The sequence below is a fragment of the Arhodomonas sp. KWT2 genome, from assembly GCF_041949875.1.
GTDB classification, from domain to species: domain Bacteria; phylum Pseudomonadota; class Gammaproteobacteria; order Nitrococcales; family Nitrococcaceae; genus Arhodomonas; species Arhodomonas aquaeolei.
In genome coordinates this window covers 57,312-114,982 of the sequence record NZ_JBHFPQ010000035.1, presented here as the reverse complement: position 1 = coordinate 114,982, position 57,671 = coordinate 57,312, and the positions used below count along the sequence as shown (strand labels likewise).

Genomic DNA, 57,671 nt, shown 5'->3' with positions numbered 1-57,671 from the left:
GATGCCGAGCGCGCGCAGCTTGCGGTAGAGGTGGGTACGCTCCATGCCGCTCAGCCGCGCGAGCTGGGCGACGCTGCCCTCCGCGCGCCGGAGCTGGCGCTGCAGGTAGGCCCGCTCGAATGCCTCGCGGGCCTCGCGCAGGGGCAGGTCCAGCCACAGCTCCGTGCCCGTCGACTCGCCGCTCTGGGCGCGCTCGGCGAGCACGCGGTCGACCTCGTCGACGTCGATGTCCAGGCCGTCGCCGAGCAGCAGCAGCCGCTGGACGAGGTTGCGCAGCTCGCGCACGTTGCCCGGCCAGAGGTGATTGCGCAGGCGGTTCTGGGCGGCCACGGTGAAACGGCGGTAGACCAGACCCTCGCGCTCGACCAGGTCGTCGACGAAGAAGGCCACCAGCTCCGGGATGTCCTCGACGTGGTCGCGCAGCGGCGGCACCACCACGGGCACGACATTGAGCTGGTAGAACAGCTCCTCGCGGAAACGTCCGGCCCGCACCGCCGCCTCCAGCTCCAGGCTGGCCACGGCGACGACGCGGCAGCTCAGCGACACGGACTCGCCGCCGCCCATACGCTGGAAGTGCCCGGCGTCGAGCACCGCGGTGAGGCGGGTCTGAGCGGCCTCATCCAGGTCGTCGAGCTCATCGATGACCAGCGTCCCGCCGGCGGCGGCCTCGAGCCGCCCGGGCCGGCCGCCGTGGCGGCCGAACAGCGCCTCGGACATCGACTCCCCGGCCGCGTTCGCCGGCACGAACTCCACCAGCGGGCCCGGCTGGGCACGCAGACCGTGGATGTAACGCGCCAGGGTCTTGCGCCCGCTGCCGGCCTCGCCGGTGACCAGTACCGGCGAGCGCGCCCGGGCCAGGCGGTTGGCCTGCTCGCGCAGCCGCACCATGAGCTGGCTGCGCCCCACCGGAGCGACCACCTGCGGCGCCTCCGTGGTCGCCGGCGCACCGGGATGCTCCGCCAGCGCCTGCTCGACGGTAGCGAGAAGCTTGCCCAGCGACAGGGGCTTCTCGATGAAGTCCACCGCCCCCAGGCGGGTGGCCTCGACGGCGGTCTCGACGGTGCCGTGCCCGGAGATCATCACCACCGGGAAGGCCGGCCCGCCGGCGCGAACCCATTCCTTGAGCAGTGAGATCCCGTCCTCCTCGGGCATCCAGATGTCGAGCAGGACCAGGTCCGGGGCGGCCTCCGCGAGGCGCTCGCGTGCCTGTGCGGCGCTCTGCGCGGTGGCCACCTCGTAGCCCTCGTCCGCCAGGATCTCCTCGACCAGCTCGCGGATATCCGGCTCGTCGTCCACTACCAGGACTCTGGCGTGCGTCATCCCCTCTCCTCGACAGTGCTGCGCACCAGCGCCCGGTGCGGCTCCCCGGCCACCGGCAGACGCACGGTGATCCGGGCGCCGTCGCGCAGGTTACGGGCGGATATGCGCCCATTATGTTCCTCAACGATCTTCTTGACGATGGCGAGCCCCAGCCCGCTACCCCGGGGCTTGGTGGTGACGTAGGGCTCGAAGAGCTGATCGAGCACCGCCTCGGCGAAGCCCGGGCCGTTGTCGGTGAGGCACAGCTCCACCTGGCCGGCGTAGCGCCCGGTCCCCGTGCGCGTGGTCACGGTGAGCCGGCACGGCCGCCCCTCGCCGTCCGCCGCCTCCAGGGCGTTGCGGATGAGGTTGTTGAGCAGCTGGCGCAGCCGGCCCGGGTCCGCCCGCAGCGTCGGCAGGTCCCCGGCCAGGTCCAGGGTGAAGGCCACCTCGGTGGTGTCGTCACCGCGGTGGAGCTCGACCACGTCCTGGACCAGGGCGTTGAGGTCGACGTCCACGAGGCTCAGCCGCGGCGGACGGGCATACTCGGAGAAGGCATTGACCATCGCCTTCATCGCGTCCACCTGCTGGATGATCGTGCGCGTGGCACGCTCCAGGCGCTCGGCGTCCTCCGCCTCCAGGCGGTCGCTGAGCTTGTGCTGGAGCCGCTCCGCGGAGAGCTGGATGGGCGTGAGCGGATTGCGGATCTCGTGGGCGAGACGCCGGGCGACCTCGCCCCAGGCGGCGTCGCGCTGGGCCTGGATGAGGGTGGTGACGTCGTCGAAGACGATGACGTGGCCGCCGGCGGTGCGCCCCCCGGGGAGGGCGGCGCCGCTGCAGATGAGCATGCGCCGGCCTTCGTCCGTATCCAGGGTGAACTCCTCGCGCCACTCGCCGCCGCCGGCGGCGGAGCGGGCCTCCACCAGCTCCACGAACGGCTCGAACGCCGGATGATTGGAGACCAGCACCCGCAGCCGCCCGCCCGCCGCCTGGGCCAGCGGCACCGAGAGGATGTCCACCGCCGCCTGGTTGTAGGTCCGCAGCCGACCGTACTGGTCCAGCGCCAGCACCCCCGAGGACAGCCGCCCGAGCACCGTCTCCAGATAGGCGCGCTGGGCCTCCGCCAGCACCTGGCCGCGGCGGGCCTCGTCCCGCGACTGCGCCACCCGGCGGCTCATCTCGTTGAACGAGCGCACCAGAAAGCCGAGCTCGTCGCGGCCGCCGTCCGGGAGCTGGGTGCCGTAGTCGCCCTCGGCGAGGGCCCGGGTGCCCTCGGCGAGGCCGCTGATCGGCGCAACCAGCCGCCGCGCCAGGTAGAACGCCGACCACACGGCGAACAGCAGCGACATCAGCAGCACCAGCGAGAGGGTGAGTATGAAACTGTCCTTGAGCGGGCCGCGCAGGTAGGCGAGCTCACGGTACTGCGCGAATGCCTGCTGCACGTCCCCGGCGAGCTCGTTGAGCCGCGGCGAGATCGGGAACAGCGCGAGCAGGAAGCGCGGGTTCTGGGGCTGCGCCGGGTTGGGCGCGGGCACCGCGGCACGGATATTCAGGCCACTGCCCTCGATGGGATCGAGACTGACGTACGGCCGGCCCTGACGGAGCTGGAGCAGGACCTCGTCCTCCGGCCGGTTGGGCAGGATGCTCTCGGTATCGCGGGTGCTGGAGGCGATGATCCGGCCGTTGCTGCCGAACAGGGTGAGCTCCGCGGCGTTCATGCGCTCGCGCAGGTCGCCGATGGTGAAGGTCATGGTGCCCTCGGGCACGGTCGTGAGCTCGTCGGCCGCCGACTGCACGCGCTTGAGCAGGTCGCGCATGCGCAGGTCCAGCGACGCCTGGGACAGGCTCAGGGCATCGTCCAGGGCCTGCTCCACGCGCACGTCGAACCAGCTGTCGATGCCGCTGCGCAGGAACTGCATGGAGAAGGCGTAGACGATGAGGCCGGGGACCACGGCGAGCAGCGCGAACAGCGCCATGATCCGCCCGGTGAGGCGGCTGCCCGGGCGCGCCTCGCGCAGCGAGCGCACCAGCCGCCAGACGTTGACGCCGATGACGGTGACCAGCGCCACCAGCGCGACCGCGTTGAACAGCAGCAGCCAGCTGTAGAGCTGGCCGAACATCGCCGAGTTCTCGGTCGCGGCGTTGAGCAGATACAGCGAGACGAGCAGCGCCACGCACAGCGCAAGCCGTACGGCGCCCTCGCTCTTGAGCCGTTTCAGGAACCCTGCAATGGCCATCGCCGCCAGTCGCTCTCCAGCTGCCACTCAGGGGAGAGATAGGCCATGGAACGCAACGGCCGGGGCAGTGCGTCCGTGTCCAGGGCCGCGCGGGCGGCGACGGTGTAGCGCACGTCCGGGTCCAGCCGCGCCGCGCGCACCACCGTCACGTCCCGTATGTCGCCGGCCGCCGCCAGCAGCCGCGCCAGCGTCCGGAAGCTGCGCGGCTCGCCCTCGTCCAGGGGCAGGAGGACATAGCGCTCGCTCAGTGCATGGTACTGCAGGCGGTAGCGGTGGGAACGGCTGACCAGGGTGGCCTCCCACAGCCCCCACCACGTCGGGCGCAGCACCTCCACGTCCAGCCGGAGCTGGAGCGCGACGCCGTTACGCAGCGCCTCGCGGGCGGCGTCGCTCAGCCGGTAGTCGATGCGCGCATCGAGATACCACACGCCGTCGCGCAGGTTCAGCTCGCCGGCGCGGATGCGCACGTGGCCGTCGGCGGCGGACACCGCCGCCGGCAGTACCGCACACACCAGTGCCAGCGCCAGCGCGGCGGCGCTCAGCCACCGGCGCATGGCGACTTGTCGAAGCAGGCGTAGTAGAAGCCGTCCATCCCGCCCTCCCCCGGCAGGAGCTGATGACCGACGCCGGTGGCTCGCCCCGCCGGCAGCCCCGGCGCGACGACCCGCGCATCCGCGGTCCCGGCGGCGAAGGCCGAGGCCACCGCCTCGTTCTCGGCGTGCAGCAGCGAGCAGGTGGCGTACACCAGCCGCCCACCCGGGGCAAGCAGCGGCCAGAGCGCGCGCAGCAGCGCCGCCTGGGTCCCGGCGAGACGCGGGATGTCCGCGGCCCGCCGCAGCCACTTGATGTCCGGGTGACGGCGGATCACCCCGGTCCCCGAGCACGGCGCGTCCAGCAGGATGCGCTGGAAACGGCCCCCATCCCACCACGTCTCGGGGTGGCTTGCATCCCCGGCACACAGGCGCGCGGTCAGCCCGAGGCGCGCCAGGGTTCCGCCGACACGCTCCAGACGGCCGGCGTCGCTGTCCAGCGCCAGCACCGACAGGTCCTCGCCGCGTTCGAGCAGGTGCGCGGTCTTGCCCCCGGGGGCGGCGCAGGCATCGAGCACGCGATCCCCGGCGGCGGGGGCGAGCAGCCCGGCGGCGAACTGTGCGGCGCCGTCCTGCACCGACACCTCGCCCTCCGCGAACCCCGGCAGGGCGTTGACCGCCACCGGTGCGTCCAGCACCAGTGCCTCCGCCAGCCCCTGCAGTGGCCGCGCGGTGATACCGGCGGCGACCAGCCGGGCGGCGTAGGCCTCGCGGGTGGTGCGACGGCGGTTCACCCGCAGGGTCATGGGCGGGCGCGCCAGGCAGGCGGCGGCGACCGCGTCCCGGGCCTCGGGCCAGTCCGAGCGGATCGCCGCGTCCAGCCACTCCGGCAGCGCCGCGGCGACCGCCGGGTCCCGGTCGGCCCGTGCCAGCAGCCGCTCGCGTTCGCGCTGGAAACGCCGCAGGCAGCCGTTGACCAGCCCCGCCGCGCGCCGGCGGCCCAGGGCGCTGGTGACCGCGACGGTGGCGGAGACCGCGGCATGGGGCGGTACGCGGGTGTGCTCGAGCTGGTAGAGCCCGACCACCAGCAGCGGCTCCAGGATCCGGTCCCGGGGTCTCAGGGGCCGGCTCAGCAGGGCGTTCACCACCGCCTGCAGGCGGCGGTACCAGCGCAGGCTGCCGTAGGCGAGCTCGTGGGCAAGGGCGGCATCGGCGGCACCGAGCCCCGCCTCCAGGGCCGGCAGCTCGCGGGCCAGTGACCGGCCGTGGAGCACCACCCCGGCCACCGCCTCCACAGCGGCGCGGCGGGGGGCGACGCCGGTCTCAGCCGAGCCGCTCACCGGCCTCGATCCCGACACCGTTGAGGAAGCTGGCCACCGGCTGGCGCCGGCGCCCCGGGGCCTGAACCTCCAGCAGGCGGAGCACGCCGTCACCGGTGGCGACATCGACGCCCCCGGGGGCAACGGCGATCACGGTCCCCGGCGGCACGTCCGCCCGGTCCGGCCGCACCTCTGCACGCCAGAGCCGCAGCTCGCCGTCGCCCCGGCGGGTCCGCGCCACCGGCCACGGGTCGAAGGCGCGGATACGCCGCTCGATCGCCGCCGCGGGCTCGTGCCAGTCGATCCGGGTCTCGGCAGTCTCCAGCTTGTCCGCATAGGTGACGCCGTCCTCCGGCTGTGGCCGCTCCGGCAGGCGCCCGGCGACCCAGTCCGGCAGCACCCGTGCGATCAGGGATGCGCCCATGGCGGCGAGGCGGTCGTGCAGGCTGCCGCCGGTATCCTCCGCGCCGATGGGGGTCGCCTCGCACTCGATCACCGGCCCGGTGTCGAGCCCGGCGGCCATGCGCATGATGCACACGCCGGTATGCGTATCGCCGGCGAGCAGGGCGCGCTGAATGGGGGCGGCACCGCGCCAGCGCGGCAACAGCGAGGCATGGATGTTGAGGCAGCCACGGACGGGGACGTCGAGCACTGTCCGGGGCAGGATCAGCCCGTAGGCCACCACCACCATGACGTCCGGCTCGAGCGCGGCGAGGGTGGCGCGGGCATCGGCGTCACGCAGGCTCTCCGGCTGGTACACCGGGATGCCGTGCGCCTGTGCCGCCTGCTTCACCGGCGACGGCCGCAGGCGCCGGCCCCGCCCGGCCGGGCGGTCCGGCTGGGTATAGGCGGCGACCACGTTGAACCCCGCCTCGACCAGGGCGGTCAGCGCGGGAACGGAGAAATCGGGGGTACCGGCGAAGACGACTCGCAATGCTGCTCCCGTTCGCAGTGGGCGTATGGCCGTGGAGTAGGCGGGTCCGGATCGGCGGGCGCCGGTCCGGGCGGGACGGGCCGGCGCGCTCAGCCGGCCTCGCGTGCCGCCTGTCCCGCGGGCTCGCCGCGCTGCCGCGCCTGCTTCTCCAGGCGACGACGCAGGCGCTTGCGCTTGAGATCGGAGAGGTAGTCGACGAACAGCCGGCCCTCGAGGTGATCCATCTCGTGCTGGATGCACACCGCGAGCAACCCCTCGGCCTCGAGGGTGAAGGGCTCACCGTCGCGCCCGGTCGCCTCCACGGTGACGTGCTCAGCACGGCGCACCGCCTCGAAGTACTCCGGCACCGACAGGCAGCCCTCGTCGCTGACCGTCTCGCCGTCGCGGGTGGTGATCCGTGGATTGACGAACGCCAGCGGGCGGCTGCGATCCTCGGAGACATCCATGACGATGATCCGCTCGTGGACATCCACCTGGGTCGCCGCCAGGCCGATACCGGGGGCGGCGTACATCGTCTCGAACATGTCGTCGATGAGCCGGACGACGCGCTCGTCGACGGCCTCGACGGGGCTCGCCACCGTGCGCAGACGGGGATCGGGATAGTGCAGAATGTCGAGCTTGGCCATGGCGTTGGGAATCCGTTGCGGGGCGCGCAGCAACGCTGCTAATGTTACGATATCCTCAAATGAACGATCATAACGGATCCGGGGCACTGGCGGCCAGCTCGAAAGCGGCGCCGACACAGGGATTGTCCATGCTTAAGAAGACTCTCGCGTGGGCGCTCGGCGCCCTTCTGCTGAGCACCGTGGTTTCGGCGCAGGACCCCCGCATCAGGGCCGATCATCCCACCACGTATACGGTGCAGCCGGGCGACACCCTCTGGGACATCTCCGGGCGTTTCCTTACCGAGCCGTGGTACTGGCCGGAGATCTGGCACGAGAACCCGGACATCGAAAACCCCCACCTGATCTACCCGGGCGACGTGGTGCGCCTGACCCTCGTCAACGGGGAGCCGCAGCTCAGCGTCGAGCGCGGCGGCGGCACCATCAAGCTCTCCCCCGAGGTCCGCGTCGAGCAGCTCGACGACGCCATCCCGGGCATCCCCATGGAGGCGATCCGGCCCTTCCTCAGCGGTGACCGCGTTGTCGAGGCCGGCACGCTGAGCGACGCCCCTTACGTCGTGGCCGGCGGCGACGAGCGCGTGATGAGCGCCACCGGCGACCCCATCTACGTCCGCGGACTCGACGGCAGCGACGCCAACAGCTGGGACGTGGTGCGCAAGGAGCAGACCTTCCGCGACCCCGCCAGCGGCGAGGTCCTCGGCGTCCTCGCCCAGTATGCGGGCAGCGCACGGGTGCGCGAGCACGGCGACCCGGCGACGCTGGTGCTCACCGACAGCACCCGCGAGATCCTCGCCGGCGATCGTCTGCTGGAGGCGAGCGACGAGCCCTTCGACAGCCAGCTCGTGCCGGCCGCCCCGTCCCAGGACGTCGACGGCGTGATCATGGCGGTCATGGACGGCGTCAACCAGATCGGCCAGTACGATGTGGTCGCACTCAATCTCGGCAGGCGTGAGGGCATGAAGACCGGCCACGTGCTCACCGTGCTCGAGAAACCGCGCAGCGTGGAAGACCCTTACAGCAAGGACGACGAGGTGGTCACCCTGCCGGCGGAGCGCGAGGGCGTGCTGATCGTCTTCCAGGTCTTCGAGCGCATGAGCCTCGGTCTCGTCATGGAGGCGAACCGCGCCATGGCCGTCGGCGACACGGTGCGCACCCCCGAACGATGAGCCCGCCGCGCGAGCCGCGGACGGCCTGGCTGCGGCTGCTGCGCACCCCCGGGGTCGGCACCGCCACGTTCACCGCCATACTCGAGGCGTTCGCGACGCCGGAGGCCTTCCTGGACGCGGACGCCGCCACGGTCCGGGCCGCCGGCCTGAACCCGGCCCTGCGTGACGGCACGCCCGGCGCCGACGACACCGGCGTGACCGCGGACCTGGACTGGCTGGCAGGCCCGGACCACCACCTGATCACCCGCAGCGACCCCCGCTACCCCGACGGCCTGCACGCCATCGCCGATCCGCCGCCGCTGCTGTTCGTCAACGGCGACCCCGCCGTGCTCGCCCGCCCCCAGCTCGCGGTGGTGGGCAGCCGCAAGCCGAGCCGCGGCGGCGAGGACAACGCCCACGAGTTCGCGCGCTACCTCGCCGGAAGCGGGCTGACCATCACCAGCGGTCTCGCCCTGGGCATCGACGGTGCCGCCCACGCCGGCGCCCTCGCCGGCGGCGGCACGACGGTAGCGGTCACGGCCACCGGCCCGGACCGGGTCTACCCCGCACGACACCGCGACCTCGCCCGGCGGATCGCCGGCGGCGGCGCCATCGTCACCGAGCTGCCCACGGGGACCGGCGTGCGCCGTGAGCAGTTTCCCCGCCGCAACCGCCTGATCAGCGGGCTCGCCATGGGCGTGCTGGTGGTCGAGGCCGGGGTGCACAGCGGCTCGCTGCTCACCGCCCAGCACGCCCTGGAGCAGGGCCGCGAGGTGTTCGCCATCCCGGGCTCCATCCACAACCCCATGGCCCGCGGCTGTCACGCGCTGATCCGCCAGGGCGCGAAGCTGGTGGAATCGGCCCGGGACGTGTTCGACGAGCTGCCCCCGGTCGCCCTCCCCGGGGACGGCGACATCCCCGCCGATACCGGCGCCGGCGCGCCCCAGGCGGGGCTCGGCGAGGACTACGAGCAGGTGCTGGAGGCCCTCGGACACGACCCCGTGGCCTTCGACGTGCTGGCCGGGCGCACTGGATTGACGGCCGATACGCTTTCCTCCATGCTGCTGATACTCGAGCTCAAGGGGCATGTAACTGCCTGCTCCGGCGGGCGCTACGCTCGCTCCCACTGAGCACCCTTCCCCTGGTCTCTCTGGGCGCGCGGATGAAAGAGAACGTCTTCGACCTGCTCATGTACCTGTTCGAGAACTATTTCTATAACGAGGAAGAACCTCAGCCGGACAGGGACTCACTCGAATCCGAGCTCTTCGATATCGGCTTCAGCCGTACGGAGATCCGCAAGGCCTTCGAGTGGCTGGACGCACTGGCACACAGCCGCGAACTCCCCGCCGTCAGCACGAGCACCCAGCGTTGCGTGCGCGTGTTCACCGCCAGCGAGCAGGAGCGCCTCGACACGGAGATGCGCGGCTTCATGCTCTACCTGGAGCAGGTGGGCATCCTCACCGCGCACAGCCGCGAACTCGTCATCGACCGGTTGATGGCCCTCGGCGACGAGGACATCGACCTGGACACGGTAAAGTGGGTCGTGCTCATGGTGCTGTTCAGCCAGCCGGGACAGGAAGAGGCATTCGCGAGCATGGAAAACCTGGTCTTCGACGGACCCAACCAGCTCGTTCACTGATCGGCTTGAGGTTGACACGCCGAGCCGCCACGTTAGTTTCCCGGTAGATCGCGGGTCCGTCCCGACCAACTCCATCTCGGACGTCGCCGGGCGCTCCGGAGACCGAACATTCTTCTTATGGGCAAAAAACTGGTCATCGTCGAGTCGCCGGCGAAGGCGCGCACCATCAACAAGTACCTGGGCAAGGACTTCGAGGTCCTGGCCTCCTACGGCCATGTCCGCGACCTCGTCCCCAAGGAGGGGGCGGTGGATCCGAAGCACGACTTCGCGATGCGCTACCAGACCATCGAGCGCAACGCCAAGCACGTCGACGCCATCGCCAAGGCAAGCCGCAAGGCCGAGGCCATCTATCTCGCCACCGACCCCGACCGCGAGGGCGAGGCGATCTCCTGGCACCTCTACGAGCTGCTCCGGGAGAAAGGCGTCGTCGACGACAAGCCCGTGCAGCGGGTGGTGTTCTACGAGGTCACCAAGCCGGCCATACAGGAGGCCATCGAGCATCCGCGGGGCCTGTCGGAAGACCTGGTGAACGCACAGCAGGCACGCCGGGCGCTGGACTACCTGGTCGGCTTCAACCTCTCGCCGCTGCTCTGGCGCAAGATCACACCGGGCCTGTCCGCGGGCCGGGTGCAGAGTCCGGCGCTGCGCATGATCGTCGAGCGCGAGCAGGAAATCGAGGCATTCGAGCCCCAGGAGTACTGGAGCGTCGAGTCCGACCTCGACCACGAGGGCCAGGCGTTCACCGGCAAGCTCGCGCGCCTCGACGGCGAGAAGGTCGAGCAGTTCACCCTCACCAACGAAGGCCAGGCCACCGACGCCACGAAGCGCCTGGAGGCCGCGGCGGACGGCCGGCTGCACGTCAGCAGCGTCGAGAAGAAACAGCGCCGGCGCAACCCGGCCGCGCCCTTCATCACCTCGACGCTGCAGCAGGAGGCCTCGCGCAAACTGCGCTTCTCCGCCCAGCGCACCATGCGCGTCGCCCAGCAGCTCTACGAGGGCGTGGACACCGGCAGCGGCGCCATCGGCCTGATCACCTACATGCGGACGGACTCGGTGAATCTCTCTCAGGAGGCCATCGGCAATCTCCGCGGCGTGATCGCCGAGCGCTACGGCGAGAAGATGCTGCCTAAGTCACCGAACCAGTACCGCACCCGGGCCAAGAACGCCCAGGAGGCGCACGAGGGCATCCGGCCCACCGATGCACAACGGAGCCCGGAGGACCTCAAGGGCCACCTCTCCGAGGACCAGTACAAGCTCTACGACCTCATCTGGAAGCGGTCCGTGGCCTGCCAGATGATCCATGCGACCATCGACACCGTCTCCGTGGACCTCGCCGCCGGCGACGTGGGCGTGTTCCGCGCCACTGGCTCGACCATCCGCGATCCGGGCTTCATGACCGTCTACATGGAGGACACGGACGACCCCAAGGCGCCGGCCGACAACAAGGAGCGCATCCTCCCGCCCCTCGCCGAGGGCGACTGGGTCACGCTCAAGGCCATTCGCCCGGAGCAGCACTTCACCGAGCCGCCGCCGCGCTTCAGCGAGGCCTCGCTGGTGCGCGCACTCGAGGAGCGCGGCATCGGCCGGCCGTCGACCTACGCCTCGATCATCTCGACGCTCCAGCAGCGCGGCTACGTGGAGATGGACAACCGTCGCTTCCATCCCACGGACACCGGCCGGGTGGTGGCGAAGTTCCTCACCGAGCACTTCGACCGCTACGTGGACTACGACTTCACCGCACGGCTGGAGGATGACCTCGACGCCATCTCCCGCGGCGAGCGCGACTGGGTGCCGGTGCTCCACGAGTTCTGGACCCCCTTCCACGAACGCGTCGAGGACAAGGCCAACGTCTCCCGCGCAGAGGTCATGCAGGCCCGCGAGCTCGGCACCGACCCCAAGAGCGGCCGCCCGGTACAGGTACGGCTCGGGCGCTACGGACCGTTCGCGCAGATCGGGACCCGGGAAGACGAGGAGAAGCCCCGCTTCGCCAGCCTGCGCCAGGGCCAGAGCATCGACACCATCACCCTGGACGAGGCGCTGGCGCTTTTCCAGCTGCCCCGGGACCTCGGCGAGACCCCGGAGGGCGAGTCGCTGCAGGTGAATATCGGACGGTTCGGACCGTACGTGCGTTTCGGCGACAAGTTCGCCTCGCTGAAGAAGGACGACGACCCCTACACCGTCACCCGCGAGCGCGCCCTGGAGCTGGTCGCCGAGAAGAAGGAGAACGAGGCGCGGCGGACCATTCAGGAGTTCACGGACGACGGCATCCGCGTGCTGCGCGGACGGTTCGGGCCCTACGTCACCGACGGACGCAAGAACGCCAAGGTACCCAAGGAGCGCGAGCCGGAGGCCCTCACCCTGGAAGAATGCCGCGAACTCATCGCCAACGCCCCGGAAAAGAAGGGCGGCCGGCGCCGGGCCGCCGCCGGCAACAAGCGCAAGGGGCGCTGAGGCCGGCATGGACGTACGCTTCCGTCACCGCCTCGCGGCGGCCGTGCTCGACGGGGGCGGCGTGATCGCCTATCCCACCGAGGCGGTCTACGGCCTCGGCTGCGACCCATGGCAGGCGCCCGCCGTGGCCCGGCTGCTCGAGCTCAAGGACCGCCCCGTCGAGAAGGGGCTGATCCTCATCGCCGCCGACACCGGCCAGCTCCGCGACTGGGTGACCCCCGAGGCCCTGGGGGATCCACAGGTGAACGCCACCTGGCCGGGACCGGTGACCTGGATCCTGCCCGCCACCGGCGAGGCAGCGCCCTGGATCACCGGGGGACGGCCGCGGATCGCGGTCCGCATCACCGACCACGCCGATGCGGCCGCGCTGTGCCGGGCCTTCGGCGGACCGCTGGTCTCCACCAGCGCCAACCCCGGGGGCGCCGGTCCGGCGCGGAACGCGCTGCGGGTGCGCACCTACTTCGACGGCGACGTCGACCTCGTACTCGGCGGCCCCACGGGCGGCCGGGCGCGGCCCACGACCATGCTCCGCTGGCCCGACGGCGGGGTCGTACGCCATGGCTGAACGGATCACGGCGGTCATCCTCGCGGGCGGGCGCGGACAGCGCATGGGCGGCGCCGACAAGGGCCTCATCGATCTCGACGGCCGCCCCATGATCGCCCACGTCGCCGCCCGCCTGACCGGCCAGGCGGACGCGCTGGTGATCGTCGCCAACCGCAACACCGGCGAGTACGCCCGCTACGCGGACACTGTCGTCAGCGACCGTCTGCCGGACTTCGCCGGGCCCCTGGCCGGCGTACAGGCCGGGCTGGCCGCGGCGGCCCCGGGACACGCCCTGTTCGTGCCCTGCGACGCCCCGGCTCTGCCCCTGGACCTGGTACGGCGGCTGCGCGAACCGGGCGCCCCCGCAACGGTGGCCCACGACGGCCGGCGGATGCAGCCGACGTTCTCGCTGCTCGCCACCGGCATCGCCCCGGAGCTGGAGACGGCCATAGAGGAGGGCACCCGCGCCCTACACGCCTGGCTGGAACGGGCCGGGGCGGTCACGGTGGACTTCTCCGATCAGCGCGAGGCGTTCTCCAATATCAACACCGCGGCGGAGCTCGCACGCTTCCTCGGCGACCCGCCGCCACAGACCCGATAGCCACGCACGGAAGGGACCATGACCGAGCAGCCGCGCCCCGACGACGTCCGTCACTGGCTGGAGTCGCTGCAGGAGCGGATCTGCGACGCCCTGGCCGCGGCCGACGGCGCCGCCGGGTTTCACGAGGACAGCTGGCAGCGCCCCGACGGCGGCGGCGGACGCTCCCGGGTACTGGCCGGGGGTGCGGTCTTCGAGCAGGCCGGGGTGAACTTCTCCCACGTGCGCGGCGGCGAACTGCCCGCGAGCGCCTCGGCGCGGCGCCCGGAGCTCGCCGGGCGGAGCTTCCAGGCCATGGGCGTGTCCCTGGTGGTGCATCCGGAGAACCCCCACGTGCCCACCTCCCACGCCAACGTGCGCTTCTTCGTCGCCGAACACCCCGAGGCCGAGCCGGTGTGGTGGTTCGGCGGCGGCTTCGACCTGACCCCCTACTACCCGGTCCGCGAGGACGTGCTGCACTGGCACCGCACGGCCCGCGCGGCCTGCGAGCCCTTCGACACCGGGCTGTATCCGCGCCTGCGGCGCTGGTGCGACGACTACTTCCACCTGCCCCACCGCGGCGAGCAGCGCGGCGTCGGCGGGCTGTTCTTCGACGACTTCGACGAGGGCGGCTTCGAGCACGCCTTCGGCCTCACCCGCTCGGTGGGCGAGGCCTACCTCGAGGCCTACCTTCCCATCGTCGAGCGCCGCCGCCACACCCCCTGGGACGAGGCCCAGCGCCGCTTCCAGCTCTACCGGCGCGGGCGCTACGTGGAGTTCAACCTGCTCTTCGACCGCGGCACCCAGTTCGGCATCCAGTCCGGCGGGCGCACCGAATCCATCCTCATGTCCCTGCCGCCGCTGGCGCGCTGGCAGTACGGCTATCGTCCGACCCCGGGCACGCCGGAGGCGGCCCTCACCGACTACTGGCTCCAGCCCCGGGACTGGCTGACAGAGGGGTAGCGGCAAAGGGCGGACTTTTTCCGCTGCGGCGCAGCATAACGCCTGTTAACCCGACGTCAACCTGTAACCCATTGTTTTTCATGAGTGCCCGTAGGATGGCTGGCGCTGACGTCACATGATTTGTGACATAAAAGAATTAATAAACTGACGACACCGCCCTCGCCGTTACGGTAGCTTTGGACGCGCACACGTCGTACGGCTCCGGAATCGATTTCCGCAGCGCAACATTGCGGCCGGTCCGCAGCCGCGACCCAGTGTCTATACTCGACGTCAGCAAAGGCCCCCGCAGACCGGGGGGCGAAAGCCATCGCGGCGCGCGGCGATCCCGCGACGACCGCTGCCGCACAATGATAAACGTGCCACGGAACGCGGCCGCACGCGGCGATACCAGAGGTGAGACAATGGCTGCACTCAGGCAACACACGCCCATCCCCGGCGATGACGATCCCCAGGAGACCCAGGAGTGGATGGAGGCGCTCGAGGCGGTGCTCGAGTACGAGGGCACCGATCGCGCCCACTTCCTGCTCGAGGCCCTCGTGGACAAGACCCGCCGCCGGGGCGGTCAGCTCCCGTTCAAGGCGACCACCGCCTACCAGAACACGATTCCACCGCAGCACGAGGAGAAGTCCCCGGGCGACGCCGCCCTGGAGTGGCGCATCCGCTCGCTGCTGCGCTGGAACGCCATGGCGATGGTCGTGCAGGCCAACAAGGACCGCGAGGGCATCGGCGGCCACATCGCCAGCTACGCCTCCTCGGCCACGCTCTACGAGGTCGGCTTCAACCACTTCTGGCGCGCCCCCTCCAAGGACCACGGCGGTGACCTGATCTTCATCCAGGGCCACTCCGCGCCGGGCATCTATGCCCGTGCCTACCTCGAGGGGCGGCTCAGCGAGGACCGGCTGCACAAGTTCCGCTCCGATCTCTCGGAGGGCGGGCTGTCGTCCTATCCGCACCCGTGGCTGATGCCCGACTTCTGGCAGCTGCCCACCGTGTCCATGGGCCTCGGCCCGATCATGGGCGTCTACCAGGCACGTTTCCTCAAGTATCTCCACAACCGCGGCATCGCCAACACCGAGGACCGCAAGGTCTGGGTCTTCTGCGGTGACGGCGAGATGGACGAGCCGGAATCGCTCGGCGCCATCGGCGTGGCGGCCCGCGAGGGGCTCGACAACCTCATCTTCGTGGTCAATTGCAACCTCCAGCGCCTGGACGGCCCGGTGCGCGGCAACGGCAAGATCATCCAGGAGCTCGAGGGCGAGTTCCGCGGCGCGGGCTGGAACGTGCTCAAGGTGATCTGGGGCTCCTACTGGGACCCGCTGCTCGCCCGCGACACCAAGGGGCTGCTGCGCCGGCGCATGGAGGAATGCGTCGACGGCGAGTACCAGAACTTCAAGGCCAAGGGCGGCGCCTACACCCGTGAGCACTTCTTCGGGAAGTATCCCGAGCTCAAGGAGATGGTCGCCAACATGACCGACGAGGACGTCTGGCGGCTCAACCGCGGCGGCCACGACCCGCACAAGATCTACGCCGCCTACGCCGCCGCCACCAAGCACAAGGGCGAGCCGACCGTCATCCTCGCCAAGACGGTCAAGGGCTACGGCATGGGCGAGGCCGGCGAGGGCCAGAACATCACCCACCAGCAGAAGAAGATGGCCGAGGACGCCCTGAAGGCCTTCCGCGACCGCTTCCAGATCCCGGTGCCGGACGACAAGGTCGCCGAGGCGCCATTCTACAAGCCCGCGGACGACAGCCCGGAGATGCGCTACCTCCACGAGCGCCGCCAGGCCCTGGGCGGTTATCTGCCCGAGCGCCACGAGGACGCCCCGGCGCTGACCATCCCGGATCTGGACGCCTTCGAGGTGCTGCTCAAGGACAGCGGCGATCGCGAGATGTCCACCACCATGGCGTTCGTGCGGGCACTGGCGGTCATCGGCCGCAACAAGACCTTGGCACGGCACCTGGTGCCCATCGTCCCCGACGAGGCCCGGACCTTCGGCATGGAGGGGCTGTTCCGCCAGCTCGGCATCTACTCGCCCAAGGGCCAGCTCTACGAGCCCCAGGATGCCGACCAGCTGATGTACTACCGCGAGGACAAGAAGGGCCAGATCCTCCAGGAGGGGATCAACGAGGCCGGCGCCATGTCCTCGTGGATCGCCGCGGCCACCTCGTACGCCAACAACGGCATCGAGATGATCCCGTTCTTCGCCTACTACTCCATGTTCGGCTACCAGCGCACCGGCGACCTCTGGTGGGCGGCCGGCGACATGCAGGCGAAGGGCTTCCTCATGGGCGGCACCGCCGGACGGACCACGCTCAACGGTGAGGGCCTGCAGCACGAGGACGGCCACAGCCACCTGCTGACCTCGGTAATCCCGAACTGCATCTCCTACGACCCCACGTTCGCCTACGAGATGGCGGTGATCATCCAGGACGGGCTGCGGCGGATGTACCGGGACCAGGAGAAGGTCTTCTACTACATCACCATGCTCAACGAGAACTACCACCAGCCGGCGATGCCCGAGGGCGCCGAGGAAGGCATCCGGCGGGGCATGTATCTCTTCCAGCGTGGCGGGGACGCGGACAACCGGGTCCAGCTCATGGGCTCCGGGCCGATCCTGCGGGAGGTCATCGCCGCGGCGGACATGCTGCGCGACGACTGGGGCGTGGCCGCGGACGTCTGGAGCTGCCCGTCGTTCACGGAGCTGCGCCGCGACGGCATCGACTGCGAGCGCTGGAACATGCTCCACCCGGGCGAGACCCCGCGTCAGAGCTGGGTGGCACGGCAGCTCGAGGGGCATGACGGCCCGGCGGTCGCCGCCACCGACTACTTGCGCGCCTTCGCCGACCAGATCCGGCCCTACGTCGACCGGCGCTACACCGTACTCGGCACCGACGGCTTCGGCCGCTCGGACACCCGCGAGCGGCTGCGCCACTTCTTCGAGGTCGATCGCTACTACGTCACGGTGGCCGCGCTCAAGGCCCTCGCCGACGAGGGCCGGCTGAACGCCGATACCGTGCAGCAGGCCATCGCGCACTACGACATCGACCCGGACGCGCCCAACCCGGTCACGGTCTGACCCCGTGCCGATTCCCCCGGCGGCCGCGGCCGCCGGGGCCGTCCGCGCGCCCGCAGCCGATCTGGAGGAACACCCGTGGCTGACACGAAGGAAATCAAGGTCCCCGACATCGGTGACTTCGACGAGGTCGACGTCATCGAGGTCCTGGTCAAACCCGGCGACACCGTCGAGGCGGAAGACTCGCTGATCACCCTGGAGTCCGACAAGGCCACCATGGAGGTGCCCTGCCCCGAGGCCGGCCGGGTCGCGGAGGTCCTGGTCTCCGCCGGCGACAAGGTCGCCGAGGGCACTGCCGTCATCACCCTGGAGGTGGCGGAGGCCGCCGGCGGCTCCGGCGACGACACCGGGACGACGGATACCACGGCGGCCCCGGAAGGGGGCACCGACTCCGCACCCGCCGCCTCCGGCAGTGAGGACGCCGGCGGCAGCAGCGCCGGTAGTGACGGCGGCACCGAGACCGTCACCGTGCCGGACATCGGTGACTTCGACGAGGTCGACGTCATCGAGGTCCTGGTCAAGCCCGGCGATACCGTCGAGGCCGAGGACTCGCTCATCACCCTGGAGTCCGACAAGGCCACCATGGAGGTCCCGGCGCCGCGGGGCGGGCGGATCGCCGAGGTCCTCGTCGCCGCCGGCGACAAGGTCTCCGAGGGCACCGCCATCGTCACCCTGGAGGGCGGCGCGCCGGCGAAGGCCGCGGACAGGGCGGAATCCAAACCCGCGGGTGACGAGCCGGAGACCGCCGCACAGGCGACCGGCTCGGAACCAGAGACCGGGGGGCCCGAGGAATCCGATGAGGGCGAAAGCGAAGTCCTCCCAGGCCCCAGCGCCGGACGCTCGCTGGAGGCCGATCACGAGCCCATCGAGCGGCCGATCGAGCCCGAGCGCCAGCGCCTCGCCCACGCGAGCCCGTCGGTGCGGCGCTTCGCCCGCGAGCTGGGCGTCGACCTCGGCACGGTGCAGGGCAGCGGACGCAAGGGCCGGATCACCCACGACGACGTCCGCGGCTTCGTCAAACGCGCGCTGCAGGGCGCCGGCACCGGGGCCGCCGCGCCGTCGGCCCAGGCCCCGGCCCAGGGTGGCATGGGCATCCCGCCCATCCCGGAGGTGGACTTCTCGAAGTTCGGCGAGGTCGAGGAGCGGCCGCTGTCGCGGATCAAGCAGAAGAGCGGCCCGCACCTGCACCGCAGCTGGCTCAACGTGCCCCACGTCACCCAGTTCGACGAGGCGGACATCACCGAGATGGAGGCCTTCCGCAAGGCCGAGAAGGCCGCCGCCGAGGAGCGCGGCGTCAAGCTCACGCCGCTGGCCTTCCTGGTGAAGGCCTCGGCGGCCGCGCTGCAGCGCTTCCCGGAGTTCAACAGCTCGCTCAAGCCCTCCGGCGACGCCCTCATCGTCAAGCACTACATCAACGTCGGCGTCGCCGTGGACACGCCCAACGGGCTGGTGGTACCGGTGGTCAAGGACGCCGACCGCAAGGGCATCTACGAGATCGCCGGCGACCTCGCCGAGCTCTCGACCAAGGCCCGGGACGGCAAGCTCGGCGCGGGCGACATGCAGGGTGGCACCTTCAGCATCTCCAGCCTCGGCGGGATCGGCGGCACGGCCTTCACGCCCATCGTCAACGCCCCCGAGGTGGCGATCCTCGGCGTGTCCAAGTCGAGCACCAAGCCGGTGTGGAACGGCAGCGAGTTCGCCCCGCGGCTGATGCTGCCGCTGTCGCTGTCCTACGATCACCGGGTGATCGACGGCGCCGCCGCCGCGCGGTTCACCAGTTACCTCGCGCAGCTGCTCGCCGACCTGCGGCGACTGGTGCTGTAACACCCGCCCGGCGACGGGCACGGGGAATTCCGCGGGCGCGCTTGCAGGCGCGCCCCCGCCAGGAGGAAAGACACGCCATGGCAGACGCAAAGGAAGTGAAGGTCCCGGACATCGGCGACTTCGACGCGGTCGACGTCATCGAGGTCCTGGTCAAGCCCGGCGATACCGTCGAGGCCGAGGACTCGCTCATCACCCTGGAGTCCGACAAGGCCACCATGGAGGTCCCGGCACCGTTCGCGGGCCGGATCAGCGAGCTCCGCATCGGCGTGGGCGACAAGGTCGCCGAGGGGGACGTCATCCTGCTCGCCGAGCCGTCGGGGGATGCCGGAGAGGCGGAAACCGGCGACGGGGGCGGTACCGACAGCGCCGGGGGCAGCGGTGAGACCGCGTCCGCCGGGGACGCCGGGCAGGCGGCCCCGCCCGCGCCGCAGCCCGCCTCCGCGGGCGATGCCCCGGCGGACGCCGACTGCGACGTGGTCGTCGTCGGCGCCGGCCCCGGCGGCTACACCGCGGCCTTCCGCGCCGCGGACCTGGGCCTGAAGACGGTACTGATCGAGCGCTATCTCAGCCTCGGCGGCGTGTGCCTCAACGTCGGCTGCATCCCCTCCAAGGCCCTGCTCCACGCCGGCGCCCTGCTCGAGGAGACCCGCCACTTCGCCGAACACGGCATCACCTTCGGCGAGCCCGAGATCGACACCGCGAAGCTCGGCGAGTGGAAGGACAGCGTCGTCGGCAAGCTCACCGGCGGCCTCAAGGGCATGGCCAAGCAGCGCAAGGTCGAGGTGGTCCACGGCGCCGCCGAGTTCGCCGGCAGCCACGAGCTGACCGTGCGCGGCGACGACGGCGAGCGCCGGATCCGCTTCCGCAACTGCATCATCGCCGCCGGCTCGCGGCCGGTGGCGCCGCCGGGCTTCGACCTGGACCACCCCCGGATCATGGACTCCACCGACGCCCTCAAGCTCGAGGACGTGCCGGAGCGGCTACTGGTGGTCGGCGGCGGCATCATCGGTCTGGAGATGGGCAGCGTCTATCACGCCCTGGGCTCGAAGGTGACCGTGGTCGAGATGCTCGACCGCATCATGGCCGGCGGCGATCCGGACATCGTCAAGGTCTACCGCAAGCGCATCGACAAGAGCTACGAGAACATCTTCCTGGAGAGCAAGGTCACCGCCATCGAACCGGACGACGACGGCGTGACCGTGCACTTCGAGGGCGAGAAGGCACCGGAGAGCGACCGCTTCGACCGGGTGCTGGTCTCCGTGGGGCGCCGCCCCAACAGCGACCGGCTCAACCTGGAGGCTGCAGGCGTCGGCCTCGACGAGCGCGGCTGCATCCCCGTCAACGAGCACCAGCAGACCAGCGTCGCCCACATCTACGCCATCGGCGACATCGTCGGCCAGCCCATGCTCGCCCACAAGGCCACCCACGAAGGCAAGGTCGCGGCGGAGTGCTGCGCCGGCGAGAAGAGTGCCTTCGACGCCCGGGTGATCCCGTCCGTGGCCTACACCAACCCGGAGGTGGCCTGGGTCGGCGTGACCGAGGAGCAGGCCAAGGCCGAGGGCCTGGAGATCGAGAAGGCGCAGTTCCCGTGGGCCGCCAACGGCCGCGCTCTGAGCCTGGACGCCAGCGACGGCGTCACCAAGCTGATCTTCGACGCGAAGAGCGAGCGCATCATCGGCGGCTCCATCGTCGGCCCCAACGCCGGCGACCTCATCTCCGAGGTCTGCCTCGCCATCGAGATGGGCGCGGACTGCCACGACATCGGGCTGACGGTGCACCCGCACCCGACGCTCTCGGAGACCGTGGCGATGGCCGCCGAGGCGGCCGCTGGCACGCTCACGGACCTGTACATGCCGAAGAAGAAGAAATGACCCCGGCGGGCCGGGCGTCACCCGTGCGCGAAGGCGTCCAGGCGGGCGATGAGCTCGTCGGTCTTCGCGCGCATCAGCGCCCGGTCCCCGCGCGTCTCCACGTTCAGCCGCACCACCGGCTCGGTGTTGGACATGCGCAGGTTGAACCGCCAGTCGGCGAACTCGATGCTCACCCCGTCGGTGTGGTCGACGGCGACGGCCTCCGCCCCGTACTCCGCCTCCACCGCCGCGATCGCCGCCGCCGGGTCGGCGATCTCACGGTTGATCTCGCCGCTCGCCGGAAAGCGCGCGATGCGCTCGTCGACCAGCTGCGAGAGCGGCTTGCCGGTGCGGCCAATGAGCTCGGCGACCAGCAGCCAGGGCAGCATGCCGCTGTCGCAGTAGGCGAAGTCACGGAAGTAGTGATGGGCGCTCATCTCGCCGCCGTAGATGGCATCCTCGGCGCGCATACGCTCCTTGATGAAGGCATGCCCGGTCTTGCACTGCACCGCCTCGCCGCCGAAGGTCCGGCACAGGTCGATGGTGTTCCAGGTCAGGCGCGGGTCGTGGATGATCCGCTCCCCCGGGCTGCGGCGCAGGAACAGCTCGGCGAGCAGGCCGACGATGTAGTAGCCCTCGATGAACCGGCCCTGCTCGTCGAAGAAGAAGCAGCGGTCGAAGTCGCCGTCCCAGGCCACCCCCAGGTCGGCGCCGCTGTCCGTCACCGCGGCGGCGGTGACCGCGCGGCTCGCCTCGACCAGCGGATTGGGCACCCCGTTGGGGAAGTGTCCATCCGGCTCGTGGTGGACGCGCACGAACCCGAACGGCAGGCGCGGCGCGAGGGCATCCACCACCGCCCCGGCGCCGCCGTTGCCGGCATTGACCACCACCGTCAGTGGCGCCAGCGTCGCCGTGTCGATGCTGCCGAGCAGGTGCTCGACGTAGTCCGGCCGGTGATCGAAGGCCTCCAGGGTGCCGCGTCGCGGGCGCACCGCGAGCTCGGGGCCGGCGGCGAGGCGCTCGATGTCGCCGAGGCCGCTGTCGCCGCTGATCGGCCGCGCGCCCTCGCGCACCAGCTTCATGCCGTTGTGGTCCCGCGGGTTGTGGCTCGCGGTGACCATGATCCCGCCGTCGAGGCCGTAGTGGAAGGTGGCGAAGTAGACCTCCTCCGTACCGACGACGCCGATATCGAGGACGTACACGCCGCCGTCGCGAAGGCCGTCCGCGACCGCCGCGGCGATCTCCGGGCTGGACAGCCGGATGTCGCGCCCGAGCGCGACCCGGCCGGGGCTGAGCGCCTCGGCGTAGGCGCGCCCGATGCGCCGCGCGAGCCCGGCATCCAGGTCGTCCGGCACCCGGCCGCGGATATCGTAGGCCTTGAAGCATCCCAGCAGTTCGCTCATGACGTCCTCGCTCGGCTGAAGGGCGGAGTTGAGGCGGGCAGTTTACCCGGCGGCGGCGCCCCGGCTGCAACGCGGACCACGACAGGACCGGCATCGACTGGCCGGGAGGCGCGCCGGTGAGCCGTTTCGCGCGGATTGTCGCCACCGGCCGTCACCTCCCCACCGAGCGTGTGAGCAACGCCGACCTGCTCGAGCGCCTGGGCGAGGCGCACGCCGGGCGCCTCGCCCGCTTCGAGTCGGGATCGGGCATCCACGCGCGCTACCGCGCCGCCCCCGGCGAGGCCACCTCCGACCTCGCCGCCGCCGCCGCGCGGCAGGCGCTGGCACGCGCGGACCTGGCCCCGACGGACGTCGACATGATCCTCGTGGGCACGGACACCCCGGACTTCCCCACACCGGCGACCAGCACCGTGCTCCAGGCCAAGCTCGGCGCCCACCAGGCCGGCACCTTCGACATCGGCTGTGCGTGCGCCTCCTTCCCCACCGCGCTCGCCACCGCGCAGGGGCTGATCGCGACCAACACCGGCGTGGACACGGTACTGGTGGTGGGGGCCTATCTCATGAGCCGGCATACCGCCGACGACGACCCCATGGGATTCTTCTACGGCGACGGCGCCGGCGCGGCGGTGGTCACCGCCGGCGACCGGCCCGGCGTGCTCGGGGCGGCCTTCGAGGCGGACGGGCGCTACGCCGACTACTGGGGCATCGACGCCGGGGGCACCGTCGAGCCCGCCTCCGCGGCGGCCGTTGCCGCCGGGCGACACCGCGTCCGGGTCAAGCACCGCTACCCGCCGGAGGTCAACGAGACCGGCTGGCCGCGCCTCGTGCGGCGCCTGGTCGCCCGCTGCGGCCTGGCGGTGGCGGACATCGACCACGTGATCTTCACCCAGATCAACCGCTGCACCATCGAGCACGCGTGTGCGGCGCTGGGGCTGACACCCGAGCGCGCGGTGATGATCATGGGCGAGTGCGGCTACACCGGCTCCGCGTGCGTGCCCATGGCGCTCGACCACCTCCTTGGCAGCGGCCGCGCCGCCGCCGGGGACCGGGTCGTGCTGCTCGGCTCCGGCGTGGGCTACAACATGGCCGCCGTGGCCCTGGAGATCGGCAGCGACGCCCTGCGCGCCAATCCGGGGTGACGGCGGGACACGCAGGCGCGTCACGGCGCTACACTGGCAGCAGGCCGCCACCGGATAAAGGCGGTTCCCGTGGAAAGCAGGGGGTACGATGCGACAGGCGAGCGAAGAAAAAGCCCGGGAAGAAGTCATCGACACCATCGCCGGGCGCGTCGGCGAGCGCTGGAGCGGCGAGGACGCGCCGCTGGTGGAGACGTTCGTGCGCCAGTACTTCGAGGGGGCGGCACCGGAGGACGTGATCGACCGCCGCCCGGACGACCTCTACGGCGCCGCGCTGTGCCACTGGAACCTGGGCGAGGTCCGCGCCCCCGAGCAGGTCCATATCCGCGTCTACAATCCGGACGCGGAGCAGAACGGCTGGCAGTCGACCCACACGGTCTGCGAGGTCGTCGCCCCGGACATGCCGTTCCTGGTGGATTCGGTGTCCATGGCGCTGAACCGCCTGGGGCTGACCATCCACCTGATCATCCACCCGGTGCTCACGGTGCGCCGCGGCGAGGACCACCGGGTCGCCGAGATCCCCGACGTGCAGCAGGCCGAGGGCGCCGGCCCCGAGGCATGGATGCACTTCGAGGTGGACCGCCAGAGCGACCAGGACGACCTCGAACGCATCCGCGGCGACATCGCCTCCGTGATCGAGGACGTGCGCCTTGCCGTGGGTGACTGGCGCTCCATCCTGGGCCGCCTCGAGGAGGCGATGCGCGAGCTCGAAAGCCGCCCGCCGCCCATCGACGCGGACCGGCTGGAGGAGGTCTCGGCGTTCCTGCGCTGGATCCACGACGATCACTTCACCCTGCTTGGCTACCGGCGCTACGAGCTGTCCCGCAAGGGCCGCCGCGACGAGCTGCGCGCGGTCGCCGACTCCGGCCTGGGCATCCTGCGCGCGCACAGCGGCGACGAACGCTCGGAGAGCTTCGCGGCCCTGCCCGCCTCGGTTAAGGCGCTGGCCCGCGACCCCGAACCGCTGGTGCTGACCAAGTCCAACAGCCGCGCCACCGTCCACCGCCCGGGCTACATGGACTACATCGGCATCAAGCGCTTCGACGCGAACGGCGAGGTGATCGGCGAGCACCGCTTCCTCGGGCTGTTCACCTCCGCGGCCTATCACCGCAGCCCGCGCACCATCCCGCTGCTGCGCCGCAAGATCGAGCAGATCCTCGAGCAGGCCAACCTCCGGCCCAACAGCCACGCGGGCAAGGCGCTGATCAACATCCTCGAGACCCATCCGCGGGACGAGCTCTTCCAGGCCTCCACCGACGAGCTCTACGAGACCGCCAAGGGCATCCTGCACCTGCAGGAGCGCCAGCGCGTGCGGCTGTTCGTGCGCTACGACACCTTCCGCCGCTTCGTCTCCTGCCTCGTCTACGCCCCCCGGGAGCGCTACAACACGGACGTGCGCGAGCGCATGCAGTCGATCCTGGTCGACACCTTCTCCGCCGAGAACGCCGAGTTCTCGGTCCAGCTCTCCGAGTCCGTGCTCGCGCGCATCCACTTCATCGTGCGCCTGGCCAAACCCGGCAAGCCGAGCTACGACCACGACGACCTCGAACGGCGCCTGGCGCACACCATGCACAGCTGGCGCGACGACCTCAGCGAGGCGATGCTGGAGTACTTCGGCGAGGCCCGCGGCAACCGCCTGCTGCAGCGCTACGGCGACGGATTCAGCGCCGCCTACCGCGAGGACACCGTGCCCCGCGCGGCGATCCACGACGTCGAGCGCCTGGAGCACATCAGCGGGCCGGACGACCTGGGGATCGTGCTCTACCGCCCGCTGGAGGCACCGCCGGAGATCCTGCGCCTGCGGCTGTTCCAGTACGAGCGCCCGATCGTGCTCTCCGATGCCCTGCCGGTGCTCGAGCACATGGGCGTGGAGGTCGTCGACGAGCGCCCCTACGAGGTACACCTGCAGCGCGGCGGCATCGCCTACATCCACGACTTCGGCCTGCGCTACGCGAGCGCCGGCCAGCGCGAGCCGGAGAACATCCGCACGCACTTCCAGGACGCCTTCTCCGCGGTCTGGCACCGCCGCGCCGAGGACGACGGCTTCAACCGCCTGGTCCTCGCCGCCGGGCTGACCTGGGAGCAGATCGTGATCCTGCGCGCCTATGCGCGCTACCTCCGCCAGGCCGGCCTGCCGTTCAGCCAGCAGTACCTGGAGGAGACCTTCGCCAACAACGCCACCATCACCCGGCGGCTTGCCCGGCTGTTCGCCGCCCGCCTCGATCCGGACAGCGCCGACGAATCCGCGGCAGCGGCCCTGGGCGAGGAGATCGAGGGCCTGCTCGAGGAGGTCACCAGCCTCGACGAGGACCGCATCCTGCGCCGCATGCTCGCCGCGGTGCAGGCCACTCTGCGCACCAATTTCTACCGCCGTGACAGCGAGGGCCGGCGGCGGGAGTTCGTCTCCCTCAAGCTCGACCCCCGGGCCATCCCCGGCGTGCCCAAGCCGGTGCCGGCCTACGAGATCTTCGTGTACTCGCCGCGGGTCGAGGGCGTGCACCTGCGCGGCGGCAAGGTCGCCCGCGGCGGCATCCGCTGGTCCGACCGCCGCGAGGACTACCGCACCGAGATCCTCGGGCTGATGAAGGCACAGATGGTCAAGAACGCCGTCATCGTGCCCATGGGCGCGAAGGGCGGGTTCGTCTGCAAGCAGCTGCCCGAGGACCGGCAGGCCGCCGCGGACGAGGTCCTCGCCGGCTACCGCATCTTCATTCGCGCCCTGCTCGACGTCACCGACAACATCGCCGCCGGCGAGGTCAGCCCGCCGCCGCAGGTGCTGCGCCACGACGACGACGACCCGTACCTGGTAGTCGCCGCGGACAAGGGCACGGCCACGTTCTCGGACTACGCCAACGAGCTCTCCGACGAATACGGCTTCTGGCTCGGCGACGCCTTCGCCTCCGGCGGCTCCAGCGGCTACGACCACAAGAAGATGGCGATCACCGCCCGCGGCGCCTGGGTCGCCGTGCAGCGCCACTTCCGCGAGCTCGGCCGCGACATCCAGAGCGAGCCGTTCACCGCCGTGGGCATCGGCGACATGTCCGGCGACGTATTCGGCAACGGCATGCTGCTCTCCGAACAGACACGGCTGATTGCCGCCTTCGATCACCGTCACATCTTCATCGACCCGGACCCGGACCCGGAGACGGGCTACGCCGAGCGCCAGCGGCTGTTCGGCCTGGCCCGCTCGAGCTGGGAGGACTACGACCGCAGCCGGATCTCCACCGGCGGCGGCGTATGGCCCCGCTCGGCCAAGTCCATCCAGCTCTCGGCGGCCGCCCGGCAGGCACTCGGCATCAGCGGCGGCGAGCGGCTCACCCCGCTGGAGGTGATCTCGGCGATCCTGCGCGCGCCGGTGGACCTGCTCTGGAACGGCGGCATCGGCACCTATATCAAGGCCTCCGGCGAGTCCCACCAGGACGTCGGCGACAAGGCCAACGACGCCCTGCGCGTCGATGCCGACGAGCTGCGCTGCCAGGCCGTGGGCGAGGGCGGCAACCTCGGCCTCACCCAGCTCGCGCGGGTGGAGTTCGCGATGCATGGCGGGCGGGTCAACTCCGACGCCATCGACAACTCCGGCGGCGTGGACTGCTCGGACCACGAGGTCAACATCAAGATCCTGCTCAACCGCACCGTCGACGACGGCGACCTCACCACCAAGCAGCGCAACCGCCTGCTCGCGGACATGACCGACGAGGTCGCCCGCCTGGTGCTGGCCAACAACTACCGCCAGACCCAGGGCCTGTCGCTGCTCCAGCATCACGCCGCGGAGCTGATCGACGAGCACGGGCGGTTCATGCGCGAGCTCGAACGCGGCGGCCGGCTGGACCGCACGGTCGAGCACCTGCCCGACGACGAGGGGCTCGTGGAACGGGGCAAGGCCGGCGGCGGACTTACCCGCCCGGAGCTCGCGGTGCTGCTCGCCTACGCCAAGATCGAGGCCTACCCGGAGCTGCTCGGCTCCGAGCTGGTCGCCAGCGACTACCTCACCGCCGAGCTCATGCGCTACTTCCCGCAGCCCCTGCGCGAGCGCTTCCGCGAGCGGATCGAGGGCCACCCGCTGCGCGCCGAGATCACCGCGACGGTGGTGACCAACCACATCCTCAATCGCATGGGCGCGACCTTCCTCTTCCGCATCCGTGCGCGCACGGGCGTGGACGCGGCAGACGCCGCCCGCGCGTACTTCGCCGCGCGGGACATCTTCGGGCTGCGCGAGCTCTGGCACGAGGTGGACGCCCTGGACAACCGCGTCCCGGCGACCACCCAGCTCCGGCTGCTGGAGGCGCTGTGCGAGCTCCAGGAACGGGCCACGCTGTGGCTGCTGCGCAACCTGCCCTCGCCGCTGGACATCGAGGAGACCGTCGCCCGCATCTCGCCGGCGGTGCGCCACCTCGGCGAGACCCTGGACGAACTGCTGCCCGAGGAGGACCGCGGCCTGCTGGAGACCGAGGTCGGACACCACACCGAGGAGGGCGTACCCGAGGCACTGGCCCGCCGTGTCGCCCGGCTGGACGCACTCTACGCCGCGCTCGACCTGGTCAAGGTCGCCAGCGACACCGGTGCGCGCCTGCGCGAGGCCGCGGAAGTCTACTACACCGCCGGCACACGCCTGGAGCTGGGCTGGCTGCGTGAGGCGATCACCGAGCACCGCGTGGATGATCCCTGGCAGGAGCGCTACCGCGCGGGCATGGAGGAGGAATTCTTCGTCCAGCTCCGGCGCATGGCCGTGCGCGTGCTGCGCAGCGGCGACAGCGACACCCCGGCGGCCGAACGCCTGGAGCGCTGGATCGGGGACAACCAGGCCATGGTCGAACGCCTCGCCCAGACCATCACCGAGCTGCGCAAGGCCGCGCAGGTCGACCTGCCCATGCTCGGGGTCGCGCTCCAGGAGCTGCGCAACCTCGGCCAGGCCGGTGCCGCCCAGCAGCTCGTCACCGGCGAACCCGCATGAACGAGGGACCATGAACGACGACATCATCGAGCTCCACCGTGAGGTCAGCGGCGAGGGCGCGCCGCTGGTCCTGCTCCACGGCCTCTACGGCTCCGGGGCCAACTGGCGCCGCTATGCCCGGCGCTGGTCCCGGGACCACCGGGTGATCGTGCCCGACCTGCGCAACCACGGCCGTTCGCCGCACAGCGGGCGCATGGACTACCCGGCCATGGCCGCGGACGTGGCCCGCATGCTCGAGGCCGAAACGGAGGGCCCGGCGGTGGTGCTCGGTCACAGCATGGGGGGCAAGGTCGCGATGGCGCTGGCCCTGACCCGCCCGGCGCTCGTCCGCGGGCTGATCGTCGCCGACATCGCGCCGGTGGCCTACGCCGACAACGACCACGACGCCATCATCGCCGCCATGCAGGCGGTGGAGCTGGCGGACGTGGGCAGCCGCAGCGACGCCGACCGCCAGCTCGCGGCGCGTATCGACAGCCAGGCCATCCGGCAGTTCCTGCTCACCAACCTGGAACGCGCCGACGGCGGCTGGGACTGGCGGCTGCCGCTGGCGATCCTGCGCCGGGCACTGCCCGACATCCTCGGCTGGCCGGCGCTCGACGGCCGCTGGGACGGCCCGGCACTGTTCGTCCACGGCGGACGCTCGCCGTACGTGGATGACGACGGTCGCCGGGCCATCGCCGGATACTTCCCGAACCACGAAGTGGAAACGCTACCCGAAGCAGGCCATTGGCTTCATGTCGAGGCGCCGGAGGCGTTTACCGGGGCCGTGGAGGGCTACCTGGCCGATCGACTTTGAAAAAATGGAAAATATTTCTATAAATTGGAGGAGGTGGTTGTCGAACGGCCCCCGGCCGTATAATCGCCCGCCTCGCCCATCGCTCGACGTCACTGGGGAATCAAGGTAACCACACAATGTCCGAAGACTTTCGCAAGAGCGCGCTCGAATACCACCGCAACCCCGTCCCGGGCAAGATCGCGGTCACGCCGACCAAGCCGCTGGCGAACCAGCGCGACCTCGCCCTCGCCTACTCGCCGGGGGTGGCCGCCGCCTGCGAGGAGATCGTGGAGAACCCCGATGCGGCCGCCGAGTACACCGCACGCGGCAACCTCGTGGGCGTGGTGACCAACGGCACCGCGGTGCTCGGGCTGGGCGCCATCGGGCCGCTGGCTGCCAAGCCGGTGATGGAGGGCAAGGGCGTGCTGTTCAAGAAGTTCGCCGGCATCGATGTCTTCGACATCGAGGTCGACGAGCGCGACCCGGACCGCCTGGTCGAGATCATCGCCTCGCTGGAGCCCACCTTCGGCGGCATCAACCTGGAGGACATCAAGGCGCCCGAGTGCTTCCAGGTCGAGGAGCAGCTGCGCGAGCGCATGAACATCCCGGTCTTCCACGACGACCAGCACGGCACCGCGATCACCGCCGCGGCGGCGATCTACAACGGCCTGCGGGTGGTCGAGAAGCGCTTCGAGGACGTCAAGCTGGTCGCCTCCGGCGCCGGCGCCTCCGCCATCGCCTGCCTCGATCTTCTGGTCTCGATGGGTCTCAAGCCCGAGAACATCATCGTCAACGACTCCAAGGGCACCGTCTACAAGGGCCGCAAGGAGTACATGGACCCCCGCAAGGAGGTCTATGCCGCGGAGACCGACGCCCGCACCCTGGGCGAGGCGATCGAGGGCGCGGACATCTTCCTCGGCCTGTCGGCACCGGGCGTGCTCAAGCCGGAGATGGTCGAGCGCATGGCCGAGCGGCCGCTGATCCTGGCGCTCGCCAACCCGACCCCGGAGATCCTGCCCGAGGAGGCGCAGGAGGTCCGCCCGGACGCGGTGCTCGCCACCGGCCGCTCGGACTACCCCAACCAGGTCAACAACGTCCTGTGCTTCCCCTTCATCTTCCGCGGCGCACTGGACGTGGGCGCCACCGGCATCAACGAAGAGATGAAGAAGGCCGCGGTGAAGGCCATCGCCGACCTCGCGCTGGTGGAATCCTCGGACGTCGTGGTCGCCGCCTACGGCGGCAAGCCGCTGAAGTTCGGCGCCGACTACCTCATCCCCAAACCCTTCGACCCCCGGCTGATCACCAAGGTCGCCCCGGCGGTGGCCCAGGCGGCGATGGACTCCGGCGTGGCCACGCTGCCCATCGAGGACTTCGCCAGCTACCGCCTGCGGCTCAGCCAGTTCGTCTTCCAGTCCGGGCTGGTGATGAAGCCGATCTTCGAGCGCGCCCGCCAGGACCCCAAGCGCGTGGTCTACGGCGACGGCGAGGAGGAGCGCGTGCTGCGCGCCGTGCAGGCGGTGGTGGACGACGGCCTCGCCCGGCCCATCCTCGTCGGCCGCCGCCGGGTGGTGAAGATGCGGCTCAAGCGCCTCGGCCTGCGACTCGGCATCGACGAGGACTTCGAGCTGGTGGACCCCGAGGACGATCCGCGCTACCGCGAGTACTGGACACTGTACCACTCGCTGATGGAGCGCCGCGGCATCACCCCGGACCGCGCCCGCCAGATCGTGCGCACGCGCAACACCGTGATCGCCGCCCTGATGGTCAAGCGCGGTGAGGCGGACGCCATGCTCGGCGGCATGGTGGGGCGCTACGAACGCCAGATCGACTACGTCGAGCAGGTCCTCGGCCGCCGGCCCGGCGTGCGCAACCTCGCGGCCATGAACGCGATCATGAGCCCCAAGGGCACGCTGTTCCTGTGCGACACCTACGTCAACAACGACCCCACGCCGCACCAGATCGCGGAGATGACCATCCTCGCCGCCGACGAGATCCGCCGCTTCGGCATTACCCCGAAGGTGGCGCTGCTCTCGCACTCCAGCTTCGGCACCTCCACGCGGCCGAACGCGGAGAAGATGCGCGAGGCACTTGAGCTCATCGAGGACCGTGACCCGACCCTCGAGGTCGAGGGCGAGATGCACGGCGACGCGGCCATCAACGAGCAGATCCGCAACCGCATTTTCCCGAACTCGCGGCTTCGCGGGCAGGCCAACCTGCTGATCATGCCCAGCCTCGACGCGGCCAACATCGCCTTCAACCTGCTCAAGACCGTCTCCGACACGGTCTCGGTCGGCCCCATCCTGTTGGGTTCGAACCAGCCCGCCCATATCCTGACCCCGTCGGTCACGGTCCGGGGCGTGGTAAACATGAGTGCGCTGGCGAGCGTCGAGGCGGCCATGGCCGAGGCAGCGGCCGCGGAGTGAGTGCCACGGCGGGGGCGCGGCCCCCGCCGGCCGAGGTGGGCGTATCGCGGGACGCGACGGGTGACAGGCATGACGAGCGAGACACCGATCGGCATTCTGCTGACCAATCTGGGAACCCCCGACACCCCGGACACAAAGGGGCTGCGGCGTTACCTCGCCGAGTTCCTCTGGGATCCGCGGGTGGTCGAGGCACCGCGGCTGCCGTGGTGGCTGGTGCTCCACGGCGTCATCCTGCGCACCCGCCCGCGCAAGTCCGCACAGGCCTACCAGCGGATCTGGGAGGAAGACGGCTCGCCGCTGCTGACCACCACCCGCCGCCAGGCCGAGGCGGTGCGCCGTTTCATCGCCGAGCGCACGGGCCGCCCCATCCCGGTGGCGGTGGGCATGCGCTACGGCCGCCCCTCGATCGAGGACGGCATTGCCGAGCTCGAGCGCGCCGGCGCCGAGCGCATCGCGGTGCTGCCGCTCTATCCCCAGTACTCCGCCTCCACCACCGCGTCCACCTACGATGCCGTGGCCAAGGCGATGACCCGCCGCCGCAGAGTGCCCGGCCTGCGTCTGGTCCGTGACTACCACGACCACCCGGGCTACCTGGACGCGCTGGCCGCCTCGATCAGCGAGTACTGGCAGCACTACGATCGCGGCGACATCCTGTTGTTCTCCTTCCACGGCATCCCCAGGGAGTACGCCGACAGGGGGGATCCCTATCCGGAACAGTGCGCGCGCACCGCCGCGGCGGTGGCCGGGCGCCTGGGACTGGGGCCGGAGGAATGGCTGACCACGTTCCAGTCCCGCTTCGGCCCCAAGGAGTGGCTGCAGCCCTACACCGACGTCACCCTCCAGCGCCTGGCCGGCGAGGGCACCCGGCGCGTGGACATGATCTGCCCCGGCTTCGCCGCGGACTGCCTGGAGACGCTGGAGGAGAACGACATCGGTAACCGCGAGCTGTTCATCGAGTCAGGGGGCGAGTCGTTCCACTACATCCCCTGCCTGAACGTACGCGACGACCACATCCGCGCGCTCGGCGACATCGTCCTGCGCGAGCTCCAGGGCTGGCTCGCCGCCCCGGAACCGGCGGCCAACGACGACGTCTTCTCGGCGGGCGGGCACTGACGCGCCGTCGTTTCCCGGCGGCCCCGCGGCCCGCCACCACGCCACAACGGGAGGAACCGCGATGACCCACGCGATCCGCGTTCACGAGCACGGCGGCCCGGACGTCATGCGCTGGGAGACGGTCGACGTGCCGCCTCCCGGACCGGGCGAGGCGCGGGTGCGCCACACCGCCATCGGCGTCAACTACATCGACGTCTACTTCCGCACCGGTCTGTACACGCCCCCCGGCCTGCCGTTCACCCCGGGCATGGAGGCCGCCGGCGTCGTCGAGGCCGTGGGCGATGGTGTCACCGACATCGCCGTCGGCGACCGCGTCGCCTACGCCGCCGGCCCACCGGGGGCCTATGCCGAGACCCGGGTGACCGCCGCCGACCGGCTCGTAGCGCTGCCGGAATCCATCAGCGACGAGCAGGCGGCGGGAATGATGCTCAAGGGCCTCACGGCGCAGTACCTGCTGCGCCGCACCTACCGGGTGCAACCGGGGGACACCGTGCTGGTGCACGCCGCCGCCGGCGGCGTCGGCCTGATCGCGTGCCAGTGGGCCCACCACCTCGGCGCCACCGTGATCGGCACTGTCGGCAGTGCCGACAAGGCGGCCCTGGCACAGGCACACGGCTGCCATTACCCGGTGAACTACCGCGAGGAGGACTTCGTCGAGCGGGTACGCGAGATCACCGGGGGCGCCGGCGTCGCCGCGGTCTACGACTCCGTGGGCCAGGACACCTTCATGGGGTCTCTGGACTGCCTCCGGCCCATGGGCACGATGGCGAGCTTCGGCCAGTCCTCGGGCTCCGTGCCGCCGCTGGACCCCGGCATCCTCGCGCAGAAGGGCTCACTGTTCCTCACGCGGCCGACGCTGTTCACCTACATGGCCCGGCGCGAGGACCTCCTCGCGAGCACGGCCGAGATCTTCGACGTGGTCACCCGGGGCGCTGTGCGCATCGAGGTCAACCAGCGCTTCGCGCTGGGCGACGCCGCCGGTGCGCACCGCGACCTCGAGGCCCGGCGCACCACCGGCTCCACCATCCTGCTGCCCTGAGCGCGCCCGCCCCGCCTACGCCGACTCCGTGCCGGCGTCGGCGGGGCCCATCCGCTGGACCACCTCGAAGCCCTCGAACCGCGGCCCCTCCAGGTACACGTGGGCATTCCTGCCCGCATTGCGGTGGGCGGCGCGGAAGGCCTCCGAATGCGTCCACGCCTCAAACGCCTCGCGGGAGGTCCACAGGGCGTGGGAGGCGTAGAGGGTGTAGTCCTCCGCCTCCGGGCCGCGCAGCAGGTGGAACTCGATGAACCCCGGCACCTCCTGGAGGTGGGAGTCGCGCTCGCGCCAGATGCGCTCGAACTCCTCCTCATGACCGTGGCGCACCTTGAACCGGTTCATTGCGATGAACATGACGACCTCCATGGTCAGCAACGGGTGTTGTTGGGGACACAGCGTAACCGCTCACGCCGGCCGCACGAACGGCCGGCCGCTGGCGGCGTCGAGGTGCACGCGCACCCGCACGCCGAAGACCTCGCGCATCAGCGCCCTGTCCAGCACCGCCGACGGCGCGCCGGCGGCAATCACGGTGCCACCGGCGAGCACCACCAGCCGGTCCGCACAGGCGGCGGCCAGGTTCGGGTCGTGGAGCACTGCGAGGACACCGCCGCCCCGGCGCGCGAGCCGCCGCGCCAGGGCCACGATGCGCTGCTGATGACCGATGTCCAGGTTGTTGGTGGGCTCGTCCAGCAGCAGGTAGCGCCCGCCGGGCTCGCCGCGGCCGGGCGCCGGCACGATCTGGGCGAGCACGCGGGCGAGCTGCACGCGCTGGCGCTCGCCGCCCGAGAGTCCCGGATAGGCGCGCCCGGCGAGGTGCGCCACGCCGGCCCGGCGCAGCGCCGCGTCAACGATGCGGACGTCGTCCGCCCGCCTGCCCATTCCCGCGTGGGGGCTGCGCCCGAGCGATACCACCTCGCGCACGGTCAGCGCAAAGCCGAGCGCCGGCGCCTGCGGGAGCACCGCCCGCCGGCGGGCCAGCGCCGTACGATGCCAGTCCTCCAGCGGCACGTCGTCCAGCGACACGGCCCCCCGGTCCGGCCGCAATGCCCCGGAGAGCACGCGCAGGAGGGTCGACTTGCCCGCCCCGTTCGGGCCGATCAACGCCACCGTCTCCCCCGGGGCGACGGCGATGTCCACCCCGGCGAGCAGCACCCGGCCGCCCCGGGCAACGCCGATCCCGCGCCCGCTCAGCACCAGCCGTCCTCACCGCCACGGCGGCGCATCAGCAGCCACAGGAAGAACGGCCCGCCGATGCAGCTGGTCACCACCCCGATGGGCAGCTCCGCGGGCAGCACCATGGTGCGGGCGAGCAGGTCGGCGGCGAGCACCAGGGCCGAACCGAGAACGGCGGAGAGCGGCAGCACCAGGCGATGACGCACGCCCACGCTCAGGCGCACGAGATGCGGCACGACCAGGCCGACGAAGCCGATCACCCCGGTCAGCGCCACCGCGGCCCCCACCGCCAGGGCACACAGGGCGATGATCCGGCGCTTGCAACGCTCGACCTCGAAGCCCAGGTGCAACGCCTCGGTCTCGCCCAGCAGCAGGGCGTCGAGCTCCCCGGCGAAGCGCATCAGCGCCAGCGCCGGCACCACGATGAACGCCAGTACCGGTGCCAACCGCGCCCAGGTGACCCCGCCAAGGCTGCCGAGCATCCAGAAGTTGAGGTCCCGCAGGGCCTGGTCGTCGCTGACGAACACCAACAGCCCGATCGCGGCGCCGGCGATGGCGTTCACCGCCACGCCGGCGAGGAGCAGGGTGGGGATGTCCGTGCGCCCCTCGGTGCTGGCGATGCGGTAGACCGCGAAGGTCACCGCCAGTCCACCGGCGAAGGCGGCCGCCGGCACCGCGAGCACCGGCGTCAGGAAGGGGAGTACCGCGGTGAGCGCAGCGGAGAAGACGATGGCGGTGGCCGCCGCCAGCCCGGCGCCGGTGGATACACCGATCAGCCCCGGGTCCGCCAGCGGATTGCGGAACAGCCCCTGCAGGGCCGCCCCGGCCAGCGCCAGCGCCGCGCCCACGGCCGTGCCCAGCACCACCCGGGGCAGACGGATCACGGTCACCACGGTCTCGTGCGCCGGCACCGCCGGCGCCACCGGCAGGCCGGCGCTCCGGGCGAGGATGGTCACGACCTCGTCCGCCGGAACGGCCACCGCACCCACGGACAGGCCGGCCAGGATGGTCGCGCCCCACAACGCGGCAAACACGGCAGCGATCGCGATGACCCGGCGCCGCTCCCGGGCATCCCCACCGGTGTCCGCGGCCGTGACCACCGCCGCCACCGTCAGCGGTCTCCGCCGGAGGACGCCGGATGCAGCCGCTCCGCCAGCCGTCCCGCGGCGGCCGGCGTGCGCGGCCCGAAGCCCAGTAGCAACAGCGCGTCCATGGACACGACGCGCCCCTGCCGGGCCGCCGGTGTCGCGCCCAGCACCGGATGCGCGCGCACCCCCTCGCGCCCCTCCAGCGCGTCCAGCGCACGGCGCGTGAGCAGCAGCCAGTCCGGGGAGGCGGCGATCACCGCCTCCGCGGACAGCGGCCGGAAACCGCTGTAGGCGGTAACGGCGCCCCTGCCGCCGGCCAGTCGGACGATGCCCTCGGCGGACGTCCCCCTCCCGGCGGCCATCAGGTTACCCGGGCCGGCGGCGATCAGGGTGAGCACCGTCGGGCGCGTCCTCGTATCGGCGACACGGCGGCGCAGGGCCGCGAAGTCCGCGGACAGCCGCGCAACCAGCCGCCGCCCGCGGCCTTCGACACCGAGGGCACCGGCTACAACACGCACCTTCTCCAGCACCCCGCCGGGACTCGACCGGTCGGGCACCCGGGTGACGGCGATGCCCGCCTCCCGCAGCTGTTCGAAGACCACCGGCGGCCCGGCATCGGCCATCGCGATCACCCGGTCCGGCGCCAGGGCGATGATGGGCTCGGCGGAGAGCCGCCGCATGTAGCCGACGTCCGGCAGCGTCGTCGCCTCGGGCGGATAGGTGCTGGTGCTGTCCACCGCGACCAGCGCGTCCATGCGATCGAGGGCGTGGACGATCTCGGTGACCGCCCCGCCGATGGCGACCACGCGTTCGGGCCGATCGGCGGCGCGCACGCCGCTGGCCGCGAGCACGGCAAGCACGGCGAGGACGCCCGCGGCCACCAGCACGGTGCGTCCGGGACGCCCGGGGCGTGGGTGCTGCGGTCGCTTCACCATGACAGCCGGTACCCCAGCGCGATCCTGACGTTGCGCCCGGGCTCGGCGGCACCGGTGTAGGTTCGCGAGTAGGCCTCGTCGAAGGCGTTATCGACGCCCAGACGGACCGTCAGCCCGCGCAGGGCCGGCCGTCGCGGCCGCCAGGTAGCGGAGAGGTCCACCACGGTGTAGCTGGCCCGCTCCTCGGACGGGTCGTCCACCTCGTCGAATTCCGCGGCATGGAGCAGCCGGGCACCGACGGTGGTATCCGTCGCCGGCAGCTCGTAGCGCGCGGACAGGCTCACCTGCGGCGGCGTGAGCACGCCGAGCTTCTCGCCGGTGCGCTCGTCCTCGCCGTCGATGCGCGAGAAGCCGAGGCTCGTACGCAGCCGGCCGACACGGTAGTGGGCCTCGATCTCGTCGCCCCACAACCGCGCCTCGGCGACGTTCACCGAGCGGGTGGTGCCGTCGCAGGCGCCGGGGACCGCGGGGTTGCAGTCCGCGAACGGCGATGGCTGGCGGACCTGGGTGTCGATGAAGTCGTCGCCGTGGATCTCGTAGTGGGAGAGCTTGATCCCGAAGCGGTCGCCGTCGACGAGGACGTCCGGGAACCGCAGTCCGCCACCGAACTCCCAGGTCTGCGTGCGCTGGGGCTCGAGGTCCGGGTTGCTCTCGAAGCGGTTGGTGATCGTGCCGAAGGGCGCCCCGAGGGGGATCTGGAAATGGGTACCGCTGGGATAGGCCTCACCGAGGGTGGGCGCGCGGAAGGCCTCGGCACGGTTGACGAACAGCATGGTCCCGCGGGTGGGCTTCCAGGTCAGGCCCAGCCGCGGCGAGACCGCGTCGTCGCTGAGGTCCTCGTCCACGTCGTCGGCGCTCGCCTTGAAGCGGTCGTAGCGCACGCCCGGTATCAGCAGCAGCTCGCCGGGCATGCCGCCGGGCGCACTCCAGCGCAACTCCGCCTGGGCAAACACCGCGGCAAAGTCGTACTCGGCGTCCGGCACGCCGGCGCGTTCGCCGCTGGCATCGCCCCCATCCTGGACGTCGCGGTAGCCCTCCACGCCGTAGGTGACGGTCGTCTCCGCCCCGGCGAACGCGGTCTGCGAGCTGTTGTCCAGGCGCAGACCGGTGGTATCCAGGTGGCGGCGCAGGCGCTCGCCCTCGGGACCGAGGCCGTCGTCGTCCAGGCGGCGCTCGTCCACCCGGGTCTCGTTGCGGTAGAGGCTGACGGCGAGATCGACCCAGGGATCGGACGGGTCGTCGTGGGCGTAGCGCAGCCGCGCGGTATCCGCGCGGATATCCTTGGCGACCGAGTTCTCGTCGCCGGCACCCTGGCCGTTGTTAGGCTCGCGGGCGTCGTTGTCGAAGCGCTGGAACGAGAGCTCGACCTCGCTGTCCTCGTCGGGCTGCCAGCGCCCCTTGGCGAGGCCGGAGACGATGTCGTCGTCGCTGTTGGTCAGCTCGTTGCCGTCACCCAGCTCGATGGTGCCGGAATCACGGCGGGTGATGCTGGCGAGCACGCCGAGATCGTCCCGCGGCCGGCCATAGGCGGTAACCCCGGCGTGGCGCTCGTGATTCACGCCCTGGTAGCCGCCGCGCAGCCATATCCCGGCATGCTCGTCCGGGGCGAGCAGGTCCTCGGCGCGCAGGGTCCGCAGGGCGATGACACCCCCGGTCGCGCCGCTGCCGTACAGCGAGGAGGCCGGGCCGCGAACGACCTCGACCTCGCGCAGCAGCGAGGGGTCGACGAAGAACCGGCCGTCGTGGCCGGAGAGGAAATTCTGGCGGGCGCCATCCAGGGTCACCACCACGTCCGCCCCGGCGAGCCCACGGATGCTGGGCACCTCGCCGGTACGCCGGGGCCCGCCGGTGAACTCGACCCCCGGCAGATCGCCGAGGATGTCGTCCGGCGTCGACGGCTGGCGCTCACGGATCGTCCCGGAATCCACCACGCTCACCATCCCCGGATAGTCAAAGGCCTCGATGGGCGTACGCATCGCGGTCACCGAGATGTAATCCAGCTCCAGCGGGGGCGCCACATCGTCACTATCCGCCGCCGCTGCGGCCGCCGTGAGCGCGAGCATGACCGCCGCACCGGTTCCCGTTTTCGTCCAGCCGTGCATAACCTGTCTCCCGATCAGGTTCCGCGGTCCTGGCTGGCGGCCACGGGGACGCGGCACTGGCTGGCTCGGACTCGAGTGGGTTGTCCTCCCCCGCGGGGTGCGGGGTCATTTCGTCAGGATCAGCTTGTCGCTGTTGGTGCGCCGCAGGCGGTATTCCTGCCGCCCGTGCACGATGATGGCCTCGCCGGCGCTGCCGAGCAGGCAGCGTGCGTCGATCCGGCGCGGGCCGCCGCCCCGGTCGCCGCGCGGTGGCGTCCGCGGCAGGGCCTCGTCGTCGCCCGTACCCGACATCCTCCTCCCTCCCCGTGAAGGCCTCGATCGAATGGCACAAGGCTATAGCGCGATCGGCAAAAACGCAAACGAGAATTGTTAGCGTATACCGGTGTTATTATTGCAGTCGCTTCTCATTCGCGATTAAAGTCAGGGCACTCGCACCAACGGAGATGAGCGATGTCCAGCGATACGGTGGGACGGACAGCGGACCTGGAACCGCTCGAGCAATACCTGCTGCGCGCGTTCCGCAGCGCGGCCTGCGCCCTGCAGTACGAGCCGGACGCGCTGGCCCGGGCGGTGGACGCGGAACTCGGCAACGCGCCGGCCCCGGCCGACGGCGACATCATGCGCCGGCACTTCCGTGCACTGATGGCGACCATCGCCCGTTACGGCCGGCGCACGATCCGCTTCCACGCGACGCCCTGCCCGTGTCTGGGCGCGGACGAGGCGGCGTTCCTGCGCCTGCACGGACGGATGTCCTCCGGCAGTGAGGCGAACGCCATCGCCCACCACCTCGTCGAGGCCGAGGCGGTACCGACGCTGCTGCAGCACGCCTCGGTGATTGCCCTGTACTGCGCCCAGGCGAGGCCGGAGCGGGGGCGGACGACCGCGAAACACCGGTGCCGCAGCCGGCGGCAGCGCACCCGCACCGCCGCCGGAGAACGCCTGCACTAGGCGGACGAGGACGCCCCCGCCTCTTCTGCGACGTCGGAACCGTCCGCGGCCTGACGCGGCGGCAGTGCCGGCACGGTAACCGCGGGCCGGCCGAGGCCCGCATCCATGGCCCGGTGCCAGGCACGCCGGGCAAGCTCCGGCTCGCCGAGCTGCTGGTAGAGGTCACCGAGAAGGCGGTGCGTGAGCGCGTCGTCGTCACGGGCGGCGGCCGCCTCCAGACAGCTCCGCGCCCGGCCCCACAGACCGCCGCGCAATGCCTGCAGCCCGGCGGTACGCAGCAGGACGGGATCGTCCGGGCGATGGTTCAGCCAGCGCTCCGCCTGGGCGAAGCCCTGGTCGCCGGGCACCTCCTCGAGCTCCCCCCAGGCCGTGACCAGGCGGTCGTCCCAGTCGTGACGCAGCCAGCCCTTGAGCAGCTCGGCAGCGGCGGCCGACTCCCCGGAGCGGATCAGGCAACGCGCGTAGTGGGCACGCAGCGCCGGGTCACGACGCTCGGCCCGGGTGAGGCCCTGCCAGATGGACGCCAGGCTCTGTTCCGCCCCCGGGGCCACCGCGTCATCCAGCCGTTCCGTGGCCAGGCGCGTCTCCAGCGCGTCCAGCTCGTCGGCGGGCAGGGCCTGGTGGCGACGCAGCTGGGGCAGCAGCTCGCGGGCGCGCTCCCAGTCCTCCAGCTCGGTGGCGCAGCGGTAGAGCAGTGCCAGGACCTGGCGGTTGCCCGGCGCGCGCTCGTGGAGCCAGGACAGCGTCGCGAGGGCCTGTTCGCGCTGGCGGGCGTCTAGCTGGAGCCGGGCCTGAACCAGGCCGACCGCGACCTCGGCGCCGGACTCGCTCTCGTCGGCCAGGCTGAGGAAGCGGTCGCGGGACTCGTTGTCACCCCGGCGATGGGCGGAGATGGCCGCGAGCAGGTAGTGGAACAACCCCAGCCCGTCCGCCTCGGCCTGGCGGGTGAGCATGCGCTCGGCCTGCTCGTAGTGGCCCTCGGCGAGCTGGATGAGGCCGTTGACCAGACGCTCGCGGCTGCGGTTGCGCCGCCGCCCCTGCACCCACCGGCGCATGCCGCGGGGCGTGGCGAACAGCCGCGCCAGCAGCGTCCAGACCAGCCCCAGGACGGCCCAGCCCACCAGCAGGATGCCGGCGAAGAGCACGAGGCTGGTCTGCACCGACCAGGCCCCGACCTTGATGATCACGAACCCCTGGTGGTCGCGCAGCCACAGCGCGGCGGCGATGCTCGCGAGCAGCAGCAGCAGGGCAACGAAGAGCTTGCGCATACGGCCTCCCTCAGTCGAACTCGCGCACCGGCGCGAGGACCGACTGGATGTCCGGCAGGGTCACGCGCACCGGCCGGTCGGCGAGCGCGTCCAGGCGGTCGAGGGCGTCGGCCACGGCCGCGTCGCCGTCATCGTAGTAGCGGCTCAGCCAGTCACGGGCGCGTTTCAGGGAGTCGCGGTAGAGGGCGCCATCGCCCCGGATGGCTGCGAGCCGAGCGCTCTCCAGCTGCAGCCGGAGGTTCTCGCGCAGGAAAAACCGCTCCCGGATCGGGCGCAGGGGCACCACCTCGCGCTCCGGCCCGGAGACCACCACGAGCTCGCCCATGGCCCCGCGGAACTCGCTCCAGGCGCGGCCGAGGGGACCGCGGGCACCCTCGCCACCGGCCTCCCCGCCATGGTCCGCCGCCTTCGCGGCAGGCAGGGGCTCGGCGCCGGCACGCAGGCGGAGACCATCGACACCGTCGGCGATGCCGGCCAGGGTGGATGCGATCCGGTCGGTCTTCGGTTCCGTCACGGCGAGGAGCCGGTCGATGGCCTGGCGGATCGCCTTACGTTCCGCGATCACCTCGCCGCCCAGGGCAGAGAGCATGCCGTCCGCCGCCTTGAGCGCACCGAGGGCGGCGTCGACGTCACGGTAGTAGCGCAGGCGATGGACGGCGACACGTGCGAGATAGGCGGCCTCGGAGCGCCGCCAGTCGTCCCGGTTGACCTGGGCGAGCTCGGCGACGCGGTCCATCTGCGCCTTGAGCTGGGACTGGGTCTCGGTCACGGCGTCCAGCGAGGCCTTGAGCTCGGCGAGGCGCTGGTCGCGCCCGGCGGTGCGCTCGTCCAGGCTCGACAGACGGCCCCGCAGCTCGGAGATGCGCTCGTCCAGGCCGTCGCTGCGTTGCTTCAGCGCCTGCTGGTCCACCAGCGACGCCTGCCTCGCCGCGAACGCCTGGTAACGCTGCCAGCCCCACCAGCCACCGAGGGCGACCGCGAGGACCGAGACGATGGCGAGCACCAGCGCCGCGACGGCCAGTCCGCGCAGACCGCCGCCACCGGCGCTGCCCCCGCTCGCGGCCTGCCGGGGCGCCCCGGTGGCCTCCGCCTCGCTGTCCTGTCGCTCCTCCCCCTGCACGGGCCGTTCCTGCTCGTTCTCTTCCGTCATGGATGACTCCCTGTGGATGCTTCGGCCGCCTGCCCGAGGGCCTCGATCAGGCCCTCGTCCCCGGGCCGGGCGGCGATCACCGGCACCTCGTGCACACCAAGCGCCCGCGCCCGTTCGGCCACGCGCTCGGAGACGGTGATCAGCCGGCTGCCGCAGGCGGCTTCCCAGCCTTCCGGGCCGACGAGCTCGCGCAGATGCGACAGCCCGGTGACGCTGGTAACGATAGTGTACTGCAGCCAGCCCGCGCGCCAGCCCGCCACCACCGGCGCCGGGTCCACGTCGGGCACCACGGCGCGGTAGACACCGAGGCGGGTCACGCGGACCCCGCGGGCAGCGAGGGTATCGGCGAGCAGCGCGCGACCGTGCTCGCCGGCAAGGATGACACAGTTGGAGCCCGCCGCCGGGTCGAACGCCGGGCTATCGAGCAGCGCGGCGGCCCCGCCGCCCTGCGCCGGGCTGGCGTCGACGGGCCAGCCGCGCCCCCGCAGGGCCCGCGCAGTGCCGGGCCCCACGGCGGCGACACGGGCGTTCGGCGGGCATACGACACCGTCACCACCGAAACGCTCCAGCAGCACCTCGACCCCGCCGGGACTGACGAACACCAGCCAGTCGGCGGCCTCCAGGGCCGCCGCGAGGGCCCGGGCGCTGTCGGGGTCGTCCACGGGCTCGATCTCGATGGTGGGCAGCGGGGCCACCGTGGCCCCCAGCGCCCGTAGCCGATCGATAAGCGCGTCGGCCTGCGACCGGGGGCGCGTGACCACGACCCCGATGCCGGCCAGCGTCCGGCTCATCGGCCCTCCGCCTCCGCCAGCAGTGCCCCGGCCCCCTGGGCCAGCAGGTCGTCGGCCACGCGCTGGCCGAGCGCCGCCGCCTCGCCGCGGGGCGCCCGCCCCTCGGCGCGCAGCAGCTGCCGGCCATCGGGGCTGCCGACACGGGCGCGAAGCCACAGCTCGTCGCCCTCGAGCACCGCATAGGCGGCGATTGGGACGTGGCAGCTGCCCTCCAGGCGCTGGTTGACGGCGCGCTCGGCGCTGACGCGGTCGAACGTGTCCGGATGGCGCAGGGGGGCGATCAGCTCGTTGAGCGCGTCGTCGTCGCTGCGGCACTCGATGCCCAGCGCGCCCTGGCCAACCGCAGGCAGGCTCTCGTCCGCGGTCAACGGCCGGCGGATGCGTTCGGTGAGCCCGAGGCGGCGCAGCCCGGAGGCCGCGAGGACGATGGCGTCGAACTCACCGGCATCGAGCTTGCCGAGCCGGGTCTGGACGTTGCCGCGCAGCGGCGAGACCCGCAGGTCCGGGCGCCGCCAGCGCAGCTGGCACTCCCGGCGCAGGCTTGCGGTGCCGACGTGGGCGCCCCGGGGGAGCTCGTCGACCCCGGCGTGGTGGTTGGAGACGAAGGCATCGAAGGGGTCGTCGCGCTCGAGGATCACCGGCAGGTGCATACCCTCGGGCAGCTCCGCGGGGACATCCTTCATGGAATGCACGGCGATATCGGCGCGCCCCTCGAACATGCCCCGTTCGAGCTCCTTGACGAACAGCGCCTTGCCGCCGATGGCGGCTAGCGTCCTGTCCTGGATCTCGTCGCCCCGGGTGCTCATGCCCACGAGCTCGACCTCGAGCCCGGGATGGAGACGGCGGAGGGCGTCGGCAACGTGTTCCGCCTGCCACAGCGCCAGGGCACTGCGACGGGTGGCGATACGGACCCGGTCGCGGGGCATGGTACGGCCTCTCGGGTAGCCTGCGTGGCCGTACAGGATGCCACGACCCGCGGGGTCAACTCACGCGCGCCGACCTCAGCAGGCTGCGGACGTGGGGCAGATGCCGCCGGCTGACCTCGAGACGGTCGTCGGTGCCTTCGAGCACGGCGTAGGTCCGCCCGTCGCCGCCCCGCTCCAGGCCGACGAGACGGTCCCGGGCCACCAGCGCCTTGCGGTGGATGCGTACGAACCGGTTGCCGAACTCGTCCTCGAGCTTGCGCAGCGAGTCCTCGATGAGGTCCTCGCCGCGGGCATGCTTGACGGTGACGTACTTCTGGTCGGCCATGAAGTAGCGCACGCTGTCCACCGGCACGAGCTCGATACCGGAGCGCCGGCGGCAGAGGATGTGCTCACGGCCGTCGGTCTCGGGCACCTGCAACGCCTCGAGCTGCGCTCGGTTGAGCCGGCGGGCCTTGGCCAGCGCGGCGGCGAGCCGCTCGGAGCGCAGGGGCTTCAACAGGTAGTCGATGGCCGCCGTCTCGAACGCCTGCAGGGCGTGATCCCCGTGGGCGGTGGTGAAGATGATCGCCGGCGGCTGGGACGACTGGCTCAGGCGGGCCGCCACCTCCAGTCCGTTGGGTCCCGGCATGCGTATGTCCAGGAGCACGACGTCGGGACGGACGCGTTCGGTGAGCACCAGCGCCTCCTCGCCGTCCGCGGCCTCGCCGACCACCTCGCAGTCGCCGAGCTCCGCGATCATCCCCGCCAGCCGCTGGCGGGCCGGGGCCTCGTCATCAACGATGAGTATCTTCATCGGCCACCCCTCGCCAGTAGGGAAACCGCACTGTGACATGATAGACGCCATCGTGGCCGTTGGCCTCCAGGCGTCCCTCATGGCCGAAAGCGAGCGCCAGGCGCTCGCGCACGTTCTCCTGCGCCATGCCGAAGCCCGTGCTGCGCCCCGGACGCTCCGGGGCCGGGTTGATCAGCGCGATCTCCAGCATGTCCGCATCACGCCGTCCGCTCACTGTCAGGGTCCCTCCGTTACGCCGGGGCTCAATCCCATAGTAGACCGCATTCTCGAACAGCGGCTGCAACGTGAGCGGCGGGATCAGGGCGTGACGGGGCAGCGCGTCCACGTCCCAGGCCACGGACAGCCGCTCGCCGAGGCGCTCGCGCTCCATGCGCAGATAGCCCTGGGCGAGGGTCAGCTCGTCGGCCAGCGGCACCAGCCGGTCGCCGCCGGCGAGGCTCGCGCGGAACAGGTCGGCGAGATCCTCGACCAGGCGCTCGGCCCGGGACGGCGCCACCGGGATCATGGAGGCGATGGTATTCAGACTGTTGAACAGGAAGTGCGGGCGGATGCGGGCCTGGAGCGCCTCGTTGCGCGCCTCGGCGGCAGCGCGCATGCGCCGGCGCCACTCGTGCTGGACGTAGAGATAGCGCAGCACCACCGCCGCGACGATGGCGGCCACGGCCAGCACCCGTGCCAGGAACAGGGGATGTCCCGCCGTCACCGGCGCCGCCAGCCACCAGGCCCCCTCGGCGACCGCGGCGGTCACCGCGAGCACCAGCATATAGCTCGCAATCGCGGCCTGCGGGCCCGACAACCGCGCGAGGCGGGGACGCAGATAGCACAGCAGCGCCGAGCTCCCCAGCGCGATCCACTGCACCAGCAACGAGATCAGCCCCAGGGATTGCCAGCCGCCGTCGGGCTGGACCAGCACCAGCACGAAGGCGAGCAGCTCGGCGGTCATCACCACCGTGAGCACGCTCGTTCTGGCACAGAAGTCCGGGAGAAAGCTTTCCCTCGCCGCCACAGTCTCCCCCAGTTGCCCGCGGCACGCCCTCCGTGCCGTGCACGTGGCGGCTCCAGCATGGCCATGGAACGGCGCCGGGCGCAAGCGCCGCGGCGCGTATCGCACCTGTCTGTCTAGTATACTCCGCCAACGCCTTAACCCACGCAGCAGAGGCCAGGGGCCACCATGACCGACAAGACCGCCAGCCAGCTCTGGACCGGGCGCTTCACCGAGGCCACCGATGCCTTCGTCGAGGCGTTCACCGCCTCCGAGCACTACGACCGCCGTCTCTACCGCCAGGACATCCGTGGCTCCAAGGCGCACGCGCGCATGCTCAACCGCGTCGGCGTGCTCTCCGACGGGGACACCCGCGCCATCGTCGAGGGCCTGGACGCCATCGGCGAGGAGATCGAGCGCGGCGAGTTCCCCTGGTCGCCGTCCCTCGAGGACGTGCACATGAACATCGAGGCGCGACTGACCGAGCGCATCGGCGACGCCGGCAAGCGTCTGCACACCGGGCGCTCGCGCAACGACCAGATCGCCACGGACGTGCGGTTGTGGCTGCGCGAGGCGATTGACGAGGCGGTCGCGCTGCTGCGCCGCTTCCAGTACGGGCTGGTGTCCCTCGCCGAGCAGGAGGCGGAGACCATCATGCCGGGCTTCACCCACCTGCAGGTGGCCCAGCCGATCACCTTCGGCCACCACATGCTCGCCTGGTACGAGATGCTGGTGCGCGACGAGGGCCGGCTGCGGGACTGCCGTGAGCGCGCCAACGTCATGCCCCTGGGCTCGGCCGCGCTCGCCGGGACCACCTTCCCCGTGGACCGCGCCATGACCTGCGCGGAGCTCGGCTTCGATACGCCCAGCCGCAACTCCCTGGACGCGGTCTCCGATCGCGACTTCGCCATCGAGTTCCTCTCCGCCGGCGCCACGATCATGACCCACCTCTCGCGCATGGCCGAGGAGCTGGTGCTGTGGACCTCGCCGATGTTCGACTTCATCGACCTGCCCGACCGCTACTGCACCGGCAGCTCGATCATGCCCCAGAAGAAGAACCCGGACGTCGCCGAGCTGGTCCGCGGCAAGACCGCCCGGGTCCACGGCGCGCTGCAGGCGATGCTCACCCTCATGAAGGGCCAGCCGCTCGCCTACAACCGTGACAACCAGGAGGACAAGGAGCCGCTGTTCGACGCCGCCGACACGGTGATCGCCAGCCTCCGGGCCTTCGCGGACATGGTCCCGAACCTCGCGGTCAAGCGCGACAACACCCGCGAGGCGGCCCGCCGGGGCTTCGCCACCGCCACCGACCTCGCCGACTACCTGGTGCGCCGCGGCGTGCCCTTCCGCGACGCCCACGAGATCGTCGGGCGCGCCGTGCGCCACGGCGTCGAGAGCGGGCGGGACCTCGCGGAGATGTCCCTGGGGGAGCTGCAGGGCTTCTCCGATGCCATCGGCGAGGACGTCTTCGAGGTCCTCACCCTGGAGGGATCGGTGGCCGCGCGGGACCACACCGGCGGCACCGCTCCCGCGCAGGTCCGCGCCCAGGTGGCCGCGGCCCGGCAGCGGCTCGGGGAAAAGGCCGGCTGAGCACCGCCTCAGCCGGAGGCCAGCAGCCGCTGCAGGTCGGCGGTGATCGCCTCGACGGAGTCGCTGGGCACACCGCCGGCGTCGTTCGCCGTGATCCGCAGCCGCGCCGTACCGTCACGGTCGAAGACGAACACCGAGCCGTTGTGGCTGACCGGGTAGTTGCCCTCCGCGTCCGGCTCGCCGTAGGAGAACGTGGTGTAGTAGCGCGCCGCCAGCTCGCGGAGCCGGCCCGTCCCGGCGGTCAGGCCGATGAAGCCCTCGCCGAAGGCGGACGTGTAGCGCGCCAGGCGCTGCGGCGAATCCCGCCTCGGGTCGACGCTGACGAACAGGACGCGCGTGTCCTCGCGCTGCGCCGGCGTCAGCCGCTGCATCACGCGGCTCAGGCGCGCCAGTGTGCCCGGACAGACGTCCGGGCACGAGGTATAGCCAAAGAAGAGCAGGACGATCCTGCCGGCCATGTCGTCTTCCGTGATCACGCTGCCCGACTCGCCGGTGAGACGGAACTGCAACGCCGGGAACTGGCCGCGGATATCGCTGGTCCGCCATTCCGGCTCGCTGCAGGCCGCCAGAACGACGGCCAGGGCGATGATGGCGGTGAGTACGTGCAGCCGCGCCCCCCACGTCGTCACTGCCCTCCCGCCGGTGCGGCGTGCATGACGGCGGCGGGGACGGATTAAGCGGCGAATCCTCATGTCCATGGTCTCCTGTTCCAGAGGGCCTGCTGGATACGACGCCCGGCCTTGTCAGTGCGTGGAGGTCGGGCCGCGCTCGCTGCGATACCAGTAGGCCAGCACGATGACCGTGCCGAGCACGCTCATCATGGCCGCCGGTATCCAGGTGAAAATGCCGCCCAGCACCCGGTCCGTGGTGGCGTCGATCGGCCAGGGCGAACCGCAGACCTCGTAGTAGTCGTAGATGCCGCCACCCTCGATGACGATGTATGCGCCCAACCAGATCTGGGGGAAGGCGACCGCCGCGAGCATCAGGCAGCGCTTGCCGAAGCCGATGGCGTAATGCCCCGGCCCGGGCGGGCGCGGGTCGAGGGCGAGCCACCAGAACAGCAGCCCGTCGATGGCCATGCTCCAGTTCATGACCGTGTAGAGCTCGCGGCTGAGCATGGCGTTGTAGTGCACTGCCGGGGTCAGCCAGAGATAGATCAGCCCGACGAACAGCAGCGAGGCCACCAGCGGATGCTGGACGAAGCGGTAGACGCCCTGCACCGGGGCACTGCGCCACGCCGGTGCGATCACGCGGTCACGGACCGGTGCCGGCATCCCCGCCGCCAGCACCGGCAACGGGTTGGCGAGCACGATGAGGATCGCGGCGATATGGTGGAGCACCAGGTGCTGGAGGCGGTGGATGAAGAACACGTACTGGGCAAAGTAGTCGAAGCGGGTCTGGGTGACGGCGTACATCGCCCCCAGGCCGACCAGGAAGGCCGCCGCCCGGACGACCCCCGGCCGTGCCCCGCATGCAATACCGCGGAGATAGAGGAGCAGGGCGACGGCCACCGCGAGGCTCACCATCGGCTGCCACTCGTAGGGCCGGAGAAACCCCGCCACCCCGGCCAGCACGCTTAACCCGTCGCCTGTCATCGCCGCACCGCGTAGTCGGCCAGCATCAGCGCGGGATGCGCCGCGGCGGCGTTGCGGGCGCCGCCGTGCATGGCCACGCGCAGCGGACGGATACGCTCGCGGAACGTCCGCAACCGCTCCCCTGTGAGCCGGCGACGGGGCGGCAGGTCCAGCGCCCGCGGGTCCACCGGCTCGCCGCCGCGCAGGACCTCGTAGTGCAGGTTCGGACCGGTGGCGGTGCCGGTGGCCCCGACGTAGCCGATGACCTCGCCCTGGCGGACCCGATCGCCGTCACCGATCCCGTCGGCGAAGGCGGACAGGTGGGCATAGGCCGTCTGCAGGCGGTTGTCGTGGCGGATACGCACGTAGTTGCCGTAGCTGCTGAACGGCCCGGCGCGGACGACACGCCCATCGCCCGCCGCACGGACCGCGGTGCCCCGTGGCGCGGCGAAGTCCAGGCCCTCGTGCATGCGGGTGTAGCCGAGGACCGGGTGATCCCGCCGGCCGAACAGCGAGGACAGGCGCGCGCCCTTCACCGGCGTGCGCAGCAGCGACGTCGCGACGCTGGCACCGTCGGCGGTGTAGAAACCGTCCCGCCCGCCGTCGGTCCCGCCACCGGGCCGGAACACGGCGAGCTCTCCGCCAGCCTGGCCGATGCGTGCGGCCAGAAGGCGTCCGTCATGGCTTGCCGCACTGTCCTCGTGGACAAAGCGCTCGTAGACGACGGCGAACTCGTCGCCCCGACGCAGGTCCCGCTGGAAGTCGATACGGCCACTGAGACGGCGGTAGGCGGCGATCAGGACCGCCTCCGGTATCCCCGCGCGCATCGCCGCCGGGTACAGCCCGCCGTCGACCCGCATGCGCACGGTGCGCGTGGTCCGCCGGTGCGCCACCCGTCGCTCCCGGGCCTCGAGCCCGCCACCGTCCGTCCGCGAGACGAGCACGCGCGTGTCCGCGTCGGTGCGGATACTCAGCCGGCGTAGGCGCGGTCCCCCACCGTCTTCGTCGAGGACGTGAACCAGTGTCTGGCCCGGGCGTAGCGCGCCGGCGTCCATCACCCCGGAGAGCGCTTGCACGACCCGCATCGCCTCGGCGGCGTCCAGGTCCAGCTCGTTGCCCAACAGCCCGAGCAGGGTGTCGCCGGCGCGCACGGTCAGCCGCCCGGGTGGTGAACCGGGCGGCACCGCCTCCGGGTCGGCACCGGCACGCGCCGCCGGTGCGGGTGTCACGTCGGAAGCATCCCCGCCGGCACTCGCGTGTGTGGCCTGCGGAAAGGGCAGGACCGCCGCCCCCGCGGCGAGCACCGCGGCGGTCAGCAGGAAACGGTTTCGCAGCTGCATGGTGTGACTCCTCGGCCGCCCCCGAACACCAGGCACAGGGCTTCGGAAGCGGTGGTAAACAGGGGGTTGCCGCGCACGGTCCGCCGGCGCGTGAACGGCGGCCGCCGTGGTCGGCACAACGCCCGTCCTCCGGGGAAAACCGGCCGGACGGCGGGGAGCTGGACTCAGGTGGTCGGGGGCGGTGTTACCGGCGCCCGGTCCACGCTGGTGAGGCGCAGACCGGGGCGGGCAAGGGGCGATTCGGAGCGGGCGTGCATGGGCAGGGGGCAGGCCGGTGCCAGTGCCGGCAGGTGCGCCGGAAGATGGCACTCATGCATCCCGGGCGCGGCGACCGGCTGATCACCGTCCGCGGAATCCGGCGTCGCCGCTGCGACAGGCGCGTCGGCGTGGGCGGCGATCTCGGCGCCGGCCTCCGCCGTGTGGGCGACGACGGAGAACGCGACGAGCAGGATCAGGATGCGGGCGATGCACTTCATGGGTCCGCAAGCCTATGACGGCAGCGTCCTCTCGTCCACACATCCCACGGCCAGGGTGAACACCCCACCGTAGTAGTAGCGGTGGTAAACCGGCGTGAGACGGGCGAGCAGCGCCTGGTCCACCCGTCGGGTGATCTGCTCCGGACGCACACCGAAGACACGGTTGAGCGCGACCCCGGCGCGGACCAGCCAGGCCGGCCAGCCCTCCGGGGCCTGCATCTCCAGCGCCCCGAACCGGCCGCCCGGCCGAAGCCATCCGGCAGCACGGTCGATCACCACCGGGTAATCACCGCTCATGCCCAGGGTCAGGGCCGCGCACACCGCGTCCACGGACCGCCCCGGCCCCGCCCACTGCAGGAAATCCGCCTGCACCAGCGAGACATTGTCGAGTCCGAGAGCGTCGGCACGCCTGCGGGCCCGCTCGAGCATGCCGGCGCTGACGTCCACGCCGATGATCCGCCCCGCCGGGCCCACGGCCCGGGCGAGCCGGGGCAGGTTACGCCCGGTACCGCAGCCGAGGTCGACCACCGTGTCCCCCGGAGCCAGGGCCAGGCCGTCCACCAGCGCGGCCCGGTAACGCCCGAGCCGCACCCCCATGGGCACGAACAGCCACAGCAGCGGGTCGTAGTACCCGGCGATACGGGTGTAGACCTGCCGGGCAAAGGCGCCGTCCGCGGACAGGCGGGACACGCTCCCGGGCCTCAGCCGGCGGGCGCCGCGTCCCAGGATCGCCGTGCGTCGCCGAGCACCCGCACCGCCGAGCGCAGGAACAGCAGCGCGACCGCCGTGCCCACCAGGATGTCGGGCCACGGGCTGGCGGTGAGCGCCACCGCGCCGGCGGCGACGAGCACGCCGACGTTGGCGACGATGTCGTTGCGTGAGCACACCCACGCCGAGCTCATGTTCACGTCATCGCCGCGATGGCGGGTCAGCACCACCAGGCAGGCGGCGTTGGCGAGCAGCACCAGCACGCCGATACCGGCCATCAGCCCGGAGGCCGGCGCAACGCCCCACAGGGCCTTGGCACCGGCCTCCAGCAGCACGGCGATCCCGAAGGCCGCCATGATTCCGCCCTTCAGCCCCGCCGACGCGGCCTTCCAGCGTGCCCCGCGAGCCACGGCCACGAGGCTGAAGCCGTACACCAGCGCGTCCCCGAGCATGTCCAGCGAATCGCCGAGCAGCGCGGTGGATCCGGCGACCCAGCCGGCGCCGAACTCCACCACGAACATCACCGCGTTGATCACCAGAACGACCCAGAGCATGCGCGCCTGACGCTCCGCCAGGGCGCTTGCCGCGCAGTCGTCGTCGTGACAGCAACCGGCCATCGCACACCTCACTCGTCATCGATCCTGACCGGTACGGTAATCCTTATAGTGACTACAAGGTAAAGCTTTCACCCCCGCGCCGGGCATTGACGGAGCAGGCCACACGGGCATAGCTTATATTGCAGCGCAGCACAGGGAAGACCGCGAGGCCGTTCCCCGCCGGGGCCCGGTGGCCCCGCGACGCGGCGTGCTGCCAGGGAGGCGACAGTGTCCCGTGAAGACCCTTCCGATACCGGCCGCCCGGCCGCCGAGACCGCGGCGGAGGCACCCCCGGAAACCGACCTGGACCGGGGCCTCACCGAGGCCGAGGCGCAGGAGCGGCTCGCGCGCTACGGCGAAAACACCCTTGCCGAGAACGGCCACAGCGTCCTCGGCCAGCTGCTTTCCTACCTCTGGGGCCCGATCCCCTGGATGATCGAGGCGGCGGCCATCCTCTCCGCCGCGGTGGGCCACTGGGCCGACCTCGCCGTGATCCTCACCATGCTCGTGGTCAACGCCGGCGTGGGCTTCTGGCAGGAGCACAAGGCGGACTCCGCCATCGACAGGCTCCGCGAACGCCTGGCGCTCAACGCCCACGTCCTGCGCGACGGTCAGTGGCGCACGGTGCCGGCGCGAACGCTGGTGCCCGGCGACGTCATCGCGGTGCGCATGGGCAACGTCATCCCCGCCGACCTGCGTCTGTGCCGGGGTGAGTACCTGAGCGTGGACGAGTCGGCGCTCACCGGCGAGTCCCTGCCGGTGGACAAGCAGGCCGGCGACACCGCCTACTCCGGCTCCTCCGCCAAGCAGGGTGAGATGACCGGCGTCGTGACGGCCACCGGCATGGACACCTATTTCGGCCGCACCGCCCAGCTGGTCCAGGCCGGCAGCGGGCGCTCCCACTTCCAGCGCGCGGTGCTGCGCATCGGCAACTTCCTGATCTTCGGCACGCTGGGACTGGTCGCGCTGATCGTGGTGGTCTCGCTGTTCCGCCACGCCCCGGCGCTGGAGACCATCCGCTTCGTGCTCATCCTCACCGTCGCCGCCATCCCGGTCGCCCTGCCGGCGGTGCTGTCGGTGACCATGGCCATCGGCGCCGAGCGCCTGGCGCGGATGAAAGCCATCGTCTCGCGGCTGGTGGCCATCGAGGAGATGGCCGGCATGGACGTGCTGTGCGCCGACAAGACCGGCACGCTCACCTGCAACCAGCTCACCGTCGGCGAGATCGCCCCGTTCGGGGACGCCGACGAGGCCGCGGTGCTGCTCGCCGCGGCACTGACCGCCGAGCGCGACGAGAGCGAGGAACCGGACGCCATCGACACCGCCATCCTCGCCGCCCTCTCCGACGCCTCCGCCCTGGACGCCTACCGGGTCACCGGTTTCGTGCCGTTCGACCCGGTGAGCAAACACAGCGAGGCCACCGCCGAGCGCGACGGCGAGCGCGTCCGCTTCGCCAAGGGCGCCCCGCAGGTGGTGCTCGGCATGTGCGATGTGGACGATGACCTCGCACGGCAGGTGAGCGAGGCCACCGACCGCTTCGCCGCCGACGGCTACCGCACCCTCGGCGTGGCGCGCAACGACGGCGGGGCGTGGACGTTCCTCGGCCTGATCCCCCTCTACGACCCGCCGCGGGAGGACTCCGGCGCGGTGATCGGGCGCCTCCACGACATGGGCATCCGGGTGCGCATGCTCACCGGCGATCACCTCGCCATCGCCCGGCAGATCGCCACGCGCCTCGGACTCGGCAAGCGCATCGTCTCCGCGCAGGAGCGCTTCGCCGACGGCCGCACCCCCGACAACGAGCAGATCGAGGCCACCGACGGCTTCGCCCAGGTGCTGCCGGAGCACAAGCACGCCATCGTCTCCTCGCTGCAGTCCGCCGACCACATCGTCGGCATGACCGGCGACGGCGTGAACGACGCCCCCGCGCTGCGCCGCGCGGACGTGGGCATCGCGGTCAGCGGCGCCACCGATGCCGCCCGCGCCGCCGCGGATCTGGTCCTCACCGAGGCCGGTCTGTCGGTAATCGCCACCGCGGTGGAGGAGGCCCGGCGCATCTTCCGGCGGATGAACAGCTACGCCACCTTCCGCATCGCCGAGACCATCCGGGTGCTGCTGTTCATCGCCCTGAGCATCGTCGTCTTCGACGTCTACCCCGTGACCGCGATCATGATCGTGCTGCTCGCCCTGCTCAACGACGTGCCCATCATGATGATCGCCTACGACAACGCCCCGGTGGCCGATCACCCGAGGCGCTGGGACATGACCCGCACGCTCTGCGAGGCGTCGCTGATCGGCGCCCTCGGGGTGATCGCGACCTTCATCCTCTACTGGCTCGGGCGCCACCCGCTGGGGCTGGACGGCGACACGCTGCAGACGCTGATCTTCCTCAAGCTGCTGGTCGCCGGGCACATGACACTGTTCATCACCCGCTCGGACGGGCCGTTCTGGCAGCGCCCGTGGCCGAGCTGGCAGCTGTTCGTGACCCTCGAGGCGACCCAGGTCCTGGGCACGCTGGCGGCGCTGTTCGGCTGGTTCATCACGCCGCTGGACTGGCGCCTGGTGGTGCTGGTGTGGGCCTTCTCGTTCGCGGAGTTCCTGGTCAACGACACGGCCAAGGTCCTGCTCGGGCGGCTGATGCGCTACGGCGCGGGCTACCAGAACCGCCACCTGCGGCGGTTCGAGTCGAGCATGCACGGCCACTGAGCCCCGGCGGCGCCCCCGGGCGCGCCGGCAACCCACGCTGCGGGGTGAACGGCAATGAGCCATTGCGGTGACGAGACCACGACAACGGACGACGACGGCCTGCTGAGGGGGTACACCTTCGAGGAGCTGAAGGTCGACCAGACCGCGAGCCTGGTACGCCAGCTCACCGAACGCGACATCGCGGCATTCGCCGCCATCTCGGGGGACGTGAACCCGCTCAACGTGGACCGCCGCTTCGCCCAGGAGCACGTCTTCCACACCCTGATCGGCCATGGCATGTGGGCCGGCGCGCTGATCTCCAACGTCCTCGGCACCCACCTCCCGGGGCCGGGCACCATCTACGCCCGTCAGACCTTCGACTTCGTCCGCCCCATCGCCCTGGGCACCACGGTGACCGTCACCGTGCGCGTCGCCGAGAAGCACGCCGACAGCGGCCGCGTGGTCATGGAGTGCCTGTGCCTGGACGGGGACGGCAACGTGCTGGTGAGCAGCACCGCCGAGGTCCTGCCGCCGCAGGAGGAGGTCCGGCGCGAGCGCACCGCGCTGCCGGACGTGGAGGTCCTCGACCACGGCGACCGCCTGCGGCGGCTGATCGAGTCGGCGCGGGCGTTGCCCCCGCTGCACATGGCGGTGGTCCACCCGGTGGACGACGCGTCGCTGCTCGGCGCCGTACGCGCCGCCGAGGCCGGCCTGATCGTCCCGGTGCTGGTCGGCCCCGAGGCGGATATCCGCGCCGCCGCCGGGCGCGCCGGGCTCGCCATCGACGACTACCGCATCGTCCCCGCCGGCGACGGCCGCGAGTCCGCCAACCGCGCGGTGGAACTGGTCCACACCGGCGAGGCGGACGCGCTCATGAAGGGCATGCTCCACACCGACGAGCTCATGGGCGCGGTGGTGGACACGGACACCGGCCTGCGCACGCGACGGCGGCTCAGCCACGTCTTCGTCATGGACATCCCCGGCTACGACCGCCCGCTGCTGATCACCGACGCCGCGATCAATATCGCCCCCTCGCTCACGGACAAGGTCGACATCGTGCAGAACGCCGTCGACCTCGCCCACGCCCTGGGCACCGAGGCACCGAAGGTGGCGATCCTCTGCGCTGTGGAGACGGTGAACCCGGCGATGCCGTGCACCGTCGACGCCAGCGTGCTCTGCAAGATGGCGGACCGCGGCCAGATCACCGGTGCGGTGCTCGACGGCCCGCTCGCCTTCGACAACGCCGTCGACGTCAACGCCGCGCGGACCAAGGGCATCCGCTCGCCGGTCGCCGGCCACGCGGACATCCTCCTCACCCCGGACCTGGAGGCCGGCAACATGCTTGCCAAGCAGCTCGAGTACATCTCCCACGCCGCCGCCGCCGGGGTGGTGCTCGGCGCGCAGGTGCCCATCGCGCTCACCAGCCGGGCGGACGACGAGCTCGCACGCATGGCCTCCTGCGCCACAGCAGCACTGATGCACGCCGCCGGCGGGGGCAACGGCCATGGGTGAGGGAGACGCCGTCCTCGTCCTCAACGCCGGCTCCTCCAGCGTAAAGTTCGCGCTCTACCACGTGGACGCCGGCGACGCCCTCAGCCGGGCGCTGCACGGCGAGCTGGCGGGCATCGGCGACGCCCCGCAATTCACCGCCGAGGACGCCGGGGGCGCCGCGGTCGATGCCCCGGCCCTGCCCGCCGACGGCGACGAGGGTTCGCTCATCGCCGGGCTGGTGGGCTGGCTCGACGACTACGTGGGCAGCGGGCGCAGCGTCCGCGCCGTCGGCCACCGGGTGGTCCACGGCGGCCCGCGGCACCATGCCCCGGTGCGGGTGGACGACGCCGAGCTCGACTACCTCACCTCGCTGGAACCCCTGGCCCCGCTGCACCAGCCCCACAACCTGGAGCCGGTACGCCAGCTCCGTGCCTCGCACCCGGACATGCCCCAGGTGGCGTGCTTCGACACCGCCTTCCACCGCAGCCAGCCCCGGTGGCCCAGTGGTTCGCCCTGCCGCGGCGCTACCGCGATCAGGGAGTGCTGCGCTACGGCTTCCACGGTCTGTCCTACGAGTACATCGCCGGCGCGCTGCCAGCCTACGACCCGGCGGCGGCCCGCGGGCGCGCGGTGGTCGCCCACCTCGGCCACGGCGCCAGCCTGTGCGCCCTCTCGGAGGGGCGCAGCGTGGCCACCACCATGGGCTTCACCGCCCTCGACGGCCTGCCCATGGGCCGGCGCTGCGGCGCCCTGGACCCCGGGGTCGTCCTCCACCTGATGCGCAGCGAGGGCCTGTCGGCGGACGCGATCGAGGACCTGCTCTACCGCCACAGCGGCCTCTACGGCGTCTCCGGCATCAGCGACGACATGCACGCGCTGCTCGACAGCGATGCGCCCGCCGCCGCCGAGGCCGTGGCGCTGTTCGTCTACCGCACGGTGCGCGAGATCGGCTCGCTCGCCGCCGCCCTCGGCGGACTCGACGCCGTGGTGTTCACCGCCGGCATCGGCGAGCACGCCGCCGCCATCCGCGAGCGCGTCAGCGCCGGCCTGGAATGGCTCGGCGCGCGCCTCGACCACGACGCCAACACCCGCGGCGGACCATGCATCAGCACCGCGGACAGCACCCCGGCGCTGTGGGTCATCCCCACCGACGAGGAGCGCATGATCGCCGAACACACGCTCGCACTGCTGCGCCGTCACGCCTGA

Annotated in this window: 46 protein-coding genes and 1 pseudogene (1 of these 47 only partly in view); 22 read left to right on the top strand and 25 right to left on the bottom strand. The window is 71.5% G+C overall.

Translation table 11 applies throughout. The features are described 5' to 3' along the window. The 6 genes from ACEZHJ_RS05795 to def all read right to left on the bottom strand — a co-directional run. Nucleotides 1–1,320, bottom strand: partial view of a sigma-54 dependent transcriptional regulator gene (locus ACEZHJ_RS05795; protein ID WP_163139285.1) — the 5' portion only. The gene continues 21 nt to the left of window position 1, outside the view; the window shows 1,320 of its 1,341 coding nt (coding positions 1–1,320); it begins with the start codon at nucleotides 1,318–1,320; its stop codon lies off the left edge, out of view. Then, nucleotides 1,317–3,536, bottom strand: a complete 2,220-nt coding sequence (locus ACEZHJ_RS05790; RefSeq protein ID WP_205599761.1) for an ATP-binding protein — start codon at nucleotides 3,534–3,536, stop codon at nucleotides 1,317–1,319. The genes ACEZHJ_RS05795 and ACEZHJ_RS05790 overlap by 4 nt, the downstream gene beginning before the upstream one ends. After that, on the bottom strand, nucleotides 3,515–4,090 hold the full coding sequence (locus ACEZHJ_RS05785) for a DUF4390 domain-containing protein (protein ID WP_163139286.1): 576 nt from the start codon (nucleotides 4,088–4,090) through the stop codon (nucleotides 3,515–3,517). The genes ACEZHJ_RS05790 and ACEZHJ_RS05785 overlap by 22 nt, the downstream gene beginning before the upstream one ends. Further along, complete coding sequence (gene rsmB / locus ACEZHJ_RS05780) at nucleotides 4,075–5,406, bottom strand: 16S rRNA (cytosine(967)-C(5))-methyltransferase RsmB (RefSeq protein WP_163139287.1); 1,332 nt, start codon at nucleotides 5,404–5,406, stop codon at nucleotides 4,075–4,077. The genes ACEZHJ_RS05785 and rsmB overlap by 16 nt, the downstream gene beginning before the upstream one ends. Further along, the gene (gene fmt / locus ACEZHJ_RS05775; protein WP_375036322.1) at nucleotides 5,390–6,319 is read right to left on the bottom strand and encodes a methionyl-tRNA formyltransferase; all 930 of its coding nucleotides are present in this window, start codon (nucleotides 6,317–6,319) and stop codon (nucleotides 5,390–5,392) included. Before fmt ends, rsmB begins: the two co-directional genes overlap by 17 nt. 89 nt (nucleotides 6,320–6,408) lie before the next feature. Beyond that, the gene (gene def / locus ACEZHJ_RS05770; protein ID WP_018718080.1) at nucleotides 6,409–6,945 is read right to left on the bottom strand and encodes a peptide deformylase; all 537 of its coding nucleotides are present in this window, start codon (nucleotides 6,943–6,945) and stop codon (nucleotides 6,409–6,411) included. Between the two features lie 128 nt (nucleotides 6,946–7,073). On the opposite strand from def, the gene ACEZHJ_RS05765 reads away from it, so the two are divergent. The 10 genes from ACEZHJ_RS05765 to lpdA all read left to right on the top strand — a co-directional run bounded on the left by ACEZHJ_RS05765 (nucleotide 7,074) and on the right by lpdA (nucleotide 21,030). Next, nucleotides 7,074–8,108: a LysM peptidoglycan-binding domain-containing protein gene (locus ACEZHJ_RS05765; protein WP_018718079.1), complete on the top strand. Its 1,035-nt coding sequence runs from the start codon at nucleotides 7,074–7,076 to the stop codon at nucleotides 8,106–8,108. Beyond that, nucleotides 8,105–9,217, top strand: coding sequence for a DNA-processing protein DprA (gene dprA, locus ACEZHJ_RS05760; protein WP_163139289.1), 1,113 nt, complete (start codon nucleotides 8,105–8,107; stop codon nucleotides 9,215–9,217). Before ACEZHJ_RS05765 ends, dprA begins: the two co-directional genes overlap by 4 nt. A gap of 32 nt (nucleotides 9,218–9,249) precedes the next feature. Further along, entirely contained in the window at nucleotides 9,250–9,726 is a 477-nt protein-coding gene (locus tag ACEZHJ_RS05755; RefSeq protein ID WP_018718077.1) for a DUF494 family protein, read from the top strand. Nucleotides 9,727–9,843: 117 nt separating this feature from the next. Further along, nucleotides 9,844–12,177, top strand: coding sequence for a DNA topoisomerase I (locus ACEZHJ_RS05750; RefSeq protein ID WP_018718076.1), 2,334 nt, complete (start codon nucleotides 9,844–9,846; stop codon nucleotides 12,175–12,177). A 7-nt stretch (nucleotides 12,178–12,184) separates the two neighbouring features. Then, nucleotides 12,185–12,742 (top strand): L-threonylcarbamoyladenylate synthase, encoded by a 558-nt coding sequence (locus ACEZHJ_RS05745; protein WP_018718075.1) that lies wholly within the window; start codon nucleotides 12,185–12,187, stop codon nucleotides 12,740–12,742. Beyond that, nucleotides 12,735–13,322 carry a molybdenum cofactor guanylyltransferase MobA gene (mobA, locus tag ACEZHJ_RS05740; RefSeq protein WP_018718074.1) on the top strand — a complete coding sequence of 196 codons (588 nt, stop codon included), beginning with the start codon at nucleotides 12,735–12,737 and terminating at the stop codon, nucleotides 13,320–13,322. The genes ACEZHJ_RS05745 and mobA overlap by 8 nt, the downstream gene beginning before the upstream one ends. 18 nt (nucleotides 13,323–13,340) lie before the next feature. After that, nucleotides 13,341–14,261 (top strand): oxygen-dependent coproporphyrinogen oxidase, encoded by a 921-nt coding sequence (hemF, locus tag ACEZHJ_RS05735; protein ID WP_018718073.1) that lies wholly within the window; start codon nucleotides 13,341–13,343, stop codon nucleotides 14,259–14,261. 401 nt (nucleotides 14,262–14,662) lie between these two features. After that, nucleotides 14,663–17,338: a pyruvate dehydrogenase (acetyl-transferring), homodimeric type gene (gene aceE / locus ACEZHJ_RS05730; RefSeq protein ID WP_051088213.1), complete on the top strand. Its 2,676-nt coding sequence runs from the start codon at nucleotides 14,663–14,665 to the stop codon at nucleotides 17,336–17,338. A 75-nt stretch (nucleotides 17,339–17,413) separates the two neighbouring features. After that, nucleotides 17,414–19,159 (top strand): dihydrolipoyllysine-residue acetyltransferase, encoded by a 1,746-nt coding sequence (gene aceF / locus ACEZHJ_RS05725; protein WP_163139290.1) that lies wholly within the window; start codon nucleotides 17,414–17,416, stop codon nucleotides 19,157–19,159. A gap of 77 nt (nucleotides 19,160–19,236) precedes the next feature. Then, entirely contained in the window at nucleotides 19,237–21,030 is a 1,794-nt protein-coding gene (lpdA, locus tag ACEZHJ_RS05720) for a dihydrolipoyl dehydrogenase (protein ID WP_163139291.1), read from the top strand. Between the two features lie 17 nt (nucleotides 21,031–21,047). Here lpdA and ACEZHJ_RS05715 read toward each other — a convergent pair whose 3' ends face one another. Next, on the bottom strand, nucleotides 21,048–22,412 hold the full coding sequence (locus tag ACEZHJ_RS05715) for a phosphomannomutase (protein WP_163139292.1): 1,365 nt from the start codon (nucleotides 22,410–22,412) through the stop codon (nucleotides 21,048–21,050). A 116-nt stretch (nucleotides 22,413–22,528) separates the two neighbouring features. Between ACEZHJ_RS05715 and ACEZHJ_RS05710 the strand changes: the two genes are divergently transcribed. From ACEZHJ_RS05710 to ACEZHJ_RS05685, 6 genes are all read left to right on the top strand, one after another. Continuing rightward, on the top strand, nucleotides 22,529–23,551 hold the full coding sequence (locus ACEZHJ_RS05710) for a 3-oxoacyl-ACP synthase III family protein (protein ID WP_163139293.1): 1,023 nt from the start codon (nucleotides 22,529–22,531) through the stop codon (nucleotides 23,549–23,551). Between the two features lie 88 nt (nucleotides 23,552–23,639). Further along, nucleotides 23,640–28,499: an NAD-glutamate dehydrogenase gene (locus ACEZHJ_RS05705; protein WP_375036321.1), complete on the top strand. Its 4,860-nt coding sequence runs from the start codon at nucleotides 23,640–23,642 to the stop codon at nucleotides 28,497–28,499. Nucleotides 28,500–28,509: 10 nt separating this feature from the next. After that, complete coding sequence (locus ACEZHJ_RS05700) at nucleotides 28,510–29,295, top strand: alpha/beta fold hydrolase (RefSeq protein ID WP_018718066.1); 786 nt, start codon at nucleotides 28,510–28,512, stop codon at nucleotides 29,293–29,295. 116 nt (nucleotides 29,296–29,411) lie between these two features. Then, nucleotides 29,412–31,697, top strand: a complete 2,286-nt coding sequence (locus tag ACEZHJ_RS05695; RefSeq protein WP_018718065.1) for an NADP-dependent malic enzyme — start codon at nucleotides 29,412–29,414, stop codon at nucleotides 31,695–31,697. Nucleotides 31,698–31,766: 69 nt separating this feature from the next. Next, a complete protein-coding gene (gene hemH, locus ACEZHJ_RS05690) occupies nucleotides 31,767–32,810 on the top strand; it encodes a ferrochelatase (protein WP_163139294.1) in 1,044 nt (347 codons plus the stop codon). A gap of 61 nt (nucleotides 32,811–32,871) precedes the next feature. Next, nucleotides 32,872–33,849: a quinone oxidoreductase gene (locus tag ACEZHJ_RS05685; RefSeq protein ID WP_375036320.1), complete on the top strand. Its 978-nt coding sequence runs from the start codon at nucleotides 32,872–32,874 to the stop codon at nucleotides 33,847–33,849. A 15-nt stretch (nucleotides 33,850–33,864) separates the two neighbouring features. Here the strand turns inward: ACEZHJ_RS05685 and ACEZHJ_RS05680 are convergent, their stop codons facing one another. The 6 genes from ACEZHJ_RS05680 to hemP form a co-directional block, all read right to left on the bottom strand. Continuing rightward, nucleotides 33,865–34,203 carry an antibiotic biosynthesis monooxygenase family protein gene (locus tag ACEZHJ_RS05680; RefSeq protein WP_375036319.1) on the bottom strand — a complete coding sequence of 113 codons (339 nt, stop codon included), beginning with the start codon at nucleotides 34,201–34,203 and terminating at the stop codon, nucleotides 33,865–33,867. Between the two features lie 51 nt (nucleotides 34,204–34,254). Further along, entirely contained in the window at nucleotides 34,255–35,043 is a 789-nt protein-coding gene (locus ACEZHJ_RS05675; RefSeq protein ID WP_163139519.1) for a heme ABC transporter ATP-binding protein, read from the bottom strand. After that, nucleotides 35,037–36,131: an iron ABC transporter permease gene (locus ACEZHJ_RS05670; protein WP_163139521.1), complete on the bottom strand. Its 1,095-nt coding sequence runs from the start codon at nucleotides 36,129–36,131 to the stop codon at nucleotides 35,037–35,039. The genes ACEZHJ_RS05675 and ACEZHJ_RS05670 overlap by 7 nt, the downstream gene beginning before the upstream one ends. Nucleotides 36,132–36,133: 2 nt before the next feature. Further along, nucleotides 36,134–37,045: a hemin ABC transporter substrate-binding protein gene (locus ACEZHJ_RS05665; protein WP_018718059.1), complete on the bottom strand. Its 912-nt coding sequence runs from the start codon at nucleotides 37,043–37,045 to the stop codon at nucleotides 36,134–36,136. After that, nucleotides 37,039–39,147, bottom strand: coding sequence for a TonB-dependent hemoglobin/transferrin/lactoferrin family receptor (locus ACEZHJ_RS05660; protein WP_163139523.1), 2,109 nt, complete (start codon nucleotides 39,145–39,147; stop codon nucleotides 37,039–37,041). The genes ACEZHJ_RS05665 and ACEZHJ_RS05660 overlap by 7 nt, the downstream gene beginning before the upstream one ends. 105 nt (nucleotides 39,148–39,252) lie before the next feature. Continuing rightward, nucleotides 39,253–39,438, bottom strand: a complete 186-nt coding sequence (hemP, locus tag ACEZHJ_RS05655; RefSeq protein ID WP_018718057.1) for a hemin uptake protein HemP — start codon at nucleotides 39,436–39,438, stop codon at nucleotides 39,253–39,255. A 159-nt stretch (nucleotides 39,439–39,597) separates the two neighbouring features. On the opposite strand from hemP, the gene ACEZHJ_RS05650 reads away from it, so the two are divergent. Next, on the top strand, nucleotides 39,598–40,095 hold the full coding sequence (locus ACEZHJ_RS05650) for a hypothetical protein (RefSeq protein ID WP_018718056.1): 498 nt from the start codon (nucleotides 39,598–39,600) through the stop codon (nucleotides 40,093–40,095). On the opposite strand, the gene ACEZHJ_RS05645 is transcribed toward ACEZHJ_RS05650, so the two are convergent. The 6 genes from ACEZHJ_RS05645 to ACEZHJ_RS05620 are packed head-to-tail and all read right to left on the bottom strand — an operon-like array spanning nucleotide 40,092 to nucleotide 46,029. Next, the gene (locus ACEZHJ_RS05645; protein WP_163139525.1) at nucleotides 40,092–41,363 is read right to left on the bottom strand and encodes a heme biosynthesis HemY N-terminal domain-containing protein; all 1,272 of its coding nucleotides are present in this window, start codon (nucleotides 41,361–41,363) and stop codon (nucleotides 40,092–40,094) included. The genes ACEZHJ_RS05650 and ACEZHJ_RS05645 overlap by 4 nt on opposite strands. 10 nt (nucleotides 41,364–41,373) lie before the next feature. Further along, on the bottom strand, nucleotides 41,374–42,513 hold the full coding sequence (locus tag ACEZHJ_RS05640) for a uroporphyrinogen-III C-methyltransferase (RefSeq protein WP_163139527.1): 1,140 nt from the start codon (nucleotides 42,511–42,513) through the stop codon (nucleotides 41,374–41,376). Further along, nucleotides 42,510–43,304 (bottom strand): uroporphyrinogen-III synthase, encoded by a 795-nt coding sequence (locus ACEZHJ_RS05635; protein WP_018718053.1) that lies wholly within the window; start codon nucleotides 43,302–43,304, stop codon nucleotides 42,510–42,512. Before ACEZHJ_RS05635 ends, ACEZHJ_RS05640 begins: the two co-directional genes overlap by 4 nt. Continuing rightward, nucleotides 43,301–44,230, bottom strand: coding sequence for a hydroxymethylbilane synthase (hemC, locus tag ACEZHJ_RS05630; RefSeq protein ID WP_375036318.1), 930 nt, complete (start codon nucleotides 44,228–44,230; stop codon nucleotides 43,301–43,303). The genes ACEZHJ_RS05635 and hemC overlap by 4 nt, the downstream gene beginning before the upstream one ends. Nucleotides 44,231–44,285: 55 nt before the next feature. Next, nucleotides 44,286–45,023 (bottom strand): LytTR family DNA-binding domain-containing protein, encoded by a 738-nt coding sequence (locus ACEZHJ_RS05625; protein WP_018718051.1) that lies wholly within the window; start codon nucleotides 45,021–45,023, stop codon nucleotides 44,286–44,288. Then, nucleotides 45,004–46,029: a sensor histidine kinase gene (locus tag ACEZHJ_RS05620; RefSeq protein WP_026321059.1), complete on the bottom strand. Its 1,026-nt coding sequence runs from the start codon at nucleotides 46,027–46,029 to the stop codon at nucleotides 45,004–45,006. The genes ACEZHJ_RS05625 and ACEZHJ_RS05620 overlap by 20 nt, the downstream gene beginning before the upstream one ends. 165 nt (nucleotides 46,030–46,194) lie before the next feature. Here ACEZHJ_RS05620 and argH point away from each other — a divergent pair, with 165 nt between their 5' ends. Further along, entirely contained in the window at nucleotides 46,195–47,595 is a 1,401-nt protein-coding gene (argH, locus tag ACEZHJ_RS05615) for an argininosuccinate lyase (RefSeq protein WP_163139529.1), read from the top strand. A gap of 8 nt (nucleotides 47,596–47,603) precedes the next feature. Here argH and ACEZHJ_RS05610 read toward each other — a convergent pair whose 3' ends face one another. The 6 genes from ACEZHJ_RS05610 to ACEZHJ_RS05585 form a co-directional block, all read right to left on the bottom strand. After that, the gene (locus tag ACEZHJ_RS05610; RefSeq protein WP_018718048.1) at nucleotides 47,604–48,224 is read right to left on the bottom strand and encodes an SCO family protein; all 621 of its coding nucleotides are present in this window, start codon (nucleotides 48,222–48,224) and stop codon (nucleotides 47,604–47,606) included. Between the two features lie 114 nt (nucleotides 48,225–48,338). After that, nucleotides 48,339–49,190: a cytochrome c oxidase assembly protein gene (locus ACEZHJ_RS05605; RefSeq protein ID WP_051088211.1), complete on the bottom strand. Its 852-nt coding sequence runs from the start codon at nucleotides 49,188–49,190 to the stop codon at nucleotides 48,339–48,341. After that, nucleotides 49,187–50,509 (bottom strand): M23 family metallopeptidase, encoded by a 1,323-nt coding sequence (locus ACEZHJ_RS05600; protein WP_018718046.1) that lies wholly within the window; start codon nucleotides 50,507–50,509, stop codon nucleotides 49,187–49,189. Before ACEZHJ_RS05600 ends, ACEZHJ_RS05605 begins: the two co-directional genes overlap by 4 nt. A gap of 164 nt (nucleotides 50,510–50,673) precedes the next feature. Continuing rightward, entirely contained in the window at nucleotides 50,674–50,985 is a 312-nt protein-coding gene (locus ACEZHJ_RS05595; RefSeq protein ID WP_018718045.1) for a hypothetical protein, read from the bottom strand. 12 nt (nucleotides 50,986–50,997) lie between these two features. After that, nucleotides 50,998–51,675 carry a class I SAM-dependent methyltransferase gene (locus ACEZHJ_RS05590; protein ID WP_018718044.1) on the bottom strand — a complete coding sequence of 226 codons (678 nt, stop codon included), beginning with the start codon at nucleotides 51,673–51,675 and terminating at the stop codon, nucleotides 50,998–51,000. An 11-nt stretch (nucleotides 51,676–51,686) separates the two neighbouring features. Beyond that, complete coding sequence (locus tag ACEZHJ_RS05585; RefSeq protein WP_163139533.1) at nucleotides 51,687–52,310, bottom strand: cation transporter; 624 nt, start codon at nucleotides 52,308–52,310, stop codon at nucleotides 51,687–51,689. A gap of 207 nt (nucleotides 52,311–52,517) precedes the next feature. Between ACEZHJ_RS05585 and ACEZHJ_RS05580 the strand changes: the two genes are divergently transcribed. The 4 genes and pseudogenes from ACEZHJ_RS05580 to ACEZHJ_RS05565 all read left to right on the top strand — a co-directional run bounded on the left by ACEZHJ_RS05580 (nucleotide 52,518) and on the right by ACEZHJ_RS05565 (nucleotide 57,671). Continuing rightward, a complete protein-coding gene (locus ACEZHJ_RS05580) occupies nucleotides 52,518–54,995 on the top strand; it encodes a plasma-membrane proton-efflux P-type ATPase (RefSeq protein ID WP_018718042.1) in 2,478 nt (825 codons plus the stop codon). Nucleotides 54,996–55,049: 54 nt separating this feature from the next. Further along, complete coding sequence (locus ACEZHJ_RS05575) at nucleotides 55,050–56,486, top strand: bifunctional enoyl-CoA hydratase/phosphate acetyltransferase (protein ID WP_018718041.1); 1,437 nt, start codon at nucleotides 55,050–55,052, stop codon at nucleotides 56,484–56,486. After that, nucleotides 56,479–56,898: pseudogene (locus ACEZHJ_RS05570) on the top strand (acetate kinase); the annotation flags it as partial. The gene ACEZHJ_RS05575 and the pseudogene ACEZHJ_RS05570, both read left to right, overlap by 8 nt. Before the next feature lie 62 nt (nucleotides 56,899–56,960). Next, entirely contained in the window at nucleotides 56,961–57,671 is a 711-nt protein-coding gene (locus tag ACEZHJ_RS05565; RefSeq protein WP_371807603.1) for an acetate/propionate family kinase, read from the top strand.

Bases quoted from the DNA above. Each gene is read 5' to 3' on its own strand.
- ACEZHJ_RS05790 (WP_205599761.1), bottom strand. From the start codon at position 3,536: ATGGCCATTGCAGGGTTCCTGAAACGGCTCAAGAGCGAGGGCGCCGTA.
- ACEZHJ_RS05785 (WP_163139286.1), bottom strand. From the start codon at position 4,090: ATGCGCCGGTGGCTGAGCGCCGCCGCGCTGGCGCTGGCACTGGTGTGT.
- def (WP_018718080.1), bottom strand. From the start codon at position 6,945: ATGGCCAAGCTCGACATTCTGCACTATCCCGATCCCCGTCTGCGCACG.
- ACEZHJ_RS05765 (WP_018718079.1), top strand. From the start codon at position 7,074: ATGCTTAAGAAGACTCTCGCGTGGGCGCTCGGCGCCCTTCTGCTGAGC.
- dprA (WP_163139289.1), top strand. From the start codon at position 8,105: ATGAGCCCGCCGCGCGAGCCGCGGACGGCCTGGCTGCGGCTGCTGCGC.
- ACEZHJ_RS05755 (WP_018718077.1), top strand. From the start codon at position 9,250: ATGAAAGAGAACGTCTTCGACCTGCTCATGTACCTGTTCGAGAACTAT.
- ACEZHJ_RS05750 (WP_018718076.1), top strand. From the start codon at position 9,844: ATGGGCAAAAAACTGGTCATCGTCGAGTCGCCGGCGAAGGCGCGCACC.
- ACEZHJ_RS05745 (WP_018718075.1), top strand. From the start codon at position 12,185: ATGGACGTACGCTTCCGTCACCGCCTCGCGGCGGCCGTGCTCGACGGG.
- mobA (WP_018718074.1), top strand. From the start codon at position 12,735: ATGGCTGAACGGATCACGGCGGTCATCCTCGCGGGCGGGCGCGGACAG.
- hemF (WP_018718073.1), top strand. From the start codon at position 13,341: ATGACCGAGCAGCCGCGCCCCGACGACGTCCGTCACTGGCTGGAGTCG.
- aceE (WP_051088213.1), top strand. From the start codon at position 14,663: ATGGCTGCACTCAGGCAACACACGCCCATCCCCGGCGATGACGATCCC.
- lpdA (WP_163139291.1), top strand. From the start codon at position 19,237: ATGGCAGACGCAAAGGAAGTGAAGGTCCCGGACATCGGCGACTTCGAC.
- ACEZHJ_RS05715 (WP_163139292.1), bottom strand. From the start codon at position 22,412: ATGAGCGAACTGCTGGGATGCTTCAAGGCCTACGATATCCGCGGCCGG.
- ACEZHJ_RS05705 (WP_375036321.1), top strand. From the start codon at position 23,640: ATGCGACAGGCGAGCGAAGAAAAAGCCCGGGAAGAAGTCATCGACACC.
- ACEZHJ_RS05700 (WP_018718066.1), top strand. From the start codon at position 28,510: ATGAACGACGACATCATCGAGCTCCACCGTGAGGTCAGCGGCGAGGGC.
- ACEZHJ_RS05695 (WP_018718065.1), top strand. From the start codon at position 29,412: ATGTCCGAAGACTTTCGCAAGAGCGCGCTCGAATACCACCGCAACCCC.
- hemH (WP_163139294.1), top strand. From the start codon at position 31,767: ATGACGAGCGAGACACCGATCGGCATTCTGCTGACCAATCTGGGAACC.
- ACEZHJ_RS05685 (WP_375036320.1), top strand. From the start codon at position 32,872: ATGACCCACGCGATCCGCGTTCACGAGCACGGCGGCCCGGACGTCATG.
- ACEZHJ_RS05680 (WP_375036319.1), bottom strand. From the start codon at position 34,203: ATGTTCATCGCAATGAACCGGTTCAAGGTGCGCCACGGTCATGAGGAG.
- ACEZHJ_RS05665 (WP_018718059.1), bottom strand. From the start codon at position 37,045: ATGGTGAAGCGACCGCAGCACCCACGCCCCGGGCGTCCCGGACGCACC.
- ACEZHJ_RS05660 (WP_163139523.1), bottom strand. From the start codon at position 39,147: ATGCACGGCTGGACGAAAACGGGAACCGGTGCGGCGGTCATGCTCGCG.
- hemP (WP_018718057.1), bottom strand. From the start codon at position 39,438: ATGTCGGGTACGGGCGACGACGAGGCCCTGCCGCGGACGCCACCGCGC.
- ACEZHJ_RS05650 (WP_018718056.1), top strand. From the start codon at position 39,598: ATGTCCAGCGATACGGTGGGACGGACAGCGGACCTGGAACCGCTCGAG.
- ACEZHJ_RS05645 (WP_163139525.1), bottom strand. From the start codon at position 41,363: ATGCGCAAGCTCTTCGTTGCCCTGCTGCTGCTGCTCGCGAGCATCGCC.
- ACEZHJ_RS05640 (WP_163139527.1), bottom strand. From the start codon at position 42,513: ATGACGGAAGAGAACGAGCAGGAACGGCCCGTGCAGGGGGAGGAGCGA.
- ACEZHJ_RS05635 (WP_018718053.1), bottom strand. From the start codon at position 43,304: ATGAGCCGGACGCTGGCCGGCATCGGGGTCGTGGTCACGCGCCCCCGG.
- hemC (WP_375036318.1), bottom strand. From the start codon at position 44,230: ATGCCCCGCGACCGGGTCCGTATCGCCACCCGTCGCAGTGCCCTGGCG.
- ACEZHJ_RS05625 (WP_018718051.1), bottom strand. From the start codon at position 45,023: ATGAAGATACTCATCGTTGATGACGAGGCCCCGGCCCGCCAGCGGCTG.
- argH (WP_163139529.1), top strand. From the start codon at position 46,195: ATGACCGACAAGACCGCCAGCCAGCTCTGGACCGGGCGCTTCACCGAG.
- ACEZHJ_RS05605 (WP_051088211.1), bottom strand. From the start codon at position 49,190: ATGACAGGCGACGGGTTAAGCGTGCTGGCCGGGGTGGCGGGGTTTCTC.
- ACEZHJ_RS05600 (WP_018718046.1), bottom strand. From the start codon at position 50,509: ATGCAGCTGCGAAACCGTTTCCTGCTGACCGCCGCGGTGCTCGCCGCG.
- ACEZHJ_RS05595 (WP_018718045.1), bottom strand. From the start codon at position 50,985: ATGAAGTGCATCGCCCGCATCCTGATCCTGCTCGTCGCGTTCTCCGTC.
- ACEZHJ_RS05585 (WP_163139533.1), bottom strand. From the start codon at position 52,310: ATGGCCGGTTGCTGTCACGACGACGACTGCGCGGCAAGCGCCCTGGCG.
- ACEZHJ_RS05575 (WP_018718041.1), top strand. From the start codon at position 55,050: ATGAGCCATTGCGGTGACGAGACCACGACAACGGACGACGACGGCCTG.